The sequence below is a fragment of the Myxococcus guangdongensis genome, from assembly GCF_024198255.1.
Lineage (GTDB): Bacteria > Myxococcota > Myxococcia > Myxococcales > Myxococcaceae > Myxococcus > Myxococcus guangdongensis.
Genome location: NZ_JAJVKW010000008.1, coordinates 286821 through 342408 on the forward strand (window position 1 = coordinate 286821; position 55588 = coordinate 342408).

The 55588-nt window shown below is 70.4% G+C and carries 51 protein-coding genes (2 of these 51 only partly in view); 23 read left to right on the forward strand and 28 right to left on the reverse strand.

Annotated elements, in window-relative coordinates:
- Window positions 1-617, reverse strand: the 5' portion of a protein-coding gene (locus LXT21_RS25110) for a GNAT family N-acetyltransferase (protein WP_254040715.1). Its footprint begins 367 nt before the window's first position; only the first 617 of its 984 coding nucleotides appear in the window; it begins with the start codon at window positions 615-617; its stop codon lies off the left edge, out of view.
- A gap of 173 nt (window positions 618-790) precedes the next feature.
- Between LXT21_RS25110 and LXT21_RS25115 the strand changes: the two genes are divergently transcribed.
- On the forward strand, window positions 791-1357 hold the full coding sequence (locus tag LXT21_RS25115; RefSeq protein WP_254040716.1) for a cytochrome c oxidase assembly factor Coa1 family protein: 567 nt from the start codon (window positions 791-793) through the stop codon (window positions 1355-1357).
- Between the two features lie 147 nt (window positions 1358-1504).
- Here the strand turns inward: LXT21_RS25115 and LXT21_RS25120 are convergent, their stop codons facing one another.
- The 4 genes from LXT21_RS25120 to fsa form a co-directional block, all read right to left on the reverse strand.
- Complete coding sequence (locus tag LXT21_RS25120) at window positions 1505-2470, reverse strand: electron transfer flavoprotein subunit alpha/FixB family protein (protein WP_254040717.1); 966 nt, start codon at window positions 2468-2470, stop codon at window positions 1505-1507.
- A gap of 28 nt (window positions 2471-2498) precedes the next feature.
- On the reverse strand, window positions 2499-3296 hold the full coding sequence (locus LXT21_RS25125; protein WP_254040718.1) for an electron transfer flavoprotein subunit beta/FixA family protein: 798 nt from the start codon (window positions 3294-3296) through the stop codon (window positions 2499-2501).
- 150 nt (window positions 3297-3446) lie between these two features.
- Entirely contained in the window at window positions 3447-4583 is a 1137-nt protein-coding gene (locus tag LXT21_RS25130; RefSeq protein WP_254040719.1) for an acyl-CoA dehydrogenase family protein, read from the reverse strand.
- Between the two features lie 159 nt (window positions 4584-4742).
- Window positions 4743-5396, reverse strand: coding sequence for a fructose-6-phosphate aldolase (gene fsa / locus LXT21_RS25135; RefSeq protein ID WP_254040720.1), 654 nt, complete (start codon window positions 5394-5396; stop codon window positions 4743-4745).
- Window positions 5397-5546: 150 nt separating this feature from the next.
- Between fsa and LXT21_RS25140 the strand changes: the two genes are divergently transcribed.
- Window positions 5547-6605 carry a KpsF/GutQ family sugar-phosphate isomerase gene (locus tag LXT21_RS25140; RefSeq protein WP_254040721.1) on the forward strand — a complete coding sequence of 353 codons (1059 nt, stop codon included), beginning with the start codon at window positions 5547-5549 and terminating at the stop codon, window positions 6603-6605.
- A 324-nt stretch (window positions 6606-6929) separates the two neighbouring features.
- Here LXT21_RS25140 and LXT21_RS25145 read toward each other — a convergent pair whose 3' ends face one another.
- The 10 genes from LXT21_RS25145 to ku all read right to left on the reverse strand — a co-directional run bounded on the left by LXT21_RS25145 (window position 6930) and on the right by ku (window position 16704).
- On the reverse strand, window positions 6930-8294 hold the full coding sequence (locus LXT21_RS25145) for a tetratricopeptide repeat protein (RefSeq protein ID WP_254040722.1): 1365 nt from the start codon (window positions 8292-8294) through the stop codon (window positions 6930-6932).
- Window positions 8291-8815, reverse strand: a complete 525-nt coding sequence (gene folK, locus LXT21_RS25150; RefSeq protein ID WP_254040723.1) for a 2-amino-4-hydroxy-6-hydroxymethyldihydropteridine diphosphokinase — start codon at window positions 8813-8815, stop codon at window positions 8291-8293. Before folK ends, LXT21_RS25145 begins: the two co-directional genes overlap by 4 nt.
- Entirely contained in the window at window positions 8812-9585 is a 774-nt protein-coding gene (locus tag LXT21_RS25155; protein ID WP_254040724.1) for a fumarylacetoacetate hydrolase family protein, read from the reverse strand. The genes folK and LXT21_RS25155 overlap by 4 nt, the downstream gene beginning before the upstream one ends.
- The gene (gene dapB, locus LXT21_RS25160) at window positions 9582-10397 is read right to left on the reverse strand and encodes a 4-hydroxy-tetrahydrodipicolinate reductase (protein WP_254040725.1); all 816 of its coding nucleotides are present in this window, start codon (window positions 10395-10397) and stop codon (window positions 9582-9584) included. The genes LXT21_RS25155 and dapB overlap by 4 nt, the downstream gene beginning before the upstream one ends.
- Window positions 10398-10448: 51 nt before the next feature.
- The gene (gene dapA, locus LXT21_RS25165) at window positions 10449-11336 is read right to left on the reverse strand and encodes a 4-hydroxy-tetrahydrodipicolinate synthase (RefSeq protein WP_254040726.1); all 888 of its coding nucleotides are present in this window, start codon (window positions 11334-11336) and stop codon (window positions 10449-10451) included.
- A gap of 16 nt (window positions 11337-11352) precedes the next feature.
- Complete coding sequence (lysA, locus tag LXT21_RS25170) at window positions 11353-12594, reverse strand: diaminopimelate decarboxylase (protein WP_254040727.1); 1242 nt, start codon at window positions 12592-12594, stop codon at window positions 11353-11355.
- Window positions 12591-12836: a hypothetical protein gene (locus LXT21_RS25175; RefSeq protein ID WP_254040728.1), complete on the reverse strand. Its 246-nt coding sequence runs from the start codon at window positions 12834-12836 to the stop codon at window positions 12591-12593. The genes lysA and LXT21_RS25175 overlap by 4 nt, the downstream gene beginning before the upstream one ends.
- Before the next feature lie 2 nt (window positions 12837-12838).
- Entirely contained in the window at window positions 12839-14674 is a 1836-nt protein-coding gene (locus tag LXT21_RS25180) for a TIGR04551 family protein (protein ID WP_254040729.1), read from the reverse strand.
- Window positions 14675-14802: 128 nt separating this feature from the next.
- Complete coding sequence (gene mutM / locus LXT21_RS25185) at window positions 14803-15624, reverse strand: bifunctional DNA-formamidopyrimidine glycosylase/DNA-(apurinic or apyrimidinic site) lyase (RefSeq protein WP_254040730.1); 822 nt, start codon at window positions 15622-15624, stop codon at window positions 14803-14805.
- A 72-nt stretch (window positions 15625-15696) separates the two neighbouring features.
- Window positions 15697-16704: a non-homologous end joining protein Ku gene (gene ku / locus LXT21_RS25190; RefSeq protein WP_254040731.1), complete on the reverse strand. Its 1008-nt coding sequence runs from the start codon at window positions 16702-16704 to the stop codon at window positions 15697-15699.
- A 250-nt stretch (window positions 16705-16954) separates the two neighbouring features.
- Between ku and LXT21_RS25195 the strand changes: the two genes are divergently transcribed.
- Window positions 16955-17782, forward strand: a complete 828-nt coding sequence (locus tag LXT21_RS25195; protein WP_254040732.1) for a M48 family metallopeptidase — start codon at window positions 16955-16957, stop codon at window positions 17780-17782.
- Between the two features lie 12 nt (window positions 17783-17794).
- On the opposite strand, the gene LXT21_RS25200 is transcribed toward LXT21_RS25195, so the two are convergent.
- Together LXT21_RS25200 and LXT21_RS25205 are read right to left on the reverse strand one after the other, a co-directional pair.
- Window positions 17795-18841 (reverse strand): YihY/virulence factor BrkB family protein, encoded by a 1047-nt coding sequence (locus tag LXT21_RS25200; protein WP_254040733.1) that lies wholly within the window; start codon window positions 18839-18841, stop codon window positions 17795-17797.
- Window positions 18842-18931: 90 nt separating this feature from the next.
- Window positions 18932-19819: an MTAP family purine nucleoside phosphorylase gene (locus LXT21_RS25205; RefSeq protein WP_254040734.1), complete on the reverse strand. Its 888-nt coding sequence runs from the start codon at window positions 19817-19819 to the stop codon at window positions 18932-18934.
- A 93-nt stretch (window positions 19820-19912) separates the two neighbouring features.
- Here LXT21_RS25205 and LXT21_RS25210 point away from each other — a divergent pair, with 93 nt between their 5' ends.
- On the forward strand, window positions 19913-20767 hold the full coding sequence (locus LXT21_RS25210) for a hypothetical protein (protein WP_254040735.1): 855 nt from the start codon (window positions 19913-19915) through the stop codon (window positions 20765-20767).
- Window positions 20768-20852: 85 nt separating this feature from the next.
- Here the strand turns inward: LXT21_RS25210 and LXT21_RS25215 are convergent, their stop codons facing one another.
- Window positions 20853-21692, reverse strand: a complete 840-nt coding sequence (locus LXT21_RS25215; RefSeq protein WP_254040736.1) for an ATP-grasp domain-containing protein — start codon at window positions 21690-21692, stop codon at window positions 20853-20855.
- A 171-nt stretch (window positions 21693-21863) separates the two neighbouring features.
- Here LXT21_RS25215 and LXT21_RS25220 point away from each other — a divergent pair, with 171 nt between their 5' ends.
- Window positions 21864-23366, forward strand: coding sequence for an endo alpha-1,4 polygalactosaminidase (locus LXT21_RS25220; protein ID WP_254040737.1), 1503 nt, complete (start codon window positions 21864-21866; stop codon window positions 23364-23366).
- Window positions 23367-23423: 57 nt separating this feature from the next.
- On the opposite strand, the gene LXT21_RS25225 is transcribed toward LXT21_RS25220, so the two are convergent.
- From LXT21_RS25225 to LXT21_RS25245, 5 genes are all read right to left on the reverse strand, one after another.
- A complete protein-coding gene (locus LXT21_RS25225; protein ID WP_046715820.1) occupies window positions 23424-23636 on the reverse strand; it encodes a helix-turn-helix transcriptional regulator in 213 nt (70 codons plus the stop codon).
- Window positions 23629-24069, reverse strand: a complete 441-nt coding sequence (locus LXT21_RS25230) for a hypothetical protein (protein ID WP_254040738.1) — start codon at window positions 24067-24069, stop codon at window positions 23629-23631. The genes LXT21_RS25225 and LXT21_RS25230 overlap by 8 nt, the downstream gene beginning before the upstream one ends.
- Window positions 24070-24189: 120 nt before the next feature.
- Window positions 24190-25146, reverse strand: a complete 957-nt coding sequence (locus LXT21_RS25235) for a DMT family transporter (protein ID WP_254040739.1) — start codon at window positions 25144-25146, stop codon at window positions 24190-24192.
- Window positions 25119-26132 (reverse strand): tRNA epoxyqueuosine(34) reductase QueG, encoded by a 1014-nt coding sequence (queG, locus tag LXT21_RS25240; protein WP_254040740.1) that lies wholly within the window; start codon window positions 26130-26132, stop codon window positions 25119-25121. The genes LXT21_RS25235 and queG overlap by 28 nt, the downstream gene beginning before the upstream one ends.
- Window positions 26133-26150: 18 nt before the next feature.
- Complete coding sequence (locus LXT21_RS25245; RefSeq protein ID WP_254040741.1) at window positions 26151-26714, reverse strand: cob(I)yrinic acid a,c-diamide adenosyltransferase; 564 nt, start codon at window positions 26712-26714, stop codon at window positions 26151-26153.
- A gap of 143 nt (window positions 26715-26857) precedes the next feature.
- Between LXT21_RS25245 and LXT21_RS25250 the strand changes: the two genes are divergently transcribed.
- From LXT21_RS25250 to LXT21_RS25270, 5 genes are all read left to right on the forward strand, one after another.
- Entirely contained in the window at window positions 26858-27652 is a 795-nt protein-coding gene (locus LXT21_RS25250) for a thymidylate synthase (protein WP_254040742.1), read from the forward strand.
- Window positions 27649-28128: a dihydrofolate reductase gene (locus tag LXT21_RS25255; protein ID WP_254040743.1), complete on the forward strand. Its 480-nt coding sequence runs from the start codon at window positions 27649-27651 to the stop codon at window positions 28126-28128. Before LXT21_RS25250 ends, LXT21_RS25255 begins: the two co-directional genes overlap by 4 nt.
- 80 nt (window positions 28129-28208) lie before the next feature.
- The gene (locus LXT21_RS25260; protein ID WP_254040744.1) at window positions 28209-28616 is read left to right on the forward strand and encodes a hypothetical protein; all 408 of its coding nucleotides are present in this window, start codon (window positions 28209-28211) and stop codon (window positions 28614-28616) included.
- Window positions 28617-28680: 64 nt separating this feature from the next.
- Window positions 28681-30534: a cytochrome c/FTR1 family iron permease gene (locus tag LXT21_RS25265; RefSeq protein WP_254040745.1), complete on the forward strand. Its 1854-nt coding sequence runs from the start codon at window positions 28681-28683 to the stop codon at window positions 30532-30534.
- Window positions 30535-30604: 70 nt separating this feature from the next.
- A complete protein-coding gene (locus tag LXT21_RS25270) occupies window positions 30605-31342 on the forward strand; it encodes a GlsB/YeaQ/YmgE family stress response membrane protein (protein WP_254040746.1) in 738 nt (245 codons plus the stop codon).
- Between the two features lie 85 nt (window positions 31343-31427).
- On the opposite strand, the gene LXT21_RS25275 is transcribed toward LXT21_RS25270, so the two are convergent.
- Together LXT21_RS25275 and LXT21_RS25280 are read right to left on the reverse strand one after the other, a co-directional pair.
- Window positions 31428-32960, reverse strand: coding sequence for an MBL fold metallo-hydrolase (locus tag LXT21_RS25275; RefSeq protein ID WP_254040747.1), 1533 nt, complete (start codon window positions 32958-32960; stop codon window positions 31428-31430).
- Window positions 32957-34252 carry an HD domain-containing protein gene (locus tag LXT21_RS25280; protein ID WP_254040748.1) on the reverse strand — a complete coding sequence of 432 codons (1296 nt, stop codon included), beginning with the start codon at window positions 34250-34252 and terminating at the stop codon, window positions 32957-32959. Before LXT21_RS25280 ends, LXT21_RS25275 begins: the two co-directional genes overlap by 4 nt.
- A gap of 147 nt (window positions 34253-34399) precedes the next feature.
- On the opposite strand from LXT21_RS25280, the gene LXT21_RS25285 reads away from it, so the two are divergent.
- From LXT21_RS25285 to LXT21_RS25295, 3 genes are all read left to right on the forward strand, one after another.
- Window positions 34400-35479, forward strand: a complete 1080-nt coding sequence (locus LXT21_RS25285; protein ID WP_254040749.1) for a D-alanine--D-alanine ligase family protein — start codon at window positions 34400-34402, stop codon at window positions 35477-35479.
- 16 nt (window positions 35480-35495) lie between these two features.
- Window positions 35496-35858, forward strand: a complete 363-nt coding sequence (locus LXT21_RS25290; RefSeq protein ID WP_254040750.1) for a GNAT family N-acetyltransferase — start codon at window positions 35496-35498, stop codon at window positions 35856-35858.
- Between the two features lie 63 nt (window positions 35859-35921).
- Window positions 35922-37439, forward strand: coding sequence for a transglutaminase-like domain-containing protein (locus tag LXT21_RS25295; protein WP_254040751.1), 1518 nt, complete (start codon window positions 35922-35924; stop codon window positions 37437-37439).
- Between the two features lie 24 nt (window positions 37440-37463).
- Here the strand turns inward: LXT21_RS25295 and LXT21_RS25300 are convergent, their stop codons facing one another.
- Entirely contained in the window at window positions 37464-39557 is a 2094-nt protein-coding gene (locus LXT21_RS25300) for a thioredoxin domain-containing protein (RefSeq protein ID WP_254040752.1), read from the reverse strand.
- Between the two features lie 124 nt (window positions 39558-39681).
- Here LXT21_RS25300 and LXT21_RS25305 point away from each other — a divergent pair, with 124 nt between their 5' ends.
- From LXT21_RS25305 to LXT21_RS25320, 4 genes are all read left to right on the forward strand, one after another.
- Window positions 39682-41052, forward strand: coding sequence for an ArnT family glycosyltransferase (locus LXT21_RS25305; protein ID WP_254040753.1), 1371 nt, complete (start codon window positions 39682-39684; stop codon window positions 41050-41052).
- 85 nt (window positions 41053-41137) lie between these two features.
- Complete coding sequence (locus LXT21_RS25310; protein WP_254040754.1) at window positions 41138-41839, forward strand: C40 family peptidase; 702 nt, start codon at window positions 41138-41140, stop codon at window positions 41837-41839.
- A gap of 68 nt (window positions 41840-41907) precedes the next feature.
- The gene (locus LXT21_RS25315) at window positions 41908-42450 is read left to right on the forward strand and encodes a DUF350 domain-containing protein (RefSeq protein WP_254040755.1); all 543 of its coding nucleotides are present in this window, start codon (window positions 41908-41910) and stop codon (window positions 42448-42450) included.
- Between the two features lie 24 nt (window positions 42451-42474).
- On the forward strand, window positions 42475-43347 hold the full coding sequence (locus tag LXT21_RS25320; protein ID WP_254040756.1) for a transglutaminase-like domain-containing protein: 873 nt from the start codon (window positions 42475-42477) through the stop codon (window positions 43345-43347).
- Here the strand turns inward: LXT21_RS25320 and LXT21_RS25325 are convergent.
- Window positions 43344-44114 (reverse strand): tRNA(His) guanylyltransferase Thg1 family protein, encoded by a 771-nt coding sequence (locus LXT21_RS25325; protein ID WP_407667026.1) that lies wholly within the window; start codon window positions 44112-44114, stop codon window positions 43344-43346. The two genes, LXT21_RS25320 and LXT21_RS25325, sit on opposite strands and share 4 nt — an antisense overlap.
- A complete protein-coding gene (locus tag LXT21_RS25330; protein WP_254040757.1) occupies window positions 44101-44574 on the reverse strand; it encodes an ATP-binding protein in 474 nt (157 codons plus the stop codon). The genes LXT21_RS25325 and LXT21_RS25330 overlap by 14 nt, the downstream gene beginning before the upstream one ends.
- A gap of 325 nt (window positions 44575-44899) precedes the next feature.
- Between LXT21_RS25330 and LXT21_RS25335 the strand changes: the two genes are divergently transcribed.
- From LXT21_RS25335 to LXT21_RS25360, 6 genes are all read left to right on the forward strand, one after another.
- Window positions 44900-47212, forward strand: a complete 2313-nt coding sequence (locus LXT21_RS25335) for a S8 family serine peptidase (RefSeq protein ID WP_254040758.1) — start codon at window positions 44900-44902, stop codon at window positions 47210-47212.
- A gap of 410 nt (window positions 47213-47622) precedes the next feature.
- Window positions 47623-49536 carry an AAA domain-containing protein gene (locus LXT21_RS25340; RefSeq protein ID WP_254040759.1) on the forward strand — a complete coding sequence of 638 codons (1914 nt, stop codon included), beginning with the start codon at window positions 47623-47625 and terminating at the stop codon, window positions 49534-49536.
- 218 nt (window positions 49537-49754) lie between these two features.
- The gene (locus tag LXT21_RS25345; RefSeq protein WP_254040760.1) at window positions 49755-49934 is read left to right on the forward strand and encodes a hypothetical protein; all 180 of its coding nucleotides are present in this window, start codon (window positions 49755-49757) and stop codon (window positions 49932-49934) included.
- A 37-nt stretch (window positions 49935-49971) separates the two neighbouring features.
- Window positions 49972-50832: an alpha/beta fold hydrolase gene (locus tag LXT21_RS25350; RefSeq protein ID WP_254040761.1), complete on the forward strand. Its 861-nt coding sequence runs from the start codon at window positions 49972-49974 to the stop codon at window positions 50830-50832.
- A 221-nt stretch (window positions 50833-51053) separates the two neighbouring features.
- Window positions 51054-54062: a choice-of-anchor D domain-containing protein gene (locus LXT21_RS25355; protein WP_254040870.1), complete on the forward strand. Its 3009-nt coding sequence runs from the start codon at window positions 51054-51056 to the stop codon at window positions 54060-54062.
- A 110-nt stretch (window positions 54063-54172) separates the two neighbouring features.
- On the forward strand, window positions 54173-55588 hold the 5' portion of the coding sequence (locus LXT21_RS25360; RefSeq protein WP_254040762.1) for a serine/threonine protein kinase. Its footprint extends 6 nt past the window's final position; only the first 1416 of its 1422 coding nucleotides appear in the window; its start codon is at window positions 54173-54175; its stop codon lies off the right edge, out of view.

A 55588-nucleotide genomic window follows, 5' to 3' on the forward strand; every position in this document is an offset into this window, starting at 1 on the left:
CGACGCTCGGTGGGATCCAGCCCCCAGCGGTCTCGGAGCTGCCGGCGCAGGAAGCTCGCGGAGACCACCAGGCGCTCGCTCGCGAAGGTGACGAGCGCGTCCAGGTCTCCAGCCCGCAGCAGGCGTATCTCCAGCGGGCCCACCAGGTGGCGCCGAAGGGGCCTGGACCAGTTGGAGAAGAAGAAGTCCCGCACGCCCCGATAGACTAGCCGGGTCTGGGGCCGCGCCCACGCGGACGCCAGCGTCCACTGCGTCACCCACAACGCCGGACTCAAGGGCCTGGGCAGCGGGAGCATCCACCGTCCACGCCGCAGCGCGACGGCGCGCCCCAGCAACTCTCCGCCCGTCCGCTCCACGGCGCCCAGGAGCGGCGCCGTGCGCCAGGGCTGGGTGGCCACCACCACCTGGGCCGTCAGCATGCGCCCCTGGCGCACCAGCACCACGTCACCGCGCGCCGTCTCGCCCGGCCCGCAGCGCAGCACCCGCACCGAGTCACCGGAGCGCAGCAGCGGGAACAGGCCCCCGCCCACACCGCGCACCCAGAGCTTCTGCCCGGGTGGCAGCGCCCTCAGCACGTCCAGCAGCACCTCGGTGGAAGGCGTCTTCCGCGGCGGCACACGCCACCTCCGGGGAAGTCCGGCCCTGCTCGTGCCTTCCCCTCGTCGACGGGAATGTAGCCCCTTCGCTCTCCCACACCAACCGACCCGGGCGCGGCGCTATCCACCGCCGCTGTGTCCCGCTAAGACGAGGGCGCCACCGGCCGGAAGGTGGCGCAAGGAGGAGTGAGGTCATGGACGCGACGCCCGAGGGCTCGCTGGTGCCGCAGCGGGGTTGGTGGAGTCGGAACTGGAAGTGGGTGGTGCCCGTGGGCTGCCTGGGTGTGCTGGCCTCGTGCGGCTGCCTGGGCTTCGCGATGGTGGGGCTCGGCGTGAAGTCGCTGAGCAACATGGGCGCGTACACCGACGCGGTGGCCATCGCCCAGTCCGATGCACAGGTGCGGCGCGCGCTGGGGGCGCCCATCCAGACGGGCCTGCCGAAGCAGTCGGCGGTCCAGTCCATCAATGGCCAGACGCACGCCCGGTTCACCATCCCCCTGGATGGCCCGCAGGCCGACGGCACGCTGTTCATCGACGCGACCAAGCAGGGCGAGGACGAGTGGCGCTACGACACGCTCGCCGTCGAGCTCGAGGACGGCAGCCGCATCGACCTGCGTGACGACGCGCCCGACGCCCCCGACGCGTTCCCGAGCGAGGAGACGCCAGAGGACGACGAGCCGCTGCCTCCTCCGCCGGAGCCTCCCGGCACCGACGAGAACGTCCCGGCCCGCGGTGGCCGCGACAGCGACATCGAGCTGTAGCCACGCGAAAGGGCGCGCGGGCGCCTCTCGGACAGGTGCCTCGCCCGCCCTCGCCGGCGTCCCTCCGGAAACGACGAAGGGGCGAGCGTGGGAACCCTCGGGTCCCCACGCCCGCCCCTCGTCAGCCCGAACGGGCCAGCGCGCTGCTTACTTCAGCTTCTGCAGCTCCGAGCGCAGCTCGGGGAGGACCTTGAAGAGGTCCGCGACGATGCCGTAGTCCGCCACCTGGAAGATGGGGGCCTCGGCGTCCTTGTTGATGGCGACGATGGTCTTCGAGCTCTTCATGCCCGCCAGGTGCTGGATGGCGCCGCTGATGCCCGCGGCGATGTACAGCGCCGGCGCCACGACCTTGCCCGTCTGACCGACCTGCAAATCGTTGGGAACCCAACCCGCGTCGCACACCGCGCGGGACGCGCCCACCGCGGCGCCCAGGTCATCGGCCAGCGCCTCAATCTCCTTGAAGTCGCCCTTGGTGCCACGGCCACCGGAGATGACGACGCGCGCCTCGGTCAGCTCCGGGCGAGCGCTCTTCACTTCCTTGAACTCGACGAACTTCGTCTTGGAGGCTTCGATCTTCGGAGCGAAGGTCTTCACCTCGGCGGCGCCCTGGCCACCGGCGGCCGCGGTGAACTCCGTGGCGCGCACGGTGAACACCTTGACCGGCGTGTTGAGCTTCACCTCGGCGAACACGTTCCCGGCCCACATCGGGCGGTGGAAGATGATGTCCGCGCCCGAGCCACCCAGGCCCGTGATGTCCGTGGCCATGGCGGCCTTCAGACGCGCGGCGAGGCGGGGCATCAGGTCCTTGCCCTGCGCGGTGGACGCCATGCCCACGAAGTCCGCCTTGAGCTCGGTGGCGAGCGCGGCGAGCGCGGGGGCATACGTCTCCGCCAGGTAGTGCTCCAGCTCCGCGGCGGCGCCCACGTGCACGGCCTTGGCGCCGGTGCCCTTGAGCTCCTCGGCCACCTTGGCCGGGTCCTTGCCGAGGATGGCGATGTGCAACTCCGCCCCGGCCTTGTCCGCGAGCTGCTTGCCCGCGGTGATGGCGTTCAGGGAGGCCTTGCGGAGGTTCCCGTCCGGCTGCTGCTCGGCGACGATGAGAACGATTGGCATTGGAGTGTCTCCGTATCTTCCGAGAGGGTTAGACGACCTTCGCCTCGTTGCGCAGCTTGTCCACCAGCGTGGCCACGTCCGGCACCTTGATGCCGGCCTTGCGCGCGGGGGGCGAGGCGAGCTTCAGCACCTGGATCTTCGGAGCCACGTCCACGCCCAGTCCGGCCGGCGTCAGCTCCTCGATGGGCTTGCTCTTGGCCTTCATGATGCCCGGCAGGCTCGCGTAGCGCGGCTGGTTCAGGCGCAGGTCCGTGGTGACGACGGCGGGCAGCTGGCACTCCACCGTGGCCAGCCCGTTGTCGACCTCGCGCACCACCTGGACGGCCTTCTTGTCCGCGGTGAGCTTGACGGCGGGCTCCTTGTTCTTCTCCTCGGCGCTCTCCAGCGACTCCACCTTGGAGGCGAACGTGGCCTGACCCCAGCCCAGGAACTCGGCCAGGTACTGGCCCACCTGGTTCTGGTCGTCGTCGATGGACTGCTTGCCCAGGACGACCAGGTCCGGCTTCTCCTTCTCCGCGACCTTCTGGAGCAGGCCCGCGATGCCGAGCTGGTCCAACGGGCCGGTGTGGTTCACCCACACGGCGCGGTGCGCGCCCATGGCCAGCGCGTGGCGCAGCTGCTCCTGCACCTCCTTGCCGCCGATGGACACCACCACCACTTCACCCTGGTGCTTGGCGACGAGCCGGAGGCCTTCCTCCACGCCAATTTCATCGAAGGGGTTGATCTTGTACTTGAGCCCCTCCTGGACGATGCCCGAGCCATCGGGCTTCACCTTGATTTTCGACTCGGGGTCTTCCACGCGCTTGGCGGTGACGAGGATCTTCACGGCGGCTTCTCCTTGCGGGAGGCGTTTTAGAAGGCTGGAAAACAGTCCGGCACGCGCAGGAATGACGCGACGCGCGAACGGCCTGGGTTAATAGGCATCCGGGCACCACGGCGGCAACGGGAAACGGCCGCCGGGCCCAGTTCTGCTTTTCTACTTGAACAGTTCTCGAGCGATGACGAGGCGCTGGACCTGGCTGGTCCCCTCGTACACCTGGATGAGCTTCGCGTCGCGCATCAGCTTCTCCACGGGGTACTCCTTGATGTACCCGTAGCCGCCGTAGACCTGGACCGCGTCGGTGGCGACCTTCATGGCCATGTCGGCGGCGAAGGACTTGGCGTAGCTGGACTGGAGGGTGTTGCGCTTGCCCTGGTCCAACAGCCACGCGCTCTCGTAGGTGAGCATGCGGGCCGCGTGGGTGTTCATGGCCATGTCGGCAATCATGAACTGGATGGCCTGGTGCTCGATGATGGGCTTGCCGAACGTCTTGCGCTGCGAGGCGTACTCCATGGAGTGCTCGAGCGCGGCACGGGCGATGCCCACGGAGAACATGGCGGTGAGCGGGCGGCTGTTGTCCAGCGTGGCCATGGCGATGGCGAAGCCCTGGCCCTCCTCGCCGATGCGGTTTTGCACCGGCACGCGCACGTCCTCGAACGTGAGCGACACGGTGTCGCTGGCGCGCTGGCCCATCTTGTTCTCGTGCTTGCTGACGGACAGCCCCTTGGGGCGGCCCTGGACGACGAAACACGTGATTCCCTTGTGCTTCTTCGCCTTGTCCACGGTGGCGAACACCGTGTACTGCTCGGCGTGACCGCCGTTGGTGATGAAGCACTTCGCGCCGTTGATGACGTACTCGTCACCCTCGCGGCGCGCCGTGGTCTGCATGTTGGCCACGTCACTGCCGGCCTCGGGCTCGGTGAGACAGAACGAGGAGAACGTCAGCTTCTCCGCGAAGTGGCCGAGCAGGCGCTTCTTCTGCTCGTCGGTGGCCGCGAGGATGATGGGCAGGTTGGCCAGGTCGTTGGCGATGATGGACGTGGCCACCCCCGCACAACCCCAGCTGAGCTCCTCCGCGACAATCGTCTGGTCCAGGTGCGACAGGCCCACCCCGCCGTACTCCGCGGGGATGGCCATGTTGAGCAGGCCCAGCTCGAACGCGGTGGCCAGCAGGTCACGAGGGAAGGTGGCCGTCTCGTCGTAGTGCGCCGCCTTGGGGCGGACGACCTCGCGAGCGTACTTGCGCGCCGTCTGCTGCAGCGCGCGCTGGTCTTCGGAGAGCTCGAATTCCATGAGATTCCTCGTGATGCGAACGGCGTGTTGATTCGGGAGTCAACGAATACATGCCGTCACGAGAAATCTCCAGCCCAACCCGCCTGGGAAAGTGGTGCCCGGGGGGTCGGCTGACGCCCCGGGGGTCTGTCCTGCGGCACCCGGGGGCGAGGCGAGTGACTACTTCGCGGCCTTGGGGACCTTTTCCCAATCCGCGAGGAACTTCTTGATGCCCGACTCGGTCAGCGGGTGGTTGGCCAGCTGGGTGATGACGTTGTACGGCAGGGTGGCGACGTGGGCGCCCAGGCGGGCGGACTGGAGCACGTGCACGGGGTTGCGCACGCTGGCGACGAGCACCTGCGTGTCGAAGTCATAGTTCTGATAAATCTCCAGGATGTTGGCGATGAGCTCCATGCCGTCCTGGGAGATGTCGTCCAGCCGGCCGACGAAGGGCGACACGTAGGTGGCGCCGGCCTTGGCGCACAGCAGGGCCTGGTTGGCGGAGAAGATGAGGGTGACGTTGGTGCGGATGCCCTCGGCGGTGAGCGCCTTGACGGCCTTCACGCCCTCGACGCCCATGGGAATCTTCACCACGACGTTCTTGTGAATCTTGGCCAGCTGGCGGCCCTCGGCGATGAGCCCTTCGGCGTCCAGGGAGACGGCCTCGGCGCTGATGGGGCCGTCGACGATGGCGCAGATTTCGCGGATGGTCTCCTCGAGACCGCGGCCGACCTTGGCCAGGAGCGAGGGGTTCGTCGTCACACCGTCCACGCAGCCCATCGCGTGGGCCTTGCGAATCTCCTCCACGTCCGCGCTGTCGATGAAGAACTTCATCTGTTCACTCTCCTGGATGGGCCCGCGAATGAGGGCGAGGGATGGGGTCGGCTCCGAGGGAGCCGGGCGAGCAGGCGCGTAACCGATGCCCCCCCACGCGTCAAGGGTGGCCCCTGGCGGGAGTGGGAGGTAGAAGGCGAAGCCGTCGCCATGGCCCGCTCCCCACGCTCCGCTGCCAAGAAGCCCCGTCTGCGCGCCCTCCCCGGCCGCGCCACCCCGGCCCCCACGTCCGAGCTGGACGACGAGGCCCTGCTCGCGTGCGCACGCGACGTGCTGGAGGCGGAGTCGCGCGCCATCCTCGGCGTGACGGAGAGGTTGGGCGCGCCCTTCGTTCGCGCGGTGCGGCTGGTGCGCGAGTGTCAGGGACAGGTCATCGTGACGGGCATGGGGAAGGCGGGCCACATCGGCCAGAAGCTCTCCGCCACGCTCGCGTCCACGGGCGTCCGCTCGGTGTTCCTGCACCCCGCGGAGGCGGTGCATGGCGATTTGGGCCGCGTGGCGCGCGGGGACGTCGTCCTCGCGTTGTCGAACAGCGGCTCGACGGAGGAGCTGGTGCGGCTGTTGCCGTCGTTCAAGCGGATGGCCACGCCGGTCATCGCGTTGACGGCGGACACGCAGAGCCTGCTCGCGCGCGGCTCGGACGTGGTGCTGGAGATTGGGCACATCGAGGAGGCGTGTCCGATGGGGCTTGTCCCCACGGCGTCCACGGCGGCGCTGCACGCGCTGGGGGACGCGCTCACCATGGCGGTGCTGCGCTCGCGGCCGTTCGGCACGGATGACTACGCGCTGCTCCATCCAGGTGGGAAGCTGGGCCGCTCGGTGCAGCGCGTGTTCGAGCTGATGCGCACGGGGCCCGCCAACCCGCTGGTGCGCGACACCGCCACGCTGTCGGAGGTGGTGGGGGTGATGACGAAGACGCCGGGCCGGCCGGGCGCGGCCTGCGTGGTGGACCGCACGGGGCGGCTGGTGGGCATCTTCACGGACGGCGACTTGCGCCGCCGCGTGGAGCAGGGCCTCACCGACTTCAAGATTCAGGTGCGCGACGTGATGGGCAAGCAGCCGCGCTGCGTGACGCCGGAGACGCTGGCGCTCTCGGCCACCGCGCAGATGCGCGAGCTGAAGGTGGACCAACTGCCCGTGGTGGACGTCGACGGGCGCGCCGTGGGCCTGCTCGACGTGCAGGACCTGCTCGCCGCGAAGTTCGTCTGACGGGCGACGGCGCGCGGACGCTGCCGCTCGCCGACGTGCCCACCGGCTGAGCCTGTGGGTTCGTGCCACCCACGCGCGCATCGAGGAGCGGTTCGCCGCGCGCGGGCTTGAAAGCACAGCGCCATCACCCCCACTCGGCGGTGCCGCGCCTGCGCAAGCATCGGCATCTCTGAACGGTGCGGACGCCCCTGTGTTGCCAGGGTCAACGCACCGCCGAGGCGGGGCGGGCCACAGTGCACATCAGAGCGTCTCGAGACGAGCGGGAGTCCCTGCGCGACCGCGAGCCATCGCACCGCCTCTCGGCGGTGCGTGCCGTGCTGACGACTACCGAGACAGCTTCGCCTGGAGGCCGGCCTTGTTGTACTCGGGCGCGTCGGAGGACAGCTTCTCCCACAGCGCCTTGGCGCCCTTGGCGTCACCCTTCTCGAGGAGCATGTCGCCCAGCTGCTCCACCGACGCCGGGGCCGTCTGCACCGCCACGCCCCACACGCGCGCGGCCATGGGCCGCCCCAGGCTGACCAGCGCCCAGGCCATGCCCGCCTTCGCGCGGCCGTTCTCCGGCTGGAAGGGCACCACGCGCGTGTAGTTGCCGAGCGCCTCCTGGAAGCGCCCCTTCGCCAGGTGCTCCTCGCCCTCCTCCACCAGCTTCGTCAGGCCCTGCTCCAGCTCCGGCGTACGCTCGGTGTTCTGCACCGCGTCCACCATCTCCTGCGTCAGCGGACGCGGCGCGTCCTGCGGCGGAGTGGCGGCCAGCGCCTGCGACAACCGGATGCGGCGATCATCCGCGCGCGCCACGAGCAGCTTCGCGCGCCCACCCGCCTTCACCGTCTCGTCCGCCAGCGTCGACATCCGCTTCGCCGTGGCCGCGCGCGCGGAGCTCGGGTTGATGGCCAGCACCGCCTCGAAGCCCTCGTGCGCCTGCTTCAGCGCCGCCAGGTCCTCGCCCTTCGTCTCGAACAACACCGAGGAGCGCCCGTACAGCGCCTCCTCGTGACGGGGCTCCACCTCCAGCACCGCGCCGTACGCCGCCAGCGCCGCCGCCGCGTCCCCGCCCAGGTACAGCGCGTTGGCGCGCATGACCCCCGTCTCCAGCGCGGGCTCCAGCGCCGCGCGAGCACAGGCCGCCGCGCCCGCCAAGTCACCCTTCTTCGCGCGCTCGCTCGCCACCTGTCCCATCGCGTCCAGCGGCTGCCCCGGCGTGAAGCCACACTTCGCGGCCTCCGCCGTCGGCACCGGCGTCTTGCCCAGCTTCTTCTTCTGCGCCAGGAACAAGTCGCGCACCGGCTTCGCGCGCTCCTCGGCCTGCTGCAGGTACGTGTCCGCGTCCACGTTGCGACCGTTCACGTAGTAGAGCCGGCCCAGCGACGCGGCGATTTCGAACGTCTTCTCGCGCCCCTTCAGCCCCTCCGTGGAGTCGAGCTGACGCAGCAGCTCATCCGCGGACGGAGGCGCCTTGCCCGTGCCGGACAGCGGCGGGTGCCCGGAGGGCAGCGCGTCCGGGGACACCGGCGCACCCGTGGCCTCCTCCTCCAACGGAGGATGGCCTTGCGGCAGCGCGCCGCCCCCGCCCATGGACGGCGCGGTGGGGGACGCCTGCGTCCCCGGGGGGACAGGCGGGTGACCAGGGGGCAGCGAAGAGGGCTCGGCGGCGAGCAGCGCCGCGGTGGCCAGGGCCAGGGAGAGGTTCATGTCTCGTTGCTCGGCAGGCTCGCTTCGGGCCACCAGGTGGCTTCACTCCTGCGGACATCCTGCGGGGCGAGTTTCCCGAGGAGCTCCTTCACCGTCGTCCCCAACACGGGGTGCAGCAGGTCCGGCGCCAGCTCCGCCAACGGCTCCAGCGCGAAGCGACGCTTGTGCAGTTCCAGATGCGGCACCTGGAGGTGCGGGTCCGCCACCACCTGTCCCTCCCAGAAGAGGATGTCCAGGTCGATGGTGCGCGGGCCCCAGTGCTGCTCACGGCGCCGGCCCAGGTCCTTTTCAATCTGCTGGAGGATGACCAACAGGCGCTGCGGCGACAGCCCGCAGTCCAGGGCCACCACCGCGTTGAGATAGCGCGGCTGCGGCGGCCCGACGGGGGCGCTGTCGAAAAGAGAGGAACAACGAAGCACCGCCACCGCATCGATGCGGGACAGCGCGGTGAGGGCGGCGACCAGGTGGGACTCGCGGTCCCCCTCGTTCGAGCCCAACCCGACGTAGACGATGGTGCTCACGGCTCCAGCTCAACTGGATTGAGCAGCGTCCCGATTCCCTCGATTTCCACTTCAACCGAGTCGCCGGCCGCAAGCTTCCCCACTCCCGAGGGCGTGCCGGTGGAAATCATGTCCCCCGGCAGCAGCGTCATGATGTGGGAGATGAAGGACACCAGCCGGGCGGGGCTGAACACCATGTCGGAGGTGCGGCTGTCCTGGCGCACCTGCCCGTTCACCCGGCAGGAAATCTGGAGGTCGGCGGGCGACAGGCCCGTCACCGCCCACGGCCCCGCGCACGCGAAGGTGTCGTAGCCCTTGGCGCGCGTGTGCTGCGTCTCGCGCTTCTGGATGTCTCGCGCGGTGACGTCGTTGAAGCACGTCAGGCCCCAGATGGCGCGCGCGGCCGTCATCTCGTCGGCGTTCTTGAGCTTCTCGCCGATGACGAGCGCCAGCTCCGCCTCGAAGTGCACCTCCTGGCTCGCCTTGGGGATGCGGATGGGCGAGCGGGGGCCGTTGAGCGCGGTGGAGGGCTTGGTGAAGATGAGCGGCTCGACGGGGACGGGCTTGCCCATCTCCTCCGCGTGCTTGCGGTAGTTCTGGCCGATGCAGACGACCTTCGACGCGTCCGCCGGCACCAGCAGCGTCACCGCGGACAGCGAGCGGCGGATGCCCGTGTCCTTCACGCCGGCCAACCAGGGCGCCGAGGAGAGCACCACCACCTCGGTGCCCTCGACACGGCCGTGGTGCGCACGGCCCTCGTAGAGGAAGCGGCAGTAGCGGGCGGTCGTCATGGTGTCCCCTGGAAGCCGAGCACGTCGGCCATGTCATACAGCCCCGGAGGGCGGCCCACCACCCAGCGCGCTGCGCGCAGCGCCCCCAGCCCGAACTGGTCGCGGCTGGTTGCCCGGTGCGTCAGCTCGATGCGCTCGCCCTCGCCGAAGAAGTACACGGTGTGCTCACCCACCACATCCCCCCCGCGCAGCGTCTGCACGCCAATCTCGCTCGGAGGGCGCGCGCCAATCTGCCCGTGGCGCGCGAACGTCAGGTCGTCCTGCGTGCGGCCCAGCGCGGAGGCGAGCACCTCCGCCAGCCGCAGCGCCGTGCCGCTGGGCGCGTCCTTCTTCATCCGGTGGTGCGCCTCCAGCACCTCCACGTCGAAGCCCGGGCCCAACACGCGCGCCAGCTCCGACGCCACGCGGATGACCAGGTTGACGCCCACGGACATGTTCGGCGCGGCGACGATGGGCACCTGCTTCGCGCACGCGGCCAGCTCGAGCGACGCCTCCGGCGAGAAGCCCGTGGAGCCGCACACGAAGGCCACGCCGCGCTCGGCGCACGCCTTCGCGTGGGCCACGCTGACCTCCGCGCTGGTGAAGTCGATGACCACGTCCGCCTTCGCCGCATCCAGCGCGCGGCCCAGGTCGTCCGACACCTGCACCTCGAGCGCGCCGATGCGCGCCGCCAGCCCCGCGTCCAGCCCCACCGAGGCGCTGCCGGGGCGCTCCGTGGCGCCCACGACCTGGAGGTCCTCCGCGTCGCGCGACAGCCGCAGGAGCGTGCTGCCCATGCGGCCGGTGATGCCGGTGATGACGGTGCGAATCATGGTGGGCCGCGGCTCCTGGCGTGTCGTGGCGGGTGACGCTCGGGCGGATGCTCAGTGCTTCAACAGGCCCAGCTGGCGCAGCTCCTCGGCGAGCTTCGTCGCGTTGGGCTCCGTCATGGGCACCAGCGGCAGCCGCACCTCCGGCCCGAAGAGCCCCAACAGGTGCAGGCCCCACTTCACGGGGATGGGGCTCGACTCCACGAAGAGCAGCCGGTGGAGGTTGTTGAGCTTCACCTGGAGCTCGCGCGCCTTGGCGAAGTCGCCGGCCCGCGCGGACGCCACCAGGTCCGCCATCATCCGGGGCGCCACGTTGGAGGACACGGAGATGACGCCCTTGCCACCGCAGGCGATGAAGGGCAGCACGGTGAAGTCGTCACCGGACAGGAGCGTCAGCCGCTCGCCGCACTTCTCCAGGATGTCCACCGCCCGGGCCATGTTGCCGGTGGCCTCCTTGATGGCCACCACCTCCGGGAAGTCGCACAGCCGCTGCACCGTCTCCGGCAGCAGGTCCACGCCGGTGCGACCGGGGACGTTGTACGCGATGATGGGGAAGCCCGGGTGGGCGCGCGCCACCGCGCGGAAGTGCTCCACCAGGCCCGTCTGCGTGGGCTTGTTGTAGTACGGCGTGACGATGAGCGTGCCGTCCGCGCCCGCGTCCCGCACGCGCGCCACGCTCTCGATGACTTCGGCGGTGTTGTTGGAGCCCGCGCCGCCCACCACCAGGGCCCGGCCCTTCGACTCCTCCACCACCACGCGCACCGCGCGGGCGCGCTCGTCCGCGGACATGGTGACCGACTCGCCCGTGGTGCCCATGGGGATGAGCACGCGGGTGCCGCCCTCGATTTGCTGCCGCACCAGGGCCCGGTAGGCCGACTCGTCGAGCGCGCCGTTGCGGAACGGGGTGGCCAACGCCGTCATGGAGCCTTCGAAGGTCTTCATGCCGGCGCTTATATGTTCAGGCCCGCTCGCCGCGCCAGAGATCCTCGGTGCGCTCGCGCTCGCGCACCACCCGCCAGGCCGACTCGGCCACCAGCACCTCCGCCGGACGGGGGCGGGAGTTGTAATTGGAAGCCATGCTCATGCCGTAAGCCCCGGCGCTGAGGAAGGCATACAGCTCGCCTGGCTGGGGGAGGACCAGGGGGCGCGCCTTGGCCAGCACGTCGGTGGACTCACACACCGGCCCCACCACATCCACCTCCACTTCCTTGCCCCGCCGCTTCACCAGCGGGACGAAGCCGTGGTGGGCCTCGTAGAGGGCGGGCCGCAGCAAGTCGTTCATGCCCGCGTCGACGATGGCGAAGCGCCTGGCCGGCGTCAGCTTGCGGTACAGCACGCGCGTGAGCAGCACGCCCGCGTTGCCCACCAGGGAGCGCCCCGGCTCCAGCACCAGCCGCGCGCCCGTGTCCTTCGTGGCCGCGAGCACCACGCGCGCGTACTCCTCCACCGACGGGGGCGTCTCGTCCGTGTACGTGATGCCCAGCCCGCCGCCCACGTCCAGGTACTCCAGAGGGTGCTTGCGCGCCTTGAGCTCGCGGTACAGCCCCGCGACCTTGGTGAGCGCCGCGCGCACCGGCGAGCTCTGCGTGAGCTGCGAGCCAATGTGACAGTCCAGGCCCGCGGCCCTGAGGCCCTTCATCTTCTTGGAGCGCTCGTACAGCGCCACCGCCTCCTCGAAGGGCACACCGAACTTGGACGTCTTGAGGCCCGTGGCGATGTAGCGGTGCGTGCGCGCGTCCACCTCCGGATTCACGCGCAGGGCGAACGGCGCCTTCTTCCCGAGCCGCCGGCCCACCGCGTCCAGCGCCTCCAGCTCCTCGGCGCTCTCCACGTTGAACAGGAGGAGGCCCGCGTCCAGCGCGGCCGCCATCTCCTCCGGCGTCTTGCCCACGCCCGCGAACACCGTCTTCGCGGCCTCGCCGCCCGCCTGCCGCACGCGGGCCAGCTCTCCGCCGGAGACGATGTCGAAGCCCCCGCCCAGCCCCGCGAACAGCCGCAGGATGGAGAGGTTGGAGTTGGCCTTCACCGAGTAGCAGATGAGCGGCCGGGCCTCGCCGAAGGCGTCGACGACGGCGCCGAAGTGCCCGGTGAGCGCCGCGGTGGAATAGACGTAGGTGGGCGTGCCCACCGCGTCCGCGATGGCGGGCAGCGGCACGCCTTCCGCGTGCAGCACGCCCTTTCGAAAGGTGAAGAAGCTCACGGGACTCCGGCGTCCGCGTCGGTGGTGGTGGTCGGCGTCACCACGCCACCATCCGTCGTCGGCGACACGGAGGGCCCGGTGGGCGCCACCGTCGTCGGCGCGGTGTCCGACGGCGGAGGAGGCGTCTCCGTCGCCGGCGCGCTCGGCGCCAGCGGCGGCTTGGGCGCGCCCTTGATGCCACACGCCACCATCCCCAGCACGAGGAGGGCGGCGATGCTCGGCGAAGCGAGGGCGCGCTTCATGATTAGAACTTCACGCCCAGCCAGCCGCGGATGGTGTGCGGCGTCTCCAGGTCCCGACGCAGCACCTCCTGGTACTGCTGCAGGCCGCTCATCGGGAAGAGGATGCCGTAGGCGAGGCCCGCGATGAAGCCGTCCTCGGTGGTGTAGTCCACGCCCGCGTTGAGCTCGATGCCCAGCGACTTGCTGGTGAACGACGGCGTCGACTCCGCGTAGAGCGCCTGCGAGTAGATGACCCGGCCGTACACGTCGATGCCCGGCGCCACCGCGTACTTCACGGACGGGCGGATGTAGAACGCGTCGGTGATGCCGCCGATGAGCTGGCGCCACAGGATGAGGTCCACGCGGTAGTCGCGGTTGAAGCGGAAGTTGCGGATGGCGTCATCCGCGCAGCCGCCCGCGTCGCAGCGGTACTGGGGACCTTCCACGTCGCCCGGCTGCGTGTAGTTGTTGGGGCCGTTCGGGTTGCCGGAGCCGGTGCGGCCCGGGTAGTTGCCGAAGCCCGGCGCCTTGTCACCGGAGGCGAAGCCCAGCTCCAGGCCCACCGTCAGCTTGTTCTCCACCGCCTTCACCTCACCCTGCAGCACGCCGCCGAACTGGGCCACGCGCAGGCTGGGGTCCGCCATCGACTCGTTCAGGCTGAGGCCGCGGCTGTTGATGCTGCCGAGCACCGCCGCCAGCTCCATCTCGATGCGCCAGGAGCGCTCCTCGTAGCGCAGCCAGAAGTCCGGGACGTACAGCTTGGCGTCGCGGGGGATGAAGCTCACCTGCCCCGTCGTGTCGTTGGTGATGTCCTGGTAGTTCTGCGTGCGGTAGGTGAAGTGCAGGCCGTACTGGAGCACACCCTGGTTGTTGTCGAGCTTGGAGCGGATCTGCGCGTCCGTGTCCCGGCGGGCGATGGCGAGCACCCAGCTGTGGGCGTCATCGGCCTGCGTCAGATCCACCGGCTCACCCTGGGCGCCGGAGCGGTACACCGAGCCCTCGGAGTTGAAGTCCAGCATCGGCGTGACGTACCAGCCGGCGAACGGCTCGGTGACGAACTGGATGCGGTCCACCGTGTCGCCGAAGTCGCAGTCGAAGCAGTTGCCGTCGTTGCGCAGCATGCCCAGGCCCCAGTGGCTGCCCATGCGGCCGAAGCGCAGGATGCCCACCGGCGTGTTCACCTCGCCGTAGGCGCGGCGCAGCTTGATGGAGTCCGACAGCGTGTTGCCCAGGGACTCCTGGTCCTCGGAGAAGATGGTGAAGACGTTGCGCGTGTCACCCGGGTAGAGCGTGTCCGGCGTGGAGCCGAGCACCAGGTTGTCCAGGCCGTCCACCTGCAGCTTGATCTTCACCTGCTCGGACACGTTGAACGTGGGGTCCAGGCGCAGGCGCATGGTGGCGAACGACTGGGTGTTCGCCGACACGCGCGAGGAGCGCGGGAAGAGGTCCTGCCCCGGAATCGTGGCGGGCAGCCGGCCCAGGTCGAACTTGTAGAAGAGCGTGGGGCGCAGGCGGAAGTAGCCGTCGAGCTGGAAGACCTCCAGCTTGCGCTTCTCCTCGGGGTACTCCTCGCTCCACTCCTCGCCGTTGAGGGACTGCTTGGCGGCCTCGGCGCGAATCTCTCCGCGCAGCTCCTGCTTGGTGGCCTCCAGGTCGTCCTGGGTGACCGTCTCACCCGCGGGCACGGCGGCGGGCTGGGCGGCGGCGGGCTGCTCGGGGGAGGCGGCCGGAGCCTCGGGGGCGGGGGCGGGCGCGGCCTCCGCGGGCGCGGGCGCGGGCGGAGGCGTGCCCCCGGCGGGCACCTGGGCGGTGGCCGTGGAGGAAGCGACGAGCAGCGCCGCCAGCAGGACGTGAGACATGGGCAACGATCTCCAGGGCCGCTCAGGGCGGCCGGGTCGGAAAGGCGGGCGATTCAAGCCATGGGACAGGGGGGTGTCAACGCCAACCGGGACGTCGGTTCGCGCCGTTGACGACAGGACGCCCGGGGTCATTTCCCTGCCCTCCCCCGGGGTTGGCACTTCGGACAGGCGTAGGTGGTGCGCCCGGCCTGGGTGAAGGACTCCACCGGGGAGCCGCACCTGGAGCACGGGCCGTCACCGCGGCCGTACACCAGGAACGGGTTCTCGGAGCCGCCGTCCTCCAGGTACACGGGCTCCTCGCCCTGCTGCTCCTCGAGGCCGAAGTCGATGCTCTCCCGGATGGCCTGGACCAGGCGCTTCCAGTCGTCCGGGGTGAGGGTGGAGGGCTTGCGCGCGGGGTGCAGGCCGGCGCGGAACAGGGCCTCCGCGGCGTGGATGTTGCCCAGGCCAGCGATGCGCGCCTGATCCATCAGCGCCACCTTCAGGTCCTGTTTCGAGGACGCCACGGCCTGCTCCAGCTGGCCGGCGGTGAGGCCGTCCGCCAGCGGGTCCCTCCCCAGGGCCTTCACCACGTCGAGCGAGCGCAGGCCCGCGGCGGGGGTCGGCTCCATGCGCCCGAACATGCGCGCGTCGGCGAAGTGCAGCACCTGGTCGTCGTCCAGGTGGAAGCGGGCGCGGCTGTAGGGGACGACGTCGGTGGGGGCGCGGCGCACGAACTTGCCCGTCATGCCCAGGTGGCCCAACAGGCCCCGCCCCTCCTCGAAGGAGAAGAGCAGGTACTTGCCCCGGCGAACGAGCGACTCCAGTCGCCCCTGCAGCTGCGCGAAACGCGCACGGTCGGCGCCGCGGAAGACGCGGGTGTCATCCGCCTCCGCGCGCACGAGTCGACGGCCCGTGAACCAGCGCACCAGATTGCGCCGGGCGATCTCCACTTCGGGTAACTCGGGCATCCGCCCGGGCACATAGCACCGGCCCCAAGCCCGGCCCACGCATTAATTGCAGCGGCCCCCCCGGGCGCGGGCTCACCCGCGAGGCTTCTTCGGCTCCAGCGCCCCCAGGCCGCCACGGCCCTCCGGGGTCACAGACGGGGTCGTCGACCCGGGCGCCTCGTGGGGCCAGGGCGTGGAGGCCCCCCGTGGATCATCCGGCGCCCCGCCCTTCCCCGGCTCCACCGGGAACGGCTTCGAGCCGAGCCCACCCGAGTCCTCCCGAACCTCTCGCGCCGCGAGCCGTGGACGCAGCCGCAGCGCCCCTTCCGCCGGCGTCGCCTCCAGACCTCGCACCTTGGCGCCTGCTGGAGCACCCACCTCGGGTGCCGCCCGGGGAGCACGCCGCGACCTCGCCTGCGCGCGCGCCCGTCGCTCCAGGAAGGCCATCACCCGCTCGCGGTGCTCGTCCGGATGCCGCCGGGGGTCGAACGTCGTGGAGCGGGCCTCGATGAGCCGGAGCGCGGCGTCCAGCTCGGCCGGCGCCACGCTCGCGCCCGTCGTCTCCAGCTCGGGGAGCTGCTCCTGCGACACCACCTCGTCCACGGCGTGCAAGGTGGACAGCACGAGCCCGCGCGCGTGAGGCCGCACCAGACACAGGTGCCCCTTCTGGTACAGCACCAGCCGCCCCACGCCCACGCGGCCCGACGCACGCAGCGCCTCCGCCATCAGCGCATACGCCGGCTCCGCGCCGCGCGCCGGCACCAGGTGGTACGACGTGTCCAGCAGCAAGGGGTCCACCTGCGCCGGGTCCACGAACTCCTCCAGCGCGATGACCCGGCTCGACACCGGGTCCAGCGCGTCCAGCTCGCCGCTCGTCACCGTGACGTGCCGGCCGTCCTCCAGCGTGTAGCCCCGCACCACGTGCTCGAGCGGCACCTCCTCGCCCTCCGCGGAGCACACCCGCTTGTTCTGGATGCGGGCGCCGTCCGCGTCATGCAGCAGGTGGAAGCGGGCCTGCCGGGAGGCGACGACGCCGTGCAGCCTCACCGGGAGCGCCACCCGCCCGAAGCTCAACGAGCCCACCCAGACCGGACGCGCCATGACGACCTCCTCGCGGTGTCATCCACGACCGACACCGCTTTCATGAAACGTCGATGGCCCCGAGCACCGCGGCAAGGCTCGCACGCACCATCGGAGGGCACGCGAGCCCTCCGGCGCCTCGGGCGGCGCGGGTCCGCTGTCGGTCGGAAGCGGCACGAGGGGCTTGCCGTGGAGGTGGACGCTGCCCAAGAGTCCGGGCAGTCAGTCGCTCTCTCAACGCATCAACCGGTCAAGAAAGGCGCATTCGGTCATGCAGCGGATTCTCTCGGCGGTATGGAGCCTCGCCCTCATCCTGGGCGTGACGACGGGCTGCACCACGCAGCGCGTCCAGGCGGAGAAGGCTCTCGCGAAGACCTTCATCTCGGATGAGCAGGAGGAGGAGATCGGCCAGCAGGTGAAGAAGGAGCTCGAGCAGAAGGAGAAGGTCAAGTACGTCGAGGACCCGACCATCGTCGAGTACGTGCGCAACCTCTCCGCGCCCATCCTCAAGCAGGCCACGAAGGACCGGCCCGGCGTGAAGTGGAAGATCAACGTCATCGACGACCCGAAGACGGTCAACGCCTTCGCCACGCCCGGCGGCTACCTCTACGTGTACACGGGCCTCATCCTCGCGTCGGACACGGAGGCGGAGCTGGCGGGCGTGATGGCGCACGAGGCGGGCCACGTCGTCGGCCGCCACTCGGCGCGCGCCATGGTCAACCAGATGGGCATCCAGACCGTCACCCAGCTCGCCCTGGGGCAGAACCCCGGCGCCGCCGCGCAGGTGGCCGCCCAGCTGGTGGGCGGGGGCGCGCTGCTCGCGCACAGCCGCAGCGAGGAGCTGGAGGCGGACGAGTACGGCGCGCGCTACTCCTCCGGCGCCGGCTTCGACCCGAAGGGCCTCATCAGCTTCTTCCAGAAGCTCCAGGCGCAGGGCGGTGACACACCGGGCGTCATGAAGTGGCTGAGCACCCACCCCACCAACAAGCAGCGCATCAGCGACCTGGAGAAGTACATCAAGGAGAAGAACCTGCGCGGCAGCAACAACAGCCCGGGCCAGCTGCCCGCCATCAAGCAGAAGCTGGGCGGCGCGCGCTAGCCTCGGGCGTCGTCAGTGCAGGCTGGAGGGCGGAGGCTGCTGCTCCGCCGCGGAGGGCTCGGGGGACTTCCCCCGGGCCACGCGCCGTCGCCAGCGCCAGAAGGCCATCCGGGAGCGCTTCGCGCTGGCGGCGCTCTTGGCGGCCCCCGGTGTCTTGATGGGCGGCTCGGCGGGCGCGGGCTCGTCGAAGTTGCGCGCGCCCTTCTCCTTCCCCTCCGCGGAGGCGTGCTCGAGGATGGCGTTGATCTCCCCGCCGAGGATGAACACCAGCCCGGAGATGTAGAGCCACAGGAGCAGCACCACCACGCCGCCGATGGAGCCGTAGGTGACGTTGTACTTGCCGAAGTGCTCCACGTACTGCGTGAAGCCCCACGTGCTCGCCATCCACGCCAGCGTGCCCAGGATGGAGCCGGGGGTGATGTACTTGAAGCGCTGCTTCACGTCCGGCAGCAGGTAGTAGCAGAGCGACACCACCAGCATCACCAGGCCCGCGGTGAACGGCCAGCGCGCCCAGGACCACACCAGGTGGAACGCCTCCTCCACCTGCAGCCGCGTCGCCAGCCACGCCCCCAGCCGCCCGCCCAAGAGGAACACGGCGAAGGACAGGGGAATCAGCAGCGTGCCCACCAGCGTCACCACCACCGCCAGGCCCTGCGTCTTCCACACGGGCCGCGACTCGGGCACGTCGTAGGCCAGGTTGAGCGCCTTGCGCAGCGCGTCCGCGCCGCGTGACGCCGACCACAGGGCGAGCACGAGACCCACGGTGAGCAGCCTGGGCCGAGGCTGGTCCACCAGCGAGGTCAGGTGCTGCGTCACCAGGCCGAGCGCGTCGCCGGGCACCAGCGGGCGGATGCGCTCCAGCATCGCGTCCACCGCGCCGGGCGCGAAGGGCATGTACGCCACCAACGTGACGAGGAAGAACAGGAAGGGGAACAGCGAGAACAGCAGGTAGTACGACAGCTGCGCCGCGATGTCCGTGACGGTGTCTTCCTGGAACTCCTTCACGAAGCGTCGCGTGAATTCGCGCCACGTGAGGTACTTGAGCCGCGGCAGCCGCATCCTTCCCTCCTCGCTCCCGACTCTCGGGTAACGGAAGGTGGGGCTCACGACGCCATTCGGCAGCAGGCGGCCGGCCGAGCCCTCGTCGGGCTAGACGACGTTCGGCGGAAGATATCTGCCCAACAGTGGACGAAGCCGCGAGCGGACCTCGTCGGGGATGCGGGAGCGCTCGGTCCACAGCGCCATCGCCAGCGCGGAGTCACACCGGCAGCTGACGGGCGTCTCGGCGATGCGCGCGAGCGCGCGGCGGATGAGCGTGGCGCCCTTGGAGGTGACGGCCTGCACGTTGTGCGACAGCCGCGACAGGAGGGCCTCGTGCTCCTGGCCCTCCGGAGGAGACTGCCAGGAGTCGTAGTCGGTGGGCAGCGCCACCAGGGCGTAGTGCAGCTCCGCCTCGCGGGCGAGCCGCGCCTCGGGCATGGCCGTCATGCCCACCAGGTCCCCGCCCCACGTGCGGTACAGCAGGCTCTCCGCGCGCGTGCTGAGCGCGGGCCCCTCGATGCAGACATACGTGGCCTGGGTGGCCACCACGGCGTGGGTGGCGACGGCGGCGTTGGCCAGCGTCTTTCGCAGGGTGCCGCAGAAGGGGTGCCCCAGCTCCACGTGCACGGCCACGTCGTCGTAGAAGGTGCAGGGGCGCCGGTAGGTCCGGTCGATGACCTGGTCCGGCACGACGAGCTGCAGCGGGGGCAGGTGCTCCTGGAGGCTGCCCACGGTGCTGGTGGAGAGCACGTGCGTGACGCCCAGCTGCTTCAGCGCGAACAGGTTGGCGCGGTAGGGGGCGCGGGTGGCGTTGAAGAGGTGGCCCTGGCCGTGGCGTGGAACATAAACGACCGAGACGCCGTCCAACTCCCCGGAGAACAGCGGCCCCGCATGGGGACCGAACGGTGTTTCGAGGGTGTGGGTCTCCAGACGACCATTGAACCCCAGGAGGTGTTCCAAACCATGGCTCCCGATGATGCCCACCCTGACAGCCATGTTCCTCCTTGGGCGCTCCGGCCGCGCTCCCCGGACCATACCGCGCCCCCCTGGCGCCGGGAGGCACGAAGACTGGTAGTTTTCGTAATTGCCATGCGTTCCCTTCCCGTCCTGCTCCTGGTGCTCGCCGCCAGCTCCGCCAGCGCCCAGCGCGGCACCGTCCCCTCCGGCTGTCAGGAGGACTACGCCACCTGCAAGGAGGACTGCTCCATCGAGTACGGCGGCAGCGGCCGCACCCTCAAGAAGCTCACCCAGTGCCTCTCCATCTGCACGGAGAACCGCGAGGAGTGCAGCGACCGGCACTCCGCGATTCGAGGGCTGCCGTCGGGCGTGGTGGCGGACGAGCCGCGTCGCCCGTCGCGCCGTCCGTCGGGCAAGCCGGTGAACCGGGAGGACGACCCGTTCGGTGACGCCAACTCCTCGTCGGAGCCGCGCCGCACGACCAACCGCGAAGAAGACCCGTTCGGTGATTCGCGTCCGGAGCGTCCGCCCGGGCCGCGAGGCGCGTACCGCTCGCCCGACGAGATTCCCGCCGAGGACACCCGCCCGCCCAAGGAGCCGACGCCCGCTTCGCTCGACACGTCGCCGCCTCCGCCGCCCGTGTCGCGCGCGGGGGTCTATCGCGCGTCGGACTCCGAGCCGAAGCCCGCGCCCGCGCCCTCGGCCGACATCCCTGATGATCTGGAGCCGCTGGACGCGCCGCCCGCGCCCACGCCCACCGCCGCGAACAAGCCGTCGCCGCGCTCCGAGCCCGCTCGCACCGAGGCCCCGGTCTCCGCGCGGACCGAGGAGAAGAAGGACCCGCTGCTCGACGACGAGCCCGCGCCGCCGCCGCCCGCGCCCACCGCGAAGAAGCCGCCGCCCGCCGCGCCCGCGGCGCCGCCGCGCCCCAAGCCTCCGCCGGACCCCAAGTACGACATCTCCGAGTGGGACCCGAACGGGGACTGACCCCGCTTCAGCGCACCGGCCGACAGCACACCTCGGGCCGGTGCGTCGTGGAGACAGGGCGCCCCCTGCCCACGCGGGGACAGGCTCAGCGCGCCCGCTCCAACTCCAGGATGTTGCGCCACAGCGCGAAGGGCGAGACGCCCGCGTAGCCACTCTCCTGGCCGTCGTTGCATTCGATGACGACCCAACGGCCGGACACCTCCTGGGCCACGTCCACCACGAGGAACGGGAGCGCCAGCCGACGCGCCACCTCGCGGCCCAGCCAGAGCGCCTCGCGCTGTTCGGCCTCGTTCATCGTGTACGACGAGCCCTGCCACCAGTAGGGCCCCCAGCCCACCAGCTCTCCGCGCCACCAGAAGGTGCGGAACTCGAACGAGCTGGGAATGCGGTCGGGCGCGCCCTCCTCCACCCGACGCAGCGGCCGCAGCTCCCGACACACCACGCGCTGCCAGTGCAGGATGGGGTCCTTCGCGTAGGCCGCCATCGCCTCGGTGAACTGCTCGGGTCCCTCGATGATGGAGAGCGACTTGCGATGGCGGCTCGTCTGCCGCTCCCCCTTCACGAAGACGGGCCAGCCGAGCCGGGCCTCCACCGTTTTCGCGTCCGGACGCGCGTCGAACCAGACGCTGCGCGGCGTGAGGTCCTCGAGCTTCGGGTACCAGTGCGGCAGCTCCGTGGCGAGCAAGTGCTGTTCCGGTGAGTGCACCAGCCGCACACCCTCCGCGGCCAGCTCCCGGTAGCGCTCCGCGTAGTCGTTCCACACGCCCACGCGCGCCACGACCTCGAGCGACTCCGGCAACTGGTACGGACGCCGGCACGCGAAGAAGGCGTCGAAGCCGAAGTCGTAGATGCCCTGCCCCGTGGGCGCCGTCAGCACCCACAGCGCCTCCTCCACCTGCAACAAGTCCTCGCCCTTCCGAAGCATGTTTTGAATGTAGGTCGAATCCCGCACGGAGTCGTCCAGGCTCGGACGAATGTTCCAGCGATGAAGCGGCGTCCAGGCGCATCGGCGACGTGCGCACAGACTTCACGTTGCTCGCACACGTCGCGCGGCGTTAAGGCCGGCTCGCTACTCCACCCCTCGAGGAGCCGTTGCATGCGAGTCGCGATGAAGTGGTTGTTGGCGTGGACCTGGCTGGCGCTGGTGGCCGCGTGCGGCGACAAGGCCACGAACGATGATTTCGACACCGGACAGGACGCCATCCTGCCCAACGCGCAGACCCTGCCCTGCACCACGCTCCAGTTCGAGCGAGGCACCCTCCCCTCGGGCCAGAGCGTCCAGGGGCTCAACACCCAGACGTTGTCCGGAACACAGGACCGCTGGGCCGAGTACGTGGAGTTCGCCCCGAACAGCTCCGCCACGTGCACCCATCCGCTCCCCACGGGCGTGAGCGCGGACAGCGTCGTCGCGGCCGAGGTGGGCGTGAACTACCGGGGCCCCGCGAAGGCGCAGATGCGCTGGGTCATCGAGGCGTGGGACTCCACGACGAACAGCTGGGTGCTGGTGGGTGACAACGCCTTCGCGCAGTCCTGGCGATGGACGGCCACGTCATTGGCCCTGCCCACGCCCGCGCGCTTCCTGTCCGGCGGCTCGGTGAAGCTGCGCTACCGCACGGACTCCTCCGTGGATTCTTCACTGCTGGACCTGCTCGTCGTGCGCGTGCAGGTGGCGACGAGCGACGCGGGCACTCCGACGGACGCGGGCACGCCCAACGACGCGGGCACTCCGACGGACGCCGGGACGCCCACGGACGCGGGGACTCCGACGGACGCGGGCACGCAGGTGTCCTGGTCGAACGTGAAGAGCTTCACGTACCAGCTCACCAACTATCCGCAGGGCAAGCTCGACACGATTGCCGCGTCGAAGTTCGACCTCGCCATCGTCGAGCTCGTGCGCGACGGCTCCAGCGGCTACTTCACCGCGGCGGAGATTTCGGCGCTCAAGGCCCGGGGCAAGCAGGTGCTCGCCTACTTCGAGATTGGCGCCATCGAGGAGTACCGCCCCGAGTGGAGCCAGGTGCCCGCGGACCTGAAGCTCGGCCCCGTGTCCGGCTGGCCCGACGAGCAGTACGTGAAGTACTGGGACGAGCGCTGGTGGCCCATCGTCCAGGGCCGCATCGACCGCGCGCTCGCGGCGGGCTTCAACGGCTGCTACCTGGACATGGTCGTCACGTACGAGGAGATTCCCGCCAACGCCGCCGGCACCAACCGCGCCGACCTCGCGCGGAAGATGGTGGCCCTCATCGCGCGCATCAACACGTACGCGAAGGCGCGCAACCCGGACTTCAAGGTGGTGCCGCAGAACTCGCCGGAGCTCGTCGATGACCCGGCCTACCTGCCCGCCATCGACGGGCTGGGCATGGAGGACATGTACTGGTCCGACGACGTGGCCTGCAACGAAGGCTGGTGCGAGGAGAACCGCGCCAACGCCGCTCGCGTGCGCGCCGCGGGCAAGCTGGTGCTGTCCACCGACTACGCCACGCAGTCCGCGCACGTCGCGGATGCGTACACCCGCTCGCGCGCCGCGGGCTTCGTGCCCTACGTCACGGTGCGCGCGCTGGACCGCGTGACGGTGAACGCGGGATGGGACCCCCAGTAGTCCGATTCAGTGGGGACACCGCGCCTCGGGAGGTGCGCCGAGGCGCGGTGCACGGATTCATCGCTCCCAGCGGAACACCGCCTCGAGCGGCTTGCCGAAGACCTCCGCGATGCGGAACGCCGTCTCCAGGCTGGGCGAGTACTTGCCCGCTTCAATCGCGGCAATCGTCTGGCGTGTGAGGCCCACCTTCTCGCCCAGCGCGGCCTGCGTCATCTCGCCCGCGAGGAAGCGCAGCGTGCGGATTTCGTTGGTCAGCCGGGGCTCAGGCACGCAAGCCCCTGCGGTAGCCCGACACCGTCAGGCCGGTGTGCACCAGCTCCGCGATGACGATGGCCAGGATGGCCGCGTTCGCCACCTTCCAGCCACTGGCCCCGAACGGCATGATGCAGCCGACCCAAATCATGCCGCCCATCAGCACGTAGTACGCGACGGACGCGGAGCGATGCGCGATGGCCCGGTCGCGCTCGTCAGGCTCGGTCCTCTCCCCCGGCGCCCGTCGCATCCGGCTGACGAGCGCGGAGACACCGAGCACCACGCCCTGGAACAGCGCCGACGCGGTCAGCATGATGATCTGCGACCAGAACGTGAGCTCGCCTCGCGCTTCCAGCACCGCGACCGCGGTGAAGTACGTCCCGTAGCTCACGACGAGCAACACCAGGAACACCCACGCGAACCGCTCTCGGGACGACATCTGCGTCTCCATGAACCGCTCCCTTCACATGCCAACAATGTTAAGCATGCCAGACCCCATGTCAAGAATGCTTAACATCCCTCCAAAGGCCCCCTCGGCACCACGAAAGCGCTGCCCGAAAGAAAAAGGCCCTCAGGTCGCCGGACGGTCCGCCGCGGGCGCGAGCGGTGGCGGTCGGGTGACGGCGGTCTGCGTGAGCCGCACGCCCGCGAGCACCAGCACGCCGCCCACGGCAATCTCCCAGTGCAGGGACTCGTCCAGCAGGGCCCACGCGGCCAGCGCCGTGGCGGCGGGCTGGAGGTTGGAGAAGATGGCCACCTTCGACGCCGACACCTTCGACAGCGCGTAGTACCAGAGCACGTACGCGACCACCGACGTCAGCAGGCCCAGGTAGACGATGCAGCCCTTGGCCACCGTGCTCGTGGCCACGAGCGCCTCCGGGTTCGCGACGAACGGCGCGAACGGCAGCATCATCACCGTGGCCATCGTCATGCACCACGCCGTGGCCCGCAGGGGCCCGTGGATGGCGACGAAGGGCTTGCCCTCCGTCGTGTAGACCACCCACGCCATCACCGCGCAGAGGATGAGCAGGTCGCCCGTGAGCGAGCCGCGCGCCTCCGCCAGGCCGCGCCCCAACAGCAGCACCACCACGCCCACGAACGCCACGGTGATGCCCGCGAGCGTCCGCGTCGAGGCCCGCTCCTGCCCTCGCGCGAGGCTCAGCACGTACACGCCCAGTGGCATGAGCGAATACAAGAGCGCGCCGTGCGCGGCGGTGGAGCGCGACAGCCCGGTGAAGAAGAACAGCTGGTTCACCGGGCCCGCCATGAGCCCCAGGAACAGGATGCGGCCCCAGGCGTGACGCGGAGGCAGCTTGGGGCCGGGCACGAGCAACAGCAGCGCGACGAACACGAGCCCGCTGAGCATGAAGCGCCAGAACACCACCGTGAGCGGCGGCAGCTCCGCCATGGCCCGCTTCGCGGCGAGGTACGTCCCCGCGCTGATGAGGACCTGGATGAGGAGGGCGGCGTAGACGCCGCGCAACGAAGGCGTGGAGGAGTTCAGGGGACCAGCTGGCGCAGAGCCCATTGAGCCGCGCTACGTACCAATTCGCTCGAATCGTCGCTGAGCTTTTCGAGCAGGTGCCGCGCGTCCGCCTGTCTGGCCACCCCCAGCGCGTACACGGCGTTGCGGCGCAGCACGTCGTAGCGTGCGCGCGCCAGCGCCGTCCCCGGGATGAGCTGCTCGTACTGCGCCGTCGTCAGCCCCGCCAGCTCCAGCGTGCCCAGCTCCGCCACCGCGCGCGGCGCGAAGCGCGGGTGCTCCGCGAACACAGGCTTGCGGTTCAACGGACACACCTGCTGACAGATGTCGCACCCGAAGATGAGGTTGTTGAACTTGAAACGAAATGGCTCGGGCACCTCGCGCTCGCGGTTCTCGATGGTCTGGTAGGACAGACACGCCCCCGCGTTCACCTGGCTGTTGCCCACCAGCGCGCCCGTGGGACACGACACCAGACACCGCCGACACGCGCCGCACCGGTCCGCCGCGGGGCCGTCCGCGTATTCGTCCACCTCCGCGTCGATGACGAGCGTGGCGAGCAGCACCCACGAGCCGAAGGGCTCGGTGATGAAACACCCGTTCTTGCCCACGTAGCCCAGGCCCGCGCGCGCGGCCCACACCTTCTCCATCAGCGGGCCGCTGTCCACGCTCCCGTACGTCCCCAGCCCCGGCGCCCTCTGGATGATGGCCTTGCGGAACGCCTTCATCCGGTCGCGCAGCGTGGAGTGGTAGTCGCGCCCCCGCGCGTACCGGGCGATGGGCGAGCCCTTCGACGGCTCCTCGTCGCGGTAGTAGTTGTTGACGAAGGAGATGACCGTCTTCGCGCCCGGCAGGAGCCGGTCGACGTCCAGGCGCTCCTCCGCCCGCTCGCTCATCCAGTCCATGTCCGCCGCATAGCCCGCCTCCAGCCAGCTCAGGAGGAAGCGAGGCTCGATGGGCTCCGCGCGGGCGAAGCCCACCAGGTCGAAGCCCACCGAGCGGGCGAGGTCACGAAGCGGAGCGGTGGGGAGCAAAGCGACGCCTTGAAGGGACTAGGACTCGGACGGCTTCTCCGGAATCCACTTCACGTCCTGCACATCCGCGCGGTGGTTCGCCACGCGCGCCATGACGAAGAGCAGGTCGGAGAGCCGGTTGAGGAAGACCCCCACGTCCTTGGGAATCGTCCCCTCGCGCAGCAGCGGGACGGCGCGGCGCTCCGCGCGGCGGCACACCGTGCGAGCCAGGTGCAGCGCGGCCGCGGCCTGCGTGCCTCCGGGCAGGATGAAGTGCGTCATCTTCGGCAGCTCGCTGTCGAACCGGTCCATGGCGTTCTCCATGTCCGTCACCCAGCTCTCCTTCAGCGGAGGCAGGTGCGAGGCGGCCTTCGCGTCGATGGGCGTCGCCATCACCGCGCCCACGGTGAAGAGCTGGTCCTGCAGCCGGTGGAGCATCGCGTCCAGCTCCGGCGGCGGGGAGAAGCCGCGCACCAGACCCAGCGTCGCGTTCAGCTCGTCCACCTCGCCGTAGGCATCCACGCGCACGTCATCCTTCGGGACACGGCCGCCCCCGAATAGACCGGTATCTCCGGCGTCTCCGCGCTTCGTGTAGATTTTCATGGGCTTGGCTTCTACCGGCGGGACGCGTCGGACGTCCAATCCGAAGGGCATGCGCGGAACCGTGCGAGATTGCAGGGTTGCTGGCAGACCGCTTCGTTCGTGCTTGCCTCGGGGGGTGACGAAGCCATAGACGCCTGGGCCCCATGCAGCCCTACCTGAACCTGCTGGACCAAGTCCTGAAGCACGGGACGAAGAAGGGCGACCGCACCGGCACCGGCACGCTGAGTGTCTTCGGCCCCCAGCTGCGGTTCGATTTGACGCAGGGCTTTCCGCTCGTCACCACGAAGAAGCTGCACGTGAAGTCCATCCTCCACGAGCTGCTGTGGATTCTCGCGGGTGACACCAACGTGCGCACGCTGCAGGCACAAGGCGTCACCATCTGGGATGAGTGGGCCGACGCCGAGGGGAAGCTCGGCCCCGTGTATGGACACCAGTGGCGCTCCTGGAGCGCGCCGGACGGTGGACACCTCGACCAGATGAAGGCGCTGGTCGACGGGCTGGAGAAGAACCCGGACTCGCGCCGGCACATCGTCAGCGCGTGGAACGTGGCGGACCTGCCGGGCATGAAGCTGCCGCCGTGCCACGTGCTCTTCCAGTTCTACGTGGCCGACGGGAAGCTGTCCTGCCAGCTGTACCAGCGCAGCGCGGACCTGTTCCTCGGGCTGCCCTTCAACATCGCGTCGTACTCGGCGCTGACGATGATGGTGGCGCAGGCGACGGGCCTCGTCGCACACGAGTTCATCCACACGATTGGCGACGCGCACCTGTACCTCAACCATGTGGAGCAGGCCCGCGAGCAGCTCGCGCGCGCGCCGCGTGCGCTGCCACGCCTGAAGCTCAACCCCGAGGTGAAGGACCTCTTCGCGTTCCGGTACGAGGACTTCACACTCGAGGGCTACGAGCCCCACCCCGCCATCAAGGCGCCCGTGGCCGTATGAGGCTGTCGGCCATCGTCGCGCTGGCGTCGAACCGGGTCATCGGCGCGGACAATCAGCTCCCGTGGCGACTGCCCGCGGACCTGGCGCGCTTCAAGCGGCTCACCCTGGGCCACACGCTCGTCATGGGCCGCAAGACGTACGAGTCCATCGGCCGGCCGCTGCCTGGGCGCACGTTCATCGTCGTCACGCGGCAGAAGGACTTCGCGCCGCCGGCAGTCACGGTGGCTCACTCGGTGGAGGAGGCGCTCCAACAGGCCGAGGCCCGAGGCGACGACGAGGTCTTCATCGCCGGGGGCGCGGACCTCTACGCGCAGACGATGGACCGCATCCAGCGGCTCTACCTCACACGAATCGCGCGGGACTATCCGGGCGACACGCGCTTCCCCGAGGTGGACCTGTCCGGCTGGCGGCTCATCGAGGAGGAACAGCATCCGGAGTCAGCACCTCCGTACGCGTTCCTCACCTACGAGCGCTGACGCCGCTGCTCCCTTGTCGAGCAACGGGGCATCTGTCCTCGGCTTTGTCTCGCTCCCGCGCCGTGTGCACCTGGAACGGCATGCGCCCCTCCCTCGTCCCCGGACTCACGCCGAGCCCCTGGCTCCCCGCGCCCCGCCTGCCCTGGCGCGCCGCTTCCCTGCTCGGCGCCGCACTCACCCTCGCCAACACCACCACCCTCGCTCGCCTCTCCCGTCAGCTCGAGGCCCAGCAACGTCAGCGCCGCTTCCGCCCGCGCGCCCTCCGCGCGCTCGCCGTCGGAGCCACCGCCATCGGCGCCACCGGCCTGGGCGCGCTCGCCATCGGCGCCGTCTCCATCGGCGCGCTCACCGTGGCCTCGCTCGCCCTCGGCCGCCTGCGGGGTGGGGACTGGCGCATCGCCCGGCTCCGCATCCACTCGCTGGAAGTCGAACGGTGGACAGCCCTGGGCAACCTCACTCCCATTCCAGGCCTTCCAACTCCCGCCTGAAGTCCACATCTTGAGATTGAGTCGCAGAATTGAAACGACGGGGCCCCACTGGTAGACGGGACGCATGAATCATGCGGTCCGCGTCGTCCTCGTCCTGCTCTTCATGGTGTCCGGGTCGGCCCTCGCCGCCGAGAACGGCGCGGATGAGCGGACCTGGCATCGGCTGGTGGGAATCCTCCAGTACCTGGAGGCGGACTACCCGGCCGCCATCGAGTCGCAGTCCGCGTTCGAGCTGGAGGAGCAGAAGAGCTTCGCGGCGGAGGCAGTGTCCGCGGCCCAGGAACTGGGCGCGCAGGCCTCCATCTTCGTCCCCCGCGTGAAGGCCATCCAAGCCCGCGTGGACCAGTCGAAGGACCCCGAGGGCGTCAGCCGCGACTGCGGAGCGCTGGTGCAGGACCTGGTGCTCGTGGGTGGGCTCGCGCGCAGCCCCCGTCACCCGCCGGACCTCAAGCGCGGCGCCGAGCTCTTCCAGACGAACTGCGCGGCCTGCCACGCCGCGGACGGCAGCGCCAACCTGCCCATCGCCGCGACGATGGAGCCCGCGCCCGCCAACTTCCAGGACGCGGAGCTGATGGGCGGACTCACGCCCTACAAGGCGTTCAACACCACCAGCTTCGGCGTGCCGGGCACCGCGATGCCCGCCTTCCCCACGCTGACGGAGGACGAGCGCTGGTCGCTCGCGTTCTTCGCCTTCACCCTGCGCCAGCCGCCGTGCGAGGGGACACCTCCGCGCGCGTCGCTGGAGCGCCTGGCGAACACCACCGACGACGAGCTGGTGAAGGACTTCGGCGCCGACAAGCTCGCGTGCCTGCGCCGCGAGCTGCCCCAGGTGGACGAGGAGCGCTCGCTGATGGCCGCGCGCGACGGCGTGCAGGAGGCCATGCGACAGGGCGCCTCGGGCAACGCGTCCGCCGCGAAGGCCGCGCTCCTGGATGCGTACCTCAACGGACTGGAGCCCGTGGAGCCCAAGCTGACCTCGCGCGACTCCGCGCTGGTGCTCAAGCTGGAGCAGGGCTTCCTGAAGGCGCGCCTGGCGGCGGAGAACGGCAGCCCGCGATTGCAGGACGAGGGCCGTGAGCTGATCGCCCTGCTCGACCAGGCGCGCCGGGACAGCGGCAGCGCGGCGGACCTGGTGTCCACGCTGTGGCTCACCGTGTTCATCCTGCTGCGCGAGGGCTTCGAGGCGGCCATCATCGTCGCCGCGCTCCTGGCGGCCCTGAAGAAGATGAAGGCCACCGAGCACGTGCGCGTGGTGCACGCCGGGTGGATGTCCGCGCTGGTGGTGGGCGCCGTCGCCTACGCGCTGGGCCGCCACCTGCTGGCCGGCGCCGAGCGCGAGTGGATGGAGGGCGTGGCCGCGCTCGTGGCCGTGGGCATGCTGCTGTACGCGGCGCTGTGGCTCAACGCGCGCTCCAACATGAGCCAGTTCATGGGGGAGCTGCGCGAGAAGATGAAGGGCGCGCTGGGGCGAGGCAGCCTGCTCGGCCTGTTCCTCATCGCCTTCACCGCCGTGCTGCGCGAGAGCTTCGAGACCGCCATCTTCCTGCAGGGCCTGGCGCTGGACTCGCCCGCGGGTGTGGCCTGGGGCACGCTGGTGGGCGCGGTGGCCCTGGTCGTCCTGGTGCTGTTCATCAACCGGCTCGGCTTCCGGCTGCCCATGAAGACGCTCTTCAACGTCTCCACGGTGGTGCTCGTCGTCACCGCGGTGATGCTGTTGGGCAAGGGCCTGCACTCGCTGCAGGAGGTGGGCGCGCTGCCGCTCTATCCGGTGAGCTTCATCACCATCGACCTGTTGGGCATCTATCCGGACCTGCTCTCGCTCGTGCCCCAGGTGCTGCTGGCCGCCGCGCCGCTGGCCCTGGTGCTGCTGCGTCGCCGGGCCCGTTCCGAGCGCGTCACCGAGGTGTCCGCCAGTTGACGCGACGAGTACCCCCGCCTTGCGGTAGCGTGTGCGGGTGAGGCTTTCGCGCGCGCATCCTGTCCTCCTGGTGGGTCTGCTCCTTCTGAGCACGGGCCCCGCCTGGGGTCAGCACGTCTCGGAGGACGAGCCCGCGAAGCGCCCCGCGCCCGAGCTGACGCCCCCGCCGCTCGTCCCCGTGTCCCCGGGTGACAAGGTGGACTCGGACGAGGACGCCGACGAGGGCTCGCGTGGGCAGACGCAGGGCACGCCCACGGACGACGACTCGGGGACGCAGGTGGCGGAGGACGCCCGGCCCAGCCGCAAGGTGGCCGTGGAGGACCCGGTGCCGCGCATCGCGGTGGAGTTCGTGGGAGGCACCGCGGGAGGCATCGCGGGCGGCGCGGTGGGGCTCGTGGTGGGCTACCTGCTGGGCGCGCCCACGGTGGGCTGTGACGAGTGCAACGTCGTCTCGCTGGTGGGGGGCCTCACCGGCGTCGTCATCGGCGTACCCGCGGGGACGTGGGCGGGCGGGCGGCTGATGGGCGGCAAGGGCACCATCCTCGCCACCGTCGGAGGAAGTCTCGTGGGCTGGGGCGGCGCGCTGCTGGGCTCGCTCGTGCTCGGGGCCGACGACGACAAGGCCATCTCCGCGCTGCTGCTCTTCCTGCCCGTCGTCGGAGCCACCACCGGCTACGAGCTGTCGCATCAGTCGCAATCGGCCGTGAAGCCCGTGGCGCCCACGCGCGCGGACACCGGCGTGCGGCTGCTGCCCGTGGCGGGGATGACCGAGCACGGGCCCCGCTTCGGTCTCATCGGGCGTTTCTAGAAGCACCTGCGGGCACGCTCCCAGGTGACCTCTTCCAATCGGACCTCACCGGGGCGTGCGGTGAGTGCCCGACGATGCGGCGCGCCTAGCTCCCCTGCCGGAAGTAGCGAGCCGACTCCTCGCGCACGCGGCCCTCGGCCACCAGCTTCTCCAGCGTGGCCAGCGCGCTGCGCTCCGCCACCGGGTGCATCACTGGCGGCGTGTCCGCGTACGCGCGCTCCACCACCTCGGCCAGCGAGACGCCCTCCACGGGCACGGCGTCGAAGATGAGCGCCTCGCGCTGGGCGCGGTGATTCAAATACTCCTGGAGCTTCGCGGGACCATCCGGCAGCGGCTGACCATGCGCCGGGTACATCGTCGTGACAGGCCAGTCGCGCAGTCGGGCGAGCTGCGCCAGGTAGTCACGCATGTTGCCCTCGGGCGGGTCGATGACGATGGAGCCCACGCCAGCCACCATGTCGCCCACCACCGCCGAGCGACTGCGCTCATCCACCAGACACAGGTGTCCCCGCGCATGCCCGGGCGTGTGCAACACGCGCCAACGCTGCGGCACCTCCCCAGCCAGCTCCAACACCTCGCCATCCTCCAGCAGCCGCTCGACGGGGAAGTCGAGCCACTCCGCCGTCTTCGCATGGCACCAGAGCGGAATCCCCAGCCGCTCCTTCACCGCGCGCGCCCCGCCCACGTGGTCGCCGTGGTGATGCGTCAGCACCACCGCCACCGGCTTGCACCCTTCCGCCTTCAGGCTCGACACGACCGACAAGAGCTTCGCGTACTGCTTCACGTCCCCGGAGCCCGGGTCCACCAGCAGCAGCTCGCCGTTGCCCAGCACATACGCGTTGGTGTGCGTCGCCGGCGGCAGCGTGGCCGTCTCCAGCGCCACCACGCGCACGCCCTTCTGGAACTCGATGCGCTGCGAGATGTAGCCAGGGCAGTACGGCGGCGTCATCAGCCGCGCCCGAGCGTCCGCCTCGTCCTTGAACGAGCCCAGCACCTGGAGCGCGTGCACCGCGGGAGGATGCAGCAGCGCCGTGCCGTCGTTCCACCGCGCCAGCGCCGCCTCCGGCGCGATCCACGCCCCCTCCGACAGCTCTCCCGGCCACAGCTCCGCGCGCGCCTTGGGCGGCAGCTCCACCAGGTAGAAGTGCGTGTCGAAGCGCACCGGCACCGACGGCGGCGTAATCCACCGCCCCGCGCCCCGGAAGTCATCCGAGCGCAGCGCCAGCCCCTCGGCGCGCAGCAACTCACCCCACCCGAGCTTCCCCGCGAGCAACGCCTTGCGCAGGGCGTCCAGCGTCTCCCGCGAGAGCGCCTCGGCGCCCTCGGCCACCAGCACGCCCGCCTCCTCGAACAGCTCTCGCGCCGCCGCCGAGCGCAGCGCGGCCTCCTCGCCCGTGGCACCCCGCACCGGCACCTGCGCGTCCGCCGCGTCCAGCTTCCCACCGGGGAACGCATAGAAGCCGCCAGCGAAGGCCAGCGCCTTGCCGCGCTTCACCCAGTACACCTCCACGCCCGCGCCCACGCGTCGGTACAACAGCGCCACGGCGGAGCCCCGCGGCTCACTGGGGACATGCTGCAGGTCCAGGCCGAGGCCCAGACCGGGAAGTCGCTCGCTCATGTTTGCACCGCCTGGCCCAACAGCTGGCCCATCAGCTCGTGCGCCGCGGCCGACTGGTCCGGCCTCACATACAGCCGGGTGAGGCGCACCGCTCCACTGTAGCGCTGATACAGCGGCGTGTAGCGCGCCACCTCCGTCAGCCGACCTGTCGAGGCGTCGATGATGAAGAGGCTCGGCCCCGTGCCCGTGGGCCCGGAGGCGTACTTGCTGAGCACGTTCACCGACTCGACGACGTAGTGCTCGAAGCCCGACGAGACGAGTGCGCTCCTCAGCACGTCCAAGTCATACCCGGCGTCGCGCTCGGTGAACTGCGCCAGCAGCTTGAACCCCTGACGCGTGATGATGCGCTGGGCCCACCGGTTGCGCGAGCGGCGCAGCGTGTACCAGAGCGCCGAGTCGTCACAGAGCAGGAACGCCTCCGGGTCCGAGGGAATCTCGAACTCGCCCGGCGACTCCTCGTAGTAGCGCCGCAGCATGTAGTCGAAGCTGACCGACGTGTGGTGCAGATAGACCGACACGAACATGTGGTAGCGGCTGAGCAGGAAGTCCTCGAAGGCGAACGCCGCCGCGCGGCTCAACGCCAGATAGGCCCGTCCGTCCTTCACCGCTGGATTGAGGTTGTTGATGATCCAATCCATGTCGTACCGGCCGTAGTTCACCCCCGTGTAGAAGGAGTCACGCAGCAGGTAGTCCATGCGGTCCGCGTCCAGCTCGCCTGAGACGATGGCGCGCAACAACGGCGCCCAGTCCACGCACTGCCAGGTGAAGCCCGGGTCCTTGGGCGGGCGCGCGCCGGTAATCAGCGCCACCGCCGCCATGGGGGTGATGCCGAGCCGTCCGAACTCGCGCTCGATGATGGGCGTCAGCGAGCTGTCGAGCAGGATTTTCGCCGTGTAGTCCTCGTGGGTGGCCTGCTCGCCCTCGGCCGCGGAGTCCAGCCAACCCGGCAGCCGCAGGAGCGAGCGCTTCGGGGCGATGCGCTCGGAGGCGTGCGACAGCGGCATGTGGCCCAGGTCATGACACAGCACGGCCAGACGCACCGCGGTGGAGAAGCGCTCGCGCACGTCCTCGGGCAGCGTGGAGCGCGAGGCCACCGCGGCGAACACCCGCGCGGCGACGTGCATGGCCCCCAACGAATGGATGTGACGGGTGTGCGTCGCCCCCGGGAAGGCCAGGTCGCCGAAGCCGAGCTGCCGCACATAGCGCAACCGCTGGTAGTGCCGGCTGTCGATGACGGCCTTCTCGGCGTCGCTCACCGGGATGGTGCCGTGGATGGGGTCGCGGATGCGCATGATGCCCTTTCCATACTCCTGGATACCCCCACGGGAGGTATTCCACCGTACTTCAAGCCCTGGCGGGAGGTAGCCCAGGAGGTAACCAACCGTCACCTGCGGACTGGGCGAGGACCGAGGGACGTGCTAACCCTCCGGCACCTCCGAATGCACATCATTCTGCTGCACAACCGCGACCACGAGCTCCTCCAGGATGACCCGGGCCGGGAAGCCCGCGAGGACGTGGTGCGGGTCGCCGCGGCGCTCGCCGAGGCCCTCACGAAGGGTGACACCGTCGCCGAGCCGCTCGCCATCGAGGGCGACCGGCTGGACTTCGTGGACACGCTGCGGCGGCGTCAGCCGGACCTGGTCATCAACCTCTGCGAGTCGCTCGCCGCCGACAGCCGCGGGGAGATGGCCGTCCCGTGTCTGCTGGACGCGCTGGGCCTGGCCTATACGGGCTCGTCCGCCCTCTCGCTGGGACTGGCGCTGCACAAGCCCAAGGCGAAGGAGCTGCTCTGCGCGCGCGGCGTGTCCACCCCGGGCTTCCGGGTGGTGGAGCGGCTGGAGGACGCGCTGGCGGTGGACCTGTCCTGGCCCCTCATCGTGAAGCCCGCGCGCGAGGACGCCAGCATGGGCATCAGCGGGGACTCGGTGGTGCACGAGCGAGGGGCGCTGGTGCGCGCCTGCGAGCGGGTGCTGCGCGAGTACCATCAGCCGGCGCTGGTGGAGCAGTTCATCCCCGGCCGTGAAATCTACGTGCCGCTGCTCGGCAACCAGCCGCGCCGCGCGCTGCCGTTGACGGAAATCCACTTCGGTCGGACCTTCGAGGACCGGCCGAACATCGTGTCGTACAGCGCCAAGTGGGAGGCGGGCTCCGACGAGTATCGGGATACGCCCGCCGGGCCGTGCCAGGTGGATGCGGCGCTGGAAGCTCGTTGTGTGCAGGTCGCGCTGGAAGCCTTCGCAGCACTCGATTGTCAGGACTATGGCCGGGTCGATCTCCGGGTGTCCCCGGAGGGCGTGCCCTACGTCATCGATATCAACCCCAACTGCGACCTCCATCCGGGAGCCGGGTTCGCCAGGGCCGCGGCAGCCGCGGGCCTGGACTACGCCGCGCTGGCCTCCCGGCTGGTGGAGGTCGCTACCGAAAGAGCCTATGGACATCCGTCCCATCGAAGGAAAGGACCGGGAGCCCCTCGCCGCGCTGATTCGAAAGATCGAAACCTTCTCGCCGCAGGAGGTTGAGGTCGCCATCGAGTTGGTGGGCGAGGCCCTGAAGCCGGGCAACACGGACTACGCCATCATCGTCGCGGACCGCGCCGGTCAGCTGGTGGGCTACGTCTGTTACGGCCCCACGCCGATGACGGAGGACACGTACGACTTGTACTGGATTGCGTCGGCGCCGGAGGTGCGTGGCCAGGGCGTGGGCGCGGCGCTGGTGTCCGGCATGGAGGGGGATTTGCGCCGTCGCAACGGCCGGCTCATCCGCGTGGAGACGAGCGCCACGGAGGCCTATGGCCCCACGCGCGGCTTCTACGCGTCCATGAAGTACGGCGAGGAGGCGCGCATCCGCGACTTCTACAAGGTGGGCGACGACCTCATCATCCTCACCAAGCGGCTGTAGTCCACCGCACGGGGTGTGGGGCGGGTGAAGACTTTGCCCGCCTCCCCCGTTAGAAGGGGCGTGATGACCCGCACGCTCCGACCGATGTCCCTGGCCCTCGTGGCCCTGTGTGCCCTGCTGACAGGCGCGCCGGCCGCGAAGGCCGCCGCGCCCGCCAAGGCCGCGGCGCCCACGAAGTCCGTCTCCCTCCCCGCCGACGCGTCCGACGTGCTGAAGGCTCCGCGCCCCCAGGGCGGCGAGTTCTTCGGCCTGTACCTGATGGACAAGAAGGTGGGCTGGCTGTTCACGGACCTGGTGCTGGTGCCCGGGGACGTGCCCCAGGTGAAGAGCGTCAACCAGCTCGTGTTCAAGGCGATGGTGGGCACGCGCCTGTCGGAGCGCAGCCACCGCGAGGAGCGCGTCTACGAGGCGAAGGCCGGTGGCCGGCTGCTGTCCTTCACCGTGACGCAGCGGGGGGATGGCGGAGACCAGACGCTGGAGGGCACGACGACGTCCGACGGGAAGCTGCGCGTGGTGCGCAAGCGCGTGGGCTACGCGGACGAGGTGCTGCCGCTGATGCCCGCCCCGAAGGAGCACGTGGAGGACACGGACCAGGCGCGCGTGGCGCTGTTGCGCAAGGCGAAGGTGGAGGGGTTCTCGCTCGACGGGATGGACCTGGAGACCTACGGCCTGTCCACCACGGTGGAGGCTCCGGAGCAGCGCACGCTGAACGGGGTGAAGGTGAAGCTGGGCAAGGCCAGCAGCCTGTCGCAGAAGGAGAAGGTGCCGGTGGACTCCTACGTCACCCAGCGCGGGGAGATGGTGCTGGTGGACTTCGGCAAGACGATGCAGGCGCGCAAGGAGACGGAGGCCGTCGCCAAGCGGATGGACCTGGTGGAGGTGTTCGGCCTTACGCGCGTGGTGCTGCCCAAGCCGCTGCCGGAGGCGGCGCGCGCGGTGCCCGGCAACGTGAAGCTGGTGGTGCAGGGGCTGCCGGAGAAGTTCCGCGTGGAGACGTACCGGCAGAAGTTCGCGGCCCGGCCGGATGGCGGCGTGGACGTGACGCTCTTGGCCGCGGCGCCCGCGACGGCGAACCGCAAGCCCCGGCCGCTGACAGACCCGGACGGTGGGGAGAACCTCAAGTCCACGCTGATGGTGGAGAGCGACGCACCGGCCATCCGCGAGCAGTCGAAGAAAATCATCGGGGACGAGAAGGACGCGTACCGCGCCGCGCAGAAGGTGAACACATGGGTGGCCACGCACCTGGAGAAGGACTACGGCGCCAGCGCGGACCGGGCGACGGATGTGCTGAGGCAGAAGCGCGGTGACTGCACGGAGCACTCGCTGCTGAGCGTGGCGCTGCTGCGCGCGGCGGGAATCCCGGCGCGGCGCGTGGACGGCGTCATCTACATGGTGAACCAGGACGGCGTGCCCGCGCTGTACTGGCACGAGTGGGTGGAGGCGTTCGTGGGCGAGTGGACCCAGATGGACCCCACGTTCAACCAGCCCGTCGCGGACGCGACGCACTTCGCCTTCGGCTACGAGGGCAACGCCGAAATCACGCCCCTCATCGGCACGCTGAAGGTCGTCGAGGTGAAGTAGCGCCCGGACCTCCGGGGGACGTGCTCACGTCCCCTGGGGCGCCAGCGTCAGTCGCTCGACGAGCTCCCCCGCGTCCGTGCGGGGCAGCTCGCACACGAAGCCCCGGCACAGGTACGCGGCGCCCTTTCCGCCCACCGGCTCGCGTCCCTCGAACAGCGCCTTCAGGAGCGCGGGCACGGGCGTCCCCGCCTCCTTCCAGCCGAACGCGAAGGTCGGCGCGTAGACGCGGTTCGCCGCGCTCAACAACGGCGCCACCGCCTGGCGCGAGCCGCTGAACGTCACGCCCGCCGCGCCCTCCAGCAGCGCGTCCGCCGCGAGCCCCAGGTAGCCGTAGCCCATCGCGTTGGCCACCAGCCCCTCGCGCATCTTCCCCACGTACTTCGTCGGCAGCTCCAGGGAGTGCTCGTTGCCCGTGAGCGCCACGAGCGCCACCTGCGCCTCCGTCAACGTGGACGCCCCCGAGGGGAACGCGTTGTCGAACAGGCCATACGTCGCCACCACCAGGTCCTTCTGTCCCCGTGGCGCCGTGAAGTACGCCCGCTTCTCCTCGTCCCAGAACAGCTCCACCGCGCGCTTCACCAGCGCCTCGGCCGCCTCCAGGTACTTCACGTCGAACGTGGCCTGGTACAGCGCCGTCAGCCCCGAGGCGAGGTCTCCATAATCCTCGAGGAACCCGTCGATGCGCGCCGCGCCCTCCTGGTATGAGCGCGCGAGCCGCGTCCCATCCCACAGCTTCGCCAGCACGAAGTCCGCCGCCGCCACCGCGAGCCGAGCCCAGTCCGGACGCTCGAAGACCCGCGCGGCCAGTGCCAGCCCGCGAATCATCAGCCCGTTCCACCCCGCCAGAATCTTGTCGTCCCGCCCCGGCTTCACCCGGTGCTCACGCGCGTCGAACAACACGCGCCGCGCCTCGACCAGCTCGCGCTCCACCTCCGCCACCGGTCGCCCTCGCTCCCGCGCCAGCGTGTCGGCCGGCACCACCACCTCCAACACCGTGGCCCCGTGCTCGAAGTTCCCCTGCGGCGTGACGTGGAAGTGACGCGTCACCAGCTCCGCGAGCTCCGGCGACAACAAGCCGTGGAGCTCCTCCGGACGCCACACGAAGAACTTCCCCTCCTCGCCCTCGCTGTCCGCGTCCTGCGCCGCATAGAAGCCGCCGCCCGCGTCCGTCATCTCGCGGCGCACGTACTCCACCGTCTCCTCCACCACCTTGCGCCACAACGGACGCGACTCCACCTGCTCGGCCTCCGCGTACAGGTGCACGAGCTGCGCGTTGTCGTAGAGCATCTTCTCGAAGTGCGGCACCAACCAGCGCGCATCCACCGAGTAGCGATGGAAGCCGCCCCCGAGCTGGTCGTAGATGCCGCCCAACGCCATCCGCTCCAACGTGAGCAGCACCGCGTCCTTGAGCGGCTCGCCCCCGCCCCGTCGCCACGCGCGCAGCAGCAGCGAGAAGTTCATCGGGTTGGGGAACTTGGGCGCGCCACCGAAGCCGCCGTGCACCAGGTCCACCTGCTGGACCATGCGCTTGCCCATCGTCACCACGTCCGCCGCGGACAACACGCCGGGCGCCGCGTCCAGGCCATACGCGGCCAGCTCACCCAACCCCTCCGCGAACTGCTCGGACTGCCGCAGCACCTCCTCGCGCTTGTTCGCCCACGCGTCCCTCAGCGCCATCAACAGCCGGGGGAAGCCGGGCCGCCCATAGCGGTCCTCCGGCGGGAAGTACGTGCCGCCGAAGAAGGGCTTCAAGTCCGGCGTGAGGAACACCGTCAGCGGCCACCCGCCGCCCTGCCCCATCAGCTGCACCACGCCCTGGTAGATCTGGTCCAGGTCCGGCCGCTCCTCGCGGTCCACCTTGATGTTGATGAAGCCCTCGTTCATCAGCCGCGCGGTGTCGGGCGACTCGAAGGACTCGTGGGCCATGACGTGACACCAATGGCACGCGGAGTAGCCCACCGAGAGCAGGATGGGCTTGTCCTCGGCCCGTGCGCGAGCGAGCGCCTCATCGCCCCAGGCGAACCAGTCCACCGGATTGTCGGCGTGCTGGCGCAGGTACGGCGAGGGCTCCCGGGCCAGGCGGTTGGAGGAGCCGGACGACGGAGGATGGGTGGCCATGGGGTCTCCGGGCGGGAACTGCCGGACCCAGGGCATATGGAGCCCGGCCATCCGGAGCAAGTCCCAACGGCCCGACCCTCCACTGTCGAACGCGAGCAGGGTACGCTGTCGACAAGACGTGAGCATGGTTTCCCTCGCCCCCGCCCCGCCCAACGCCGTCGGCCTCGGACTCAAGACGTGCATCGCCCTGGTGGGCGTGGCGCTCATCGTGAGGGTCGTGCTGGCGTTCGGCACCGACGTCTACTTCGACACCGCCTACTACTGGCAATGGTCGCGGCAGCTCGACTGGGGCTACTACGACCACCCTCCCCTCGTCGCGTGGCTCATCGCCCTGCTCGGCATCCACGCCACCGCGCTCCTGTGCGGCGCGGGCACCATTGCCGCGGTGTGGGGGCTGGCGCGCGACGTGTACCAGAGCCGACAGGCCGCCTGGAGCGCCGCGGCCCTGTGGAGCGTGGTCCCCGGCGGCATGGTGGCCGGCGTCTGGGCCACGCCGGACTCACCGCTGCTTTTGCTCTGGACGCTGGCCCTCTGGGCCCTGTGGAAAGAGCGCTGGGTGTGGGCGGGCGTCGCGTCCGGGCTCGCGCTGCTCGCCAAGTTCCCCGCGGTGCTCCTGGGCGTGGCCTTCCTCGTCACCGCGATGAAGGTGCGCCGCCTGCCGAAAGGCGCGTGGGGCACGGGCGCGCTCGCGGCGCTGTGCCTCATCCCGGTGCTGCTGTGGAACGCGCGCCATGAGTGGGTGGGCATCGCGTTCCAGCTGCGTCACGGCCTCGAGGGCAAGGGCGGCTGGGGCACGCTCGGCGAGTTCATCGCGGGGCAGCTCGCCTTCGGCGGGCTGGTGATCCTCCCCCTCGCGTTCGTCTATGCGTTCAAGGGCCCGCGCGAGCAGTTCCTCTTGCGGATGGCGGCGCTCGTCCCGCTGCTGTTCTTCGGCTACGCGGCGTCCCGCGCGCGCGGCGAGGTCAACTGGACCACCATGGCCTATGTCAGCGTCTGCGTGGGCGTCGCCGGCATGCGCAGGCCCTGGCAAATCACGGCGGCCGCCTCCGGGCTCGCGGTGGTGCTCGCGGTGACGCTGCACCTGTTCTTCCCGGTGGTGACCTTCAAGCGCGATACAGCCCTGTGGCGCACCCACGGCTGGGACGTGCTCCGCCAGCTGTCCACGCCCGAGAAGCTCTTCCCCGCGATGAAGCCAGACAGCGTCGTCGCGGTGTTCGCCGGCAACTATCAGCTGGCGTCACAAATCGCACACTACGCCCGCGTCCCCGTGGGCACCGCCGGCCCCGTCCGCTTCAGCCAATATGATGTCTGGGGAGAGCCTCCCATCCCGCCTGGGAAAGATGTGCTCTGGGTGGAAGAGGATGGCCCCTTCGCTCCCGCCGCGCTGACAGACCGCTTCGAAATCATGGACGAGCACGTCGAGCTGGTTGGAACTTTCCAAGGACGCCGTCTGCATTTCTTCCGGGTGTGGTGGGTCCGCAATGCCAAACCCTGACGTGCCCCGGAGGGCCTGACAACTTTCAAAGCCTTTCACCGACAACAAGGGAAACCGTTTTTGCCCATTAAACGGAGGTCCCCTCATGTCGACTGTCTCCTCTGCGGGTTCGCGTCGAGTCTCCACCTCCGCCACCGCGGCCGCCGCCACGCCGCCCACCGTGAAGAAGGGCTCCAAGGGCCCGACGGTGACGACGATGCAGAAGAAGCTGGCCGCCGCCGGCTTCAACCCGGGCCCCGTCGACGGCATCTTCGGTCCGAAGACGCACGCGGCGGTGGTGTCCTTCCAGAAGGCGAAGGGGCTGGTGCAGGACGGAATCGTCGGCCCGAAGACGTGGGCCGCGCTGAACAAGACGGGTGGCACCAAGCCGCCGTCCACGCCGCCGGCGGGCACCCAGGGCAGCGCGGAGACCTTCGTGCAGAAGGCGCTCGCGCAGCGCGGGGACCGCTACGTCTTCGGCGCGGAGACGCGGATGGATGACCCGAACCCCTCGAAGTGGGACTGCTCGGAGCTCGTCGAGTGGGCGGCCCACCAGGCGGGCGTCAAGGTGCCGGACGGCACGATGAACCAGCTGCCGTACTTCAAGCAGAAGGGCACCACCATCTCCGTGGACGAGGCCCTGCGCACGCGCGGCGCGCTCCTCTACCGCCCCGGCCACGTGGCCATCAGCCTGGGCGACGGGCGCACCATCGAGGCGCGCGGCTCCGCGTACGGGGTGAACATCTTCAGCGCCCACAACCGCGGCTGGACGACGGGTGCGCTCATCCCGGGCCTCAAGTACGGGTGAGCCGCTGAAGCGCCACAGGGTGTAGAGTCCAGCGGGGCGGCGCGGGTGACGCGTCGCTCGCGCTCCCCATGGACTTCACCCTCTTCGTCGTCGGGCTCATCAAGGTGGTGCTGGGCGGCCTCGTGGCCGCGCTGGGCATCTGGCTGGCGTTGCGCGGGCTCAGCCGCATCCTCGGCTCCCGGCCGGAGGAGGAGCTGCGCCAGGGCAACGTGGCGGCGGGCCTGGTCCACGGCTCGAGCCTCGTGTCACTGGGGCTCCTGGTGCAGCACGCGGTGCAGGCCACGTCGGACGCGGTGGACCTGGCCGTGCGCGCCCCGCTCTTCCAGTGGTCGGCGGTGCCGGGGCTCGTCGCCGTGGCGGCGCTGCACGTGGGCCTGTCGCTCATCGTCGGCGTCACCGTGCTCGCGCTGGGCATCCTCCTGTTCGACCGGATGACGCCGGGCATCGATGAGCTGGCCGAGGTGCGCAAGGGCAACGTCGCCGCCGGGCTCATCCTCGCCGCCATCCTCCTGGTGCTCGCGCTCCTGACGGCGCCCGGGCTCCAGGCGGCCCTCAACGGCCTCATCCCCTTCCCCCAGCTCCCCGAGGGGACGCTGGTGGCGCCGGCCTGACGCGGGGAGGCGACGGACGAAGCCATGTCCACGAGCGCCGGACTGAAGACGGCCCTGAGGCTGCTGCTCGGTGTGTTCACGCTGACGAGCGTGCTGTGCTGCCTGGGCGTGGGCATGGTGGGGCACCTGGTGGAGACGAAGGCGCCGCCCGTGGAGCCGGGCCTCCCGCCGAGCGCGGACGTGGTGGACCTGGGGCTGGTGCTCATCCCCGCCGACACGTCGCCCTCCCGCGCGCTCACGTACGACTGGAACACCGAGGGGCTGCGCCCTCCGGGCAGCCGGCTGGGGTATGGCCTGGGTGAGCTCTTGGACGCGTGGCTGGAGGACCAGCACAAGGCCCTCGGGCGCAGGCTGCGCTATCGCTCGCTGGGCGGAGAGCGCTTCACCTACCAGCCCCCGAGCGGCTGCTCCGCGGACATGCGCTGCATCTACGAGGAGCTGATGCGCGGCAACGCGGGGCCGGTGGAGGCGCTGGGCGAGCGCTTCATCGTCGCCATCCGGGAGCGCGGGCTCGACTCGCAGCAGGCCGCGCGGCTCATCCTCGGCTTCGTGCAGCGCATCCAGTACGAGGTGCCCACCGACGAGCCCTTCGGCATCATCCCTCCGGCGCTGGTGCCGGCGAGGAACCGGGGGGACTGCGACTCCAAGGCGCTGCTCGCGGTGATGCTGCTGCGGCAGGTGGGAATCGAGGCGGTGATGCTCTACTCGGACCCGCTGGCCCACGCGGCGGTGGGCGTGGGGCTGCCGGGCACGGGCACCCGCCTGCGTCACGGCGGGCGCAGCTATCAGTACGCCGAAGTCACGGCCGAGGGCTGGCCGCCGGGCATGATTCCGCCCAAGTACGACAAGCCCCGGCTGTGGCGGGTGATGCCGCTGGACGCCGCCACCTCCGGCTAGCGCGCCTCCGCGGTGGACCGCGTGAGCACGCCTTGCAGGTAGCGCTCGTAGGCCTCCTTCATCGGCAGCTCCGAGTCCACGCCCAGCCGGCGGCGCGTCGTCTGGTGCACCGAGCCGTCGCGCGGGTCCACGCCCTCCTTCACGTAGCGCTCCCAGAAGATGGCGGAGCCCCGGCGCTGCCACAGGGGCAGCTCGTTGAAGTGGATGCCGCGCTGGAAGAGCAGCTCGTTCTTGAAGGCCACCGGCTTGCCGTCCAGCTCGCGTGTGGCCTGCGCTGGGCTCAAGCCCTCCTTGCGCAGCGTCCAGTAGCACCAGCCCTGCAACGAGCACCGGCTACAGTCCGCCTGTCGCCAGGTGAAGTAGTCCAGCACCGCCCGTTCGTCCGCGCCCAGCCACACGCGCCCGTCGAACACCGCCGGCACGCCCGCAGCGTGCGTGAAGGTGGCGCTGGCAAGGCCCGCCGACAACGACACCAGCTTCTCCACCTCGCGGTCGAAGAGCGACGCGTCCGGCCGCAGCAGCACGGAGATTTCGTCGCTCTGCGTATACGCATACACGCCCTGGAGCTCCTCCAGCAGCGTGCTCGCGGTGCGGACCATCAACCGGTGGAAGAGCGGGTCGAAGGGCTTCTCGAAGCGCTCCTGCGTGAAGCGCGAGAAGCCCCGCCCGTCCACGCGCAACACCGCCCAGGCGCCCGGCAGGAGGCGCAGTGAGTGGAACCACTCCCCCTGTCGCATGCGTCCGGCCAGCTCGTCAGCGTCCATCATCCGTGTCCTCCTTCCAGTCCTCGACGACGAAGCCGCCCTCGGCGGCCCATCTCACATACGACAGCGCATCGAAGCCCTCTTCGCGGCGAGGCCGACGCAGCCGCTTCACCGTGGCGTACAGCGCCACCTCCGGCACCCGCGCCCGCCCCTCGCGCCGGGCGTTCCGGGCGAGGCAATCCTCCAGGCGCGACTCGAAGTAGAAGCCCACGACTCGCGCGCCCAGCTCATGCCCCAGGGCGATGAGCGGCGAGCGCTGCTCACAGTCAGGATGCGTGTTGTCCACCACCACGGAGCGACCCGCGAGCAGCGCCTCGGTGACGAGCCCGCGCTGACGCGCCTCCTTGCGACGCGCGTGCGGCCACAGGTCCTTGCTCACCAGCACGTGCGTGTCCGCGAAGCGCTCGCGGAAGAAGCGGCTCTTGCCGGAGGCCTGCAACCCGATGAAGAGGATGAGTTCCATGGCGGAAGCCCTCCGGACGCGGCGCCGACAGGCCGGCTGACGCTCGACGGTGGGCCGCTCCCGCGCACGACGCGCGGGGCACGCACGCGTCACTCCTCACGTCGCGCGGACACGCGGCCCAGCGTCTACCCGGAATCCCTCGCGCTGTACGCCGCCGCACAGCTCACGCGCCTTTCGCGGCGAATGTGTTGATTCAACAAGCTTTGCTCGATTAACAATTAAGTCTCGAATTACTGATTTTAAAGAGATGTCGTAATCCGCCGTCCAGACTGGAGTCCGGAAGCGGCGGCCGCAGCACGAAGCGCAACCCGAGCAGGAGACACCCATGAAGACCTCACTCTCGTCGTATGCGTTACGTTGGCGTCGGCTCTCTGTCATGGCCCTGGGCCTGGGAATGGTCGCACCCGTCCCCGTCCTCGCGGCCTCGAAATCCCCCTCGCGTGTCGAGCGCGCGGCGGCCCTCCCCGCGCGGGTGGTGGACGCGGCGACGGTGGGTTCAGCGAAGCAGGCCACGGGCCTGGTGGCGACGGCGGGCGGACGTCACGCGCTCGTCACGGGCGCGGGGCGCGTGCTGCACCGCACGGACAACACCATCCAATCGCTGAGGACGCTGTCGGTCCCCAAGACCTCGCTGCAGCTGCACGTCTGGGAGGAGACGGGCGCGGACGGCAAGCGTCAGGACTTCTTCGCCTACAGCCGCGGCGGCACGGAGCTGCTCGGACGCGCGCAGCCCACCTCGTACATGGTGCGGCTGGCGCACGTGAGCTTCGACCCGGTCCGCGAGGGCGCGCCGCTGGTGGCCAACGCGCTGGCCGCGGACACGGGGAACACGCTCTCGCTGGTGCAGCTGCAGGCCACGCCGCTGCCGGAGCTGCGCGAGGCGCTGGAGCGCGAGGGCAAGGTGCTGCGCTTCCTCACGGACCACACGTACCTGGTGGAGCTGGACGCGGACGCTCGCAAGCGCGTGGCGGAGCTGCCCTTCGTGCGCTGGGTGGGGCCGTACCACCCGGAGTACCGCGTGGAGGACGTGCTGCGGGAGTCGCTGACCGGGCGCGCGGCGAAGCTGGAGCCGCAGCGCTACTCCATCATGGTGGGCGAGCGCGGGGCCGCGCGGCAGGGCGAGGTCGCCGAGGCGGTGCGCAAGCTGGGCGGCACGGTGGAGCTCGTCGAGGCCGGCGGGCTGCGCGTGGAGGCCACGCTCACGCAGGACCAGCTGGAGCGGCTCGCGCGCTCCAACGCCGTCCAGTACATCGACCGGTGGGGTGGCCCCGGTGAAGTGGACATGAACAACGTGCGCGAGGTCGGCGGCGCCAACTACATCCAGGCGGCCGAGGGCTTCTCGGGCCAGGGCGTGCGCGGCGAAATCTTCGACACCGAGCTGCGCACGACGCACCAGGAGTGGCCCACGCCGCCGCTCATCCACAGCACGTCCAGCGCGGGCAGCGCGCACGGGACGAGCTGCTACAGCATCAACTTCGCCCGGGGCGTGGACGCCAACGCGAAGGGGCTCCTGCCGGACGGCCAGGGCATCTTCTTCCTCTACAGCGAGTCCAGTCAGTTCGGCGGCCCGAAGTCGCGCTACGACATCAACCGCGAGCTGACGGACCCGGCCGGCCCCTACCGCGCCGTGTTCCAGACCTCGAGCGTGGGCAGCACGCTGGGCACCGCGTACACCACCATCTCCGCCGAGGTGGACGACTACCTGTTCAAGCACCCCATCCTCAGCACCCAGTCGCAGAGCAACGCCGGCACGCGCAACTCGCGGCCGCAGGCGTGGGCGAAGAACATCGTCTCGGTGGGCGGCTTCTACCACTACGACAACGCCAACCGCGACGATGACCGCTGGAATGGCGGCGCGAGCATCGGCCCCGCGGCCGACGGCCGCATCAAGCCGGACCTGTCGTTCTTCTACGACGCGGTCCGCTCGGCCAACAACTCGAGCAACACGTCGTACTACAACTTCAGCGGCACCAGCGCGGCCACGCCGCAGACGGCGGGCCACTTCGGCCTGCTGTTCCAGATGTGGCACGAGGGCGTGTGGGCGGGCTTCGGCGGCGGCACGGACGTGTTCGCCAGCCGCCCGCAGATGGCCACCGCGAAGGCGCTGATGATCAACCTGGCGCACCGCTACAACTGGAACGTCACCGGCGCCAACGCCGACCTGACGCGCGTGCGCCAGGGCTGGGGGACCGCGGACCTCAAGCGGCTGCATGACCGCTCGGGCTCCACCAGCATCATCAACGAGACGGACACGCTGCTGCCCCTGGGCGTCAAGGAGTACAAGGTCGGCGTGACGGGCACCGAGAAGGACCTCAACATCACGCTCGTCTACACGGACCCGGCCGGCACGGTGGGCGCGGCCCAGGCGCGCATCAATGACCTGTCGCTGCGCGTGACGTCGCCCTCGGGCGTCATCTACTGGGGCAACAACGGCCTGTCCGCCGGCAACGTCTCCACGTCGGGCGGCGTGTCCAACAAGGTCGACACCGTCGAGAACGTCTTCCTCGTCTCGCCCGAGACGGGCAGCTGGAAGGTGGAGGTGCTGGGCGACGAAATCGTCCAGGACGCCGACCTCTCCACGCGCGTCATCGACGCGAAGTACGCGCTGGTGGTGAGCGGCGGACTCATCTCGCCGTAACCCCTTCGCGCCGGGGCCGGGAAGCCAGCCTCGGCGCTCGCGCCAAGCGCGTCGATGACGCGAAGCCCGTGGCCCCCCGCGCACGGGCCACCGCCGGTGGCCGGACCCCTATCGGCCCCGGCGGGCCTTCGACGTCAGGCGCCGAGCCCCGAGGCTCGCGCCCGCCTCGCGGACAGGGACCGCGCGCGCCCCCCCGCATCGACGAGGTCCACGCACCAGGCGCCTCGAGCGCGGCGGGGTGGCTCGCCCCTGCGCACCCATCGCTCCGGAGCGCCGACAGCAGCCGTCCTCCCGGCCTTCATTCCGAACGTCCGGCCCCCGCGCGCGGACACACCGGTCCGCCCTCGGGGCGACACGGGCCCACCGAGACACTGGCCGCCCGGCTCGCCCGCGTGGCATGACTCTGCGCCATGGCCCGTGACGTCTCCTTCTTCGACCAGCTCGGCTCCCTCCTCGCCAAGGAGCGCGAGGCCGAGAAAGCCCGCCTGGCCACCCTCGCCCAGGGCCTGTCCCTCCACGAGCGCGAGGAGCAGGGCCTGTCCGTCCTCGACCTCGAAACCGTGGAGGAGGAGGTCGGCCTGGGAGGCCGCGTCCTGTTGACGCTCGCCCGCGCCGACCGCGCGCGGCTGCCGGCCCGGCTCCACAACGGAGACCTGGTGGCCGTGCTCCCCCGCCGCGCCGAGGTGAGCGAGCCCGCGCGCGCCCTCATCTCCCGCGCCAGCGCCACGCGCCTGCAGCTCGCCTTCGACCGCTCCCCACCGCCCTACGTCCACGAAGGCCTCTTGCGCCTGGACGTCGTCCCCAACGACATCACCTACGAGCGCATGCGCGCGGGCCTCCAGCGCGTGAAGGCCATGGACAAGGGCCTGGAGCGCCGCAAGCGCGAGGTCCTGCTGGGCAACGAGCCCCCGCGCTCCGACACCCCCAAGGACTTCGAGGCGAGCCGCCCCCTCAACCCCGAGCAGCTCGACGCCGTGAAGCGCGCGCTCGCCGCCGAGGACTTCTTCCTGGTCCACGGCCCCCCGGGCACCGGCAAGTCCACCGTGCTCGCGGAGGTCGCCGCCCAGGCCGTGGCCCGGGGCCAGCGCCTGCTGTGCACCGCCGCCAGCAACGCCGCCGTGGACCACCTGCTGGACCTGTGCCTCGCCAAGGGCCTGCGCGCCATCCGCGTGGGCCACCCCGCCCGCGTCGCGGCGCGACTCCAGGAGCACACCCTGGACATCGTCGTGGAGGAGCACCCCGACCGAGTCATCTCCCGAGACCTCTTCGACGAGGCGTTCTCCCTGCTCGGCTACGCGCGGCGCCAGCGCACCCAGGGCCGCAGCCGCGAGCGCTTCTCCAACGCCCGCGCCTCCACGACGGAGGCCAAGGCCATGCTCGACGAGGCCCGCACGCTGGAGAAGAAGGCCGTGCGCTCCGTGCTCGCCAACGCGGACGTCGTCTGCGTCACGCTCGCGAGCCTCGAGTCCAGCGTGCTGTCCGGAGAGAAGTTCGACCTGGCCCTGCTCGACGAGGCCACCCAGGCCACCGAGCCGCTCGCGCTGTTGGGCTTGCTGCGCGCCCCCATCGTCATCCTCGCCGGAGACCCGCAGCAGCTGCCGCCCACCGTGCTCTCTCAAGAAGCCGCGCGCGCGGGCCTCGCGGTGAGCCTCTTCGAGCGCCTGCTCGAGGACCATGGCGACAGCGTCAAGCGCATGCTGCGCGAGCAGTACCGCATGAACGCGCGCATCATGGACTTCCCCTCGCGGGAGATGTACGCGGGCGAGCTGCGCGCGCACCCCTCCGTCGCGGACCACACGCTCCAGGACGTGCTGCCCCCGGGCACCGAGGTCGACGCCCCACCCGTCCTCTTCCTCGACACCGCCGGCAAGGGCTTCGATGAAGAGGTCGAGCCCACCACCCACAGCCTCTTCAACACCGGCGAGGCGGACCTCATCGAGGCCCGCGTGCGCGCGCTGCTCGGCCATGGACTGGCCCCCCGCGAGCTCGCCGTGATTACCCCCTACAGCGCCCAGGCCCACCGCCTGCGCGAGCGGCTGGAGCCCTTCGCCCCCGACGTCGAGGTCGACACCGTGGACGCCTTCCAGGGCCGGGAGAAGGACGCCATCCTCGTCTCCCTCACCCGCTCCAACAGCGAGGGCCAGGTGGGCTTCCTCAACGACTTGCGCCGCATGAACGTCGCCCTCACCCGCGCCCGCCGGCACCTCTTCGTCGTGGGCGACTCCGCCACCCTCAGCGGCCACCCCTTCTACGCCCGCTTCATCGAGGCAACCCAGGCAAGCGCCGGCTACCGCTCCGCCTGGGAGTGGCCCGACGCCCCCTGAGCGCAATGCCTCACATCGGCAGGTCCACGCCGACCCAGCCCTGGGGTACTACGCAAGGACTGTCGGGGTCAGTCTCCAAAAATTGTCGCAACGGTGAACCAAATTTGTCACCTGCACCCACCCGTGCGGGGCGGCGCACCCGGATATCAGGTATTTGGCTCAAGCCCTGTTGTCGGGCATGAGACATGCTTACCGCCGTGGCGGGGAGGAACCGCCACATGTCTCAACGTCCGAACGTGACGAAGGAAAACGACGTCTGGGTTCTCCGTATCGAGAAGGAGAACGGCAAGGTGCAGGAATACCGGTGCGCCACCGAGAACCAGGCCCGGCAGCTGGCCATGGTGATGTCCAAGCCGGACACGGGTGCGCCACCGCGTCCACCCTCGCCAGTCCGCTAGGCCGGCCATGAGATAAGGCACGGGTCAGGAGCCGCCCGTGTCCCTCTCTCTCGAATCCCGCTTCGTCGACGCCCAGGGCCTGCGCCTTCACGTGCGCGTGCGTCCAGGCGCCACTCCCCGGCCCGCCGTCCTGTTCCTCCACGGCTGGCTGGACCACTCCCACAGCTTCGACGCCGTCCTCGAGCACGTGCCCGCCGACTGGCGCGTGGCGCTGCTCGACTTCCGCGGCATGGGCCAGAGCGCCCACGCCCCGCCCGAGGCGAACTACCAGGCCGCGGACCACCTGCTGGACGTGGAGGCCGCGCTGGACGGCCTGGGCTTCGAGCAGGCCCACCTCGTCGGCCACTCGCTCGGCGGCATCATCGCGCTGACGTACGCGGCGGTGCGGCCCGAGCGCGTGCTGGACGTGGCGCTCATCGAGAGCCTGGGCCCCACCGGCGGCCCGCCCGAGTACGCGGTGGAGCGGCTGCGTGGCTTCATGAACGACGCGCGCCGGCCGCCCAACTCCAAGCCCTATCCGGACGTGGAGGCCGCCGCCGCGCGCCTGCGGGAGAACAACCCCACCCTGCCCCAGGCCGCCGCCTTGCACCTGGCCCGGTACGGCACCCGGCCCCATGAGAAAGGAGGCGTGGTCTTCACGTTTGATCCACGACACCGCCGGAGATTCGCGCACGGACACGACGAGGCGCAGTGGCTCGCGCTGCAGGAGCAGGTGCGCTGCCCGGTGCGCCTCATCCGGGGGCAGGACGGGCTGTGGCCGGACGCGGCGAAGCTGGACCGCAGGCTTGGGGCGCTCCGTACACTTTCGGGCCCTCCGCTCATGCTCCCGGGTGGGCATCACGTCCACATGGAGCGTCCCCAAGATGTCGCCCGCGCGCTCGCGGACTTCATCCGCTGAAGGGCTGTCACCCGGTCAGAACGCCCGGAAAACTCTTTCTCCGGCGTGGGCAAGTCGGTTCCCTCCCAGGCGCTTTCCCGCCACTGCGCATCCCAACCCCTTGAATTCAGGACAGCGTCCTCGTCCTTTCGGTTGGTATGCGATTTGGATTACCGCTCGTCGGCGGATCATGCACCGGACCCATCCGGGGGCGTGTGGGGAGAAGGGTGAGGGAGCGGACAATGGGGATGGGGTTGAGGGGGCGAGTCCTCGCGTTGGCGGTGCTCGTCACCACCACGCTGGCGTGTCACGAGGGGAATGAAACCCGCTCGGTGCAAGCCACCGCGGTGGTGGACATGGACGTGCTCGACTTCGGCGAGGTGCCGGTGGGCGAGTGGCGGGAGCGTGAGGTGCGCATCCGCAATGTCGGCTATGTGCCCTTCTTCGCCATCGAGGCACTGGCCATCATCGGCAACCCCTCGTACGAGGTGGAGCTGACCGACGGTGGCGGCCGGGTGATGCCGGGCGAGTCGCACCTGGTGAAGGTGCGCTTCCATCCGTTGGCCGAGGGCGTGACGGAGGAGACGGTGTTCGTCTCCACGGACGCCAACCAGGGCGCGCAGGCGCAGGTGCGCGTCACCGGCCTGGGCACGCCCACGCAGGTGGGCCTGTTCCCGCCGGTGCTCGACTACGAGACGCTGGAGGTGGACAGCGAGCGCAAGCTGGAGGTCACCATCACCAACCCGGTGGACCTGCCGCTGACGCTGACGGTGCGCGGCAACTGGCCGGACCCCTTCACGCCCGACACGATTACGATTCCGCCCAACTCCACCGTCCAGGTGAACACGCAGTACCTGCCGCGCGCGCTGGGCGCCATGGACGCGAAGCTGGAGGTCCGCTCGTGCGAGGCGTGCACGCCGTCGGTGGTGGAGCTCAAGGGCAACTCGGTGGCGAGCGCGTTCGTGTTCGACCCGGCGCCCGTGCCGTTCGACTTGATTCCGGTGCACGAGCGCACGCAGTCGTACACCCGCGCGCGCAACATCACCTGGCGGCCGGTGACGATTTCGCAGCTCATCACCAGCGACCACGCCTTCGTGCCGCTCTCCAAGCCGGAGGGCTCCACGGTGGCGCCGGGTCAGGTGGTGGAGCTGCCCATGGAGTTCGCGGCGCGCTTCTCCGGCCCCAACGTGGGCGACCTCAAGGTGCAGTACGCCTCCGACAAGCCGCGCCAGTCGGAGGTCGTCCTGGACGCGCGAGGCGGCCGGCCCACGCTGGCGGTGACGCCCGTGGCGCTGGACTTCGGCGAGCTGCCGGTGGGCGGCAAGGTGGAGAAGGTCATCCGCATCACCAACGCGGGCACCAACGGCTCGCTGCGCTTCATGGGCGTGGCGTCCGACGGGGACAGCAACCAGTTCAACGTGGACGTGCCCACGCGCGGCACGCAGCGGCTGCCGTGGGCGTCGGGCGCGTGGCCCGCGCTGGAGTCGGGCGGGCTGGAGATTGCGCCGGGCAACGACGCGCTGGAGCTGAAGGTCTACTTCGAGCCGACGGTGGAGGGCAGCTTCCGGGCCCGGCTGCGCGTGCGCTCGGATGACCTGTTCAACGCGGAGCGCGAAATCATCCTCACCGGTCGCTCGCGCACCAGCGGCCCGTGCGTGTACGAGCTGACGCCGCAGCCGGTGATGGACTTCGGCAACGTGGTGCCCGGGCGCGGCGCGGTGCTGGGCTTCCGCTTCAAGAACCCCAGCCGGGCCGAGTGCGCGGTGAAGGACGTGCACCTGTCCAACGACGCGGGCGGCGCGTTCTTCATGCCGGGCGGCCGGCTGACGGGCGGCGTGGTGCTCTACGACACGGCCTTCAGCGCCATGGTGGCCTTCCGGCCGCAGACGGAGGGCGAGTACGCGGGTGAGCTCAAGCTCACCGTGAACAACCCCGCGGCGCCCACGGTGACGCTGCCGCTCAAGGGCGTGTCGCGCCAGAGCTGCCTCGTCGCCACGCCGTCCTACGTGGACTTCGGCCCCATCCGCTACGACTGCGCCGCGGCGCCGCGCAAGACGTACATCTCCAACCGGTGCAGCGAGCCGCTGACGGTGACGGGCGCGGACATCGGCCAGGGGACGAGCACGCAGTTCTCGCTGCTGACGCCCATCACCCAGCCGCGCACGCTGCAGGCGGGCGAGGGCTTCGAGCTGGAGGTGGACTACTCGCGCACCGTGCTGGGCCAGCACTTCTCGCCCCTGTACCTGCGCACGGCGACGGACCCGACGCCCTTCCTGGTGCCGCTCCTGGGCGAGACGAACCACGAGGGCATCCAGGTGGACCGCTACACGCAGGGCACCGACAGCCAGCTGGACGTGCTCTTCGTGGTCTCCAACACGACGACGATGGACCCGTACCAGGAGCGCCTGAAGGCGGCGATTCCGGGCTGGCTCGACTACGCGCGGCAGCAGAACGTGGACGTGCGCATGGGCGTCACCAGCACGGGCCTGGTGCAGCGCGGGCCGCAGTGCGGCGGCGGGGCCAACGGCGGCGAGGCCGGGCGCCTGTTCCCCGTGGACGGCAGCCGGGCGCGCGTGCTGTCGAGCTCGAGCGCCAACGCGGTGGCGGGCCTGCAGGCGAACATCGACGTGGGCCTGTGCCACAACCTGGTGCAGGGCCTGGAGACGATGCGGCAGGCCTTGTCGGCGCCCCTGTCCGAGCAGACGGATGACCCGCGCACCCCGCAGCCCAACGACGGCAACTGGGGCTTCACGCGGCCGGCGGCGCGCATGGCGGTGGTGGTGCTGGCGGACGAGGACGACAACTCGGGCTTCGCGCCGGACAGCTACATCCAGTTCCTCCAGACGCTGAAGGGCACGGGCATGTCGCACCGCAGCCAGCTCTACGCGCTGGTGCCCACCGACGGCCGCTGCACCACGGCGGGCAGCGACGCGGACCGCTTCGTCGAGGTGGCGCGCGGCACGGGTGGCCGGACGGAGTCCATCTGCGAGGGCAACTACCGGCCGCTGCTCGACTCGGTCATCCAGCGCGCGGGGGACTTGCAGGCGGACTTCCCGCTGACGACCACGCCCACCGGCCAGGCGGAGATGTCCGTGTTCGTGCAGGGGCAGGTGGTGCCGGAGAGCCAGTGGGCGTACGACGGGGCGACGAACTCCATCGTCTTCGGCGGCGCGGCGGTGCCTCGTCCCGGCCAGGCGGTGGAGGTGCGCTACCGCAGCGTGTGCAAGGCGCCGCCCACCGCGGGCCCCTGAGTGAGGGGTGGGCCCCACGTCCCCTGGGAGGTGGGGCCTTCGGTGTGGCGGGGAAATGACGCGCCGCGGGCTTCCTCACGTGGCCCCGGCGCGGCTATCGTGGCGTCGACGTGGAGACATTCGGCCGCTACGAGCTGCTCCGGAAGATCGCCATCGGCGGCATGGGCGCCGTCTATCTCGCCCGGCAGAAGGGGCCGGTGGGCTTCCAGAAGCTGCTGGTGGTGAAGCGGCTGCTGCCCCACCTGTCCGAGGACGATGAGTTCATCGAGATGTTCCTGGACGAGGGGCGCATCGCCGCGCACCTGAACCACCCGAACATCGCCCAGATCTACGACTTGGGCGACGTGGACGGGCAGTACTTCATCGCCATGGAGTACGTGCACGGCGAGGCGGTGGGGCCGCTGGGACTCAGGGCGCAGCAGCGCAAGCTGACGATTCCCCTGGGGCTCAAGTGCCGCATCATCGCGGACGCGGCGGCGGGATTGGATGCGGCGCACAACGCGCGCAGCCCGTCGGGACGCAAGCTGGCGTTGATCCACCGGGACGTGTCCCCGCAGAACGTGCTCGTCGGCTACAACGGCGGCGTCAAGCTCATCGACTTCGGGGTGGCCAAGGCGTCGGGGAAGTTCTCCCAGACGGTGGTGGGCACCATCAAGGGCAAGCACGCGTACATGTCCCCGGAGCAGGCGCGGGGCGAGCCGCTGGACCACCGCTCCGACATCTTCGGATTGGGGACGGTGTTCTACGAGCTGCTCACGCACCAGCGGCTGTTCAAGCGCGACACGGAGATCGCCACGCTCAAGGCGGTGGTGGGGACGAAGATCGTCCCTCCGTCCGAGGTGATGCCGGACATCCCCAAGGAGCTGGACGCCATCGTGCTCAAGGCGCTGGCCAGGAAGCGCGAGGAGCGCTTCGCGTCGGCGGGTGAAGTGCAGCTCGCGCTGGATGAGTTCCTGGTGCAGCAGAAGCTGCACGCGACGCCCGCGCACCTCGCGGCGTTCATGCAGGACACGTATTCGGAGGAGCTGGAGGAGGAGCGGCTCGCGGCCGAGCCCACCGTCATCCACTACGACCCGAGGCTCGCGGCCCGGCAGCAGGCGGCCGCGGCGGCCGCGGCTGCGGGCGACACGGCGGGCTCGGGGCAGCGGCCGACGGCACGTCCGACGCCCGCGGGTGCACCGGCGCGCAAGCCCGGAGGCTCCTCGGCCTCGGCGCCGGCGATGGTGAAGGACCCGAGCGGTGTCTCCGCGTCGTCCACGTCGCCCATGGGAGTGCCCACGCGGCGCGCTCCCACCGGGTCCTCCGCGGCGACGGCGCCGGTGGCGGGGCGGAGCGGGACGAGCGGTGGCTCGGTGCCCCCGCGGAGCGCCGGGACGAACGGTGGCTCGACCTCGTCGATTGCGATGCCCGCCAAGGGGGGCACCGGCTCCGGCAAGGCGCCCTCACCGCCTCCAGGCAGGACGGCGGGCTCGGCGCCCAAGCGCGTGCCCACGCGGACTCCGGAGCCGCCCGAGGAACCCGAGGAG

Coding starts and splice junctions, on each gene's coding strand:
- LXT21_RS25345 (WP_254040760.1), top strand. CDS start 49,755: ATGTCTCAACGTCCGAACGTGACGAAGGAAAACGACGTCTGGGTTCTC.
- LXT21_RS25245 (WP_254040741.1), bottom strand. CDS start 26,714: ATGAAAATCTACACGAAGCGCGGAGACGCCGGAGATACCGGTCTATTC.
- LXT21_RS25340 (WP_254040759.1), top strand. CDS start 47,623: ATGGCCCGTGACGTCTCCTTCTTCGACCAGCTCGGCTCCCTCCTCGCC.
- LXT21_RS25120 (WP_254040717.1), bottom strand. CDS start 2,470: ATGCCAATCGTTCTCATCGTCGCCGAGCAGCAGCCGGACGGGAACCTC.
- LXT21_RS25210 (WP_254040735.1), top strand. CDS start 19,913: ATGCGTTCCCTTCCCGTCCTGCTCCTGGTGCTCGCCGCCAGCTCCGCC.
- LXT21_RS25330 (WP_254040757.1), bottom strand. CDS start 44,574: ATGGAACTCATCCTCTTCATCGGGTTGCAGGCCTCCGGCAAGAGCCGC.
- LXT21_RS25275 (WP_254040747.1), bottom strand. CDS start 32,960: ATGAGCGAGCGACTTCCCGGTCTGGGCCTCGGCCTGGACCTGCAGCAT.
- LXT21_RS25220 (WP_254040737.1), top strand. CDS start 21,864: ATGCGAGTCGCGATGAAGTGGTTGTTGGCGTGGACCTGGCTGGCGCTG.
- LXT21_RS25195 (WP_254040732.1), top strand. CDS start 16,955: ATGCAGCGGATTCTCTCGGCGGTATGGAGCCTCGCCCTCATCCTGGGC.
- LXT21_RS25255 (WP_254040743.1), top strand. CDS start 27,649: ATGAGGCTGTCGGCCATCGTCGCGCTGGCGTCGAACCGGGTCATCGGC.
- LXT21_RS25305 (WP_254040753.1), top strand. CDS start 39,682: ATGGTTTCCCTCGCCCCCGCCCCGCCCAACGCCGTCGGCCTCGGACTC.
- LXT21_RS25280 (WP_254040748.1), bottom strand. CDS start 34,252: ATGCGCATCCGCGACCCCATCCACGGCACCATCCCGGTGAGCGACGCC.
- LXT21_RS25310 (WP_254040754.1), top strand. CDS start 41,138: ATGTCGACTGTCTCCTCTGCGGGTTCGCGTCGAGTCTCCACCTCCGCC.
- ku (WP_254040731.1), bottom strand. CDS start 16,704: ATGGCGCGTCCGGTCTGGGTGGGCTCGTTGAGCTTCGGGCGGGTGGCG.
- LXT21_RS25230 (WP_254040738.1), bottom strand. CDS start 24,069: ATGGAGACGCAGATGTCGTCCCGAGAGCGGTTCGCGTGGGTGTTCCTG.
- dapB (WP_254040725.1), bottom strand. CDS start 10,397: ATGATTCGCACCGTCATCACCGGCATCACCGGCCGCATGGGCAGCACG.
- LXT21_RS25250 (WP_254040742.1), top strand. CDS start 26,858: ATGCAGCCCTACCTGAACCTGCTGGACCAAGTCCTGAAGCACGGGACG.
- LXT21_RS25115 (WP_254040716.1), top strand. CDS start 791: ATGGACGCGACGCCCGAGGGCTCGCTGGTGCCGCAGCGGGGTTGGTGG.
- LXT21_RS25155 (WP_254040724.1), bottom strand. CDS start 9,585: ATGACGACCGCCCGCTACTGCCGCTTCCTCTACGAGGGCCGTGCGCAC.
- LXT21_RS25260 (WP_254040744.1), top strand. CDS start 28,209: ATGCGCCCCTCCCTCGTCCCCGGACTCACGCCGAGCCCCTGGCTCCCC.
- dapA (WP_254040726.1), bottom strand. CDS start 11,336: ATGAAGACCTTCGAAGGCTCCATGACGGCGTTGGCCACCCCGTTCCGC.
- LXT21_RS25285 (WP_254040749.1), top strand. CDS start 34,400: ATGCACATCATTCTGCTGCACAACCGCGACCACGAGCTCCTCCAGGAT.
- LXT21_RS25320 (WP_254040756.1), top strand. CDS start 42,475: ATGTCCACGAGCGCCGGACTGAAGACGGCCCTGAGGCTGCTGCTCGGT.
- LXT21_RS25325 (WP_407667026.1), bottom strand. CDS start 44,114: ATGATGGACGCTGACGAGCTGGCCGGACGCATGCGACAGGGGGAGTGG.
- LXT21_RS25265 (WP_254040745.1), top strand. CDS start 28,681: ATGAATCATGCGGTCCGCGTCGTCCTCGTCCTGCTCTTCATGGTGTCC.
- LXT21_RS25205 (WP_254040734.1), bottom strand. CDS start 19,819: ATGGCTGTCAGGGTGGGCATCATCGGGAGCCATGGTTTGGAACACCTC.
- LXT21_RS25300 (WP_254040752.1), bottom strand. CDS start 39,557: ATGGCCACCCATCCTCCGTCGTCCGGCTCCTCCAACCGCCTGGCCCGG.
- LXT21_RS25215 (WP_254040736.1), bottom strand. CDS start 21,692: ATGCTTCGGAAGGGCGAGGACTTGTTGCAGGTGGAGGAGGCGCTGTGG.
- LXT21_RS25335 (WP_254040758.1), top strand. CDS start 44,900: ATGAAGACCTCACTCTCGTCGTATGCGTTACGTTGGCGTCGGCTCTCT.
- LXT21_RS25315 (WP_254040755.1), top strand. CDS start 41,908: ATGGACTTCACCCTCTTCGTCGTCGGGCTCATCAAGGTGGTGCTGGGC.
- LXT21_RS25295 (WP_254040751.1), top strand. CDS start 35,922: ATGACCCGCACGCTCCGACCGATGTCCCTGGCCCTCGTGGCCCTGTGT.
- LXT21_RS25235 (WP_254040739.1), bottom strand. CDS start 25,146: ATGGGCTCTGCGCCAGCTGGTCCCCTGAACTCCTCCACGCCTTCGTTG.
- LXT21_RS25175 (WP_254040728.1), bottom strand. CDS start 12,836: ATGAAGCGCGCCCTCGCTTCGCCGAGCATCGCCGCCCTCCTCGTGCTG.
- fsa (WP_254040720.1), bottom strand. CDS start 5,396: ATGAAGTTCTTCATCGACAGCGCGGACGTGGAGGAGATTCGCAAGGCC.
- LXT21_RS25145 (WP_254040722.1), bottom strand. CDS start 8,294: ATGAACCTCTCCCTGGCCCTGGCCACCGCGGCGCTGCTCGCCGCCGAG.
- LXT21_RS25130 (WP_254040719.1), bottom strand. CDS start 4,583: ATGGAATTCGAGCTCTCCGAAGACCAGCGCGCGCTGCAGCAGACGGCG.
- LXT21_RS25140 (WP_254040721.1), top strand. CDS start 5,547: ATGGCCCGCTCCCCACGCTCCGCTGCCAAGAAGCCCCGTCTGCGCGCC.
- LXT21_RS25180 (WP_254040729.1), bottom strand. CDS start 14,674: ATGTCTCACGTCCTGCTGGCGGCGCTGCTCGTCGCTTCCTCCACGGCC.
- LXT21_RS25355 (WP_254040870.1), top strand. CDS start 51,054: ATGGGGATGGGGTTGAGGGGGCGAGTCCTCGCGTTGGCGGTGCTCGTC.
- LXT21_RS25200 (WP_254040733.1), bottom strand. CDS start 18,841: ATGCGGCTGCCGCGGCTCAAGTACCTCACGTGGCGCGAATTCACGCGA.
- mutM (WP_254040730.1), bottom strand. CDS start 15,624: ATGCCCGAGTTACCCGAAGTGGAGATCGCCCGGCGCAATCTGGTGCGC.